Origin of the sequence: Azospirillum sp. Sh1 (assembly GCF_008365135.1) — a bacterium.
In the GTDB taxonomy this organism is placed as follows: Bacteria; Pseudomonadota; Alphaproteobacteria; order Azospirillales; family Azospirillaceae; genus Azospirillum; species Azospirillum oryzae.
In genome coordinates this window covers 518,366-562,792 of the sequence record NZ_VTTK01000001.1, presented here as the reverse complement: position 1 = coordinate 562,792, position 44,427 = coordinate 518,366, and the positions used below count along the sequence as shown (strand labels likewise).

General features: G+C 66.6%; 49 protein-coding genes. 32 read left to right on the top strand and 17 right to left on the bottom strand.

Features of this window, described 5'->3' with window-relative positions; all coding sequences use genetic code 11:
• The 3 genes from FZ029_RS02700 to FZ029_RS02690 form a co-directional block, all read right to left on the bottom strand.
• The coding region (locus FZ029_RS02700; protein ID WP_188051802.1) for a DUF4372 domain-containing protein at window positions 1–323 on the bottom strand (323 nt) is incomplete at its 3' end.
• 155 nt (window positions 324–478) lie between these two features.
• Window positions 479–2,413, bottom strand: coding sequence for a nucleoside-diphosphate sugar epimerase/dehydratase (locus FZ029_RS02695; RefSeq protein ID WP_149267895.1), 1,935 nt, complete (start codon window positions 2,411–2,413; stop codon window positions 479–481).
• Between the two features lie 63 nt (window positions 2,414–2,476).
• Window positions 2,477–3,421 carry an SDR family oxidoreductase gene (locus FZ029_RS02690; RefSeq protein WP_149267894.1) on the bottom strand — a complete coding sequence of 315 codons (945 nt, stop codon included), beginning with the start codon at window positions 3,419–3,421 and terminating at the stop codon, window positions 2,477–2,479.
• Between the two features lie 172 nt (window positions 3,422–3,593).
• On the opposite strand from FZ029_RS02690, the gene FZ029_RS02685 reads away from it, so the two are divergent.
• The gene (locus FZ029_RS02685; protein WP_149267893.1) at window positions 3,594–4,643 is read left to right on the top strand and encodes a glycosyltransferase family 2 protein; all 1,050 of its coding nucleotides are present in this window, start codon (window positions 3,594–3,596) and stop codon (window positions 4,641–4,643) included.
• On the opposite strand, the gene FZ029_RS02680 is transcribed toward FZ029_RS02685, so the two are convergent.
• The 3 genes from FZ029_RS02680 to FZ029_RS02670 are packed head-to-tail and all read right to left on the bottom strand — an operon-like array spanning window position 4,605 to window position 7,471.
• Window positions 4,605–5,444: a glycosyltransferase gene (locus tag FZ029_RS02680; RefSeq protein ID WP_149267892.1), complete on the bottom strand. Its 840-nt coding sequence runs from the start codon at window positions 5,442–5,444 to the stop codon at window positions 4,605–4,607. The two genes, FZ029_RS02685 and FZ029_RS02680, sit on opposite strands and share 39 nt — an antisense overlap.
• A gap of 5 nt (window positions 5,445–5,449) precedes the next feature.
• Window positions 5,450–6,454: a glycosyltransferase family 4 protein gene (locus tag FZ029_RS02675; protein WP_149267891.1), complete on the bottom strand. Its 1,005-nt coding sequence runs from the start codon at window positions 6,452–6,454 to the stop codon at window positions 5,450–5,452.
• A 33-nt stretch (window positions 6,455–6,487) separates the two neighbouring features.
• Window positions 6,488–7,471 carry an SDR family NAD(P)-dependent oxidoreductase gene (locus FZ029_RS02670; RefSeq protein ID WP_149267890.1) on the bottom strand — a complete coding sequence of 328 codons (984 nt, stop codon included), beginning with the start codon at window positions 7,469–7,471 and terminating at the stop codon, window positions 6,488–6,490.
• Between the two features lie 169 nt (window positions 7,472–7,640).
• Here FZ029_RS02670 and FZ029_RS02665 point away from each other — a divergent pair, with 169 nt between their 5' ends.
• Together FZ029_RS02665 and FZ029_RS32865 are read left to right on the top strand one after the other, a co-directional pair.
• Window positions 7,641–7,979: a hypothetical protein gene (locus tag FZ029_RS02665; RefSeq protein WP_149198138.1), complete on the top strand. Its 339-nt coding sequence runs from the start codon at window positions 7,641–7,643 to the stop codon at window positions 7,977–7,979.
• A 35-nt stretch (window positions 7,980–8,014) separates the two neighbouring features.
• Window positions 8,015–8,161 carry a hypothetical protein gene (locus tag FZ029_RS32865; RefSeq protein ID WP_188051801.1) on the top strand — a complete coding sequence of 49 codons (147 nt, stop codon included), beginning with the start codon at window positions 8,015–8,017 and terminating at the stop codon, window positions 8,159–8,161.
• Between the two features lie 33 nt (window positions 8,162–8,194).
• Here FZ029_RS32865 and FZ029_RS02660 read toward each other — a convergent pair whose 3' ends face one another.
• Window positions 8,195–8,626, bottom strand: a complete 432-nt coding sequence (locus FZ029_RS02660; protein ID WP_149267889.1) for a GNAT family N-acetyltransferase — start codon at window positions 8,624–8,626, stop codon at window positions 8,195–8,197.
• Between the two features lie 163 nt (window positions 8,627–8,789).
• Here FZ029_RS02660 and dcd point away from each other — a divergent pair, with 163 nt between their 5' ends.
• The 3 genes from dcd to FZ029_RS02645 all read left to right on the top strand — a co-directional run bounded on the left by dcd (window position 8,790) and on the right by FZ029_RS02645 (window position 11,223).
• Complete coding sequence (gene dcd, locus FZ029_RS02655; protein ID WP_014248468.1) at window positions 8,790–9,344, top strand: dCTP deaminase; 555 nt, start codon at window positions 8,790–8,792, stop codon at window positions 9,342–9,344.
• A 52-nt stretch (window positions 9,345–9,396) separates the two neighbouring features.
• On the top strand, window positions 9,397–10,689 hold the full coding sequence (gene murA, locus FZ029_RS02650; RefSeq protein WP_149198140.1) for a UDP-N-acetylglucosamine 1-carboxyvinyltransferase: 1,293 nt from the start codon (window positions 9,397–9,399) through the stop codon (window positions 10,687–10,689).
• Window positions 10,690–10,752: 63 nt separating this feature from the next.
• Window positions 10,753–11,223 (top strand): DUF2948 family protein, encoded by a 471-nt coding sequence (locus FZ029_RS02645; protein WP_149267888.1) that lies wholly within the window; start codon window positions 10,753–10,755, stop codon window positions 11,221–11,223.
• A 28-nt stretch (window positions 11,224–11,251) separates the two neighbouring features.
• Here FZ029_RS02645 and FZ029_RS02640 read toward each other — a convergent pair whose 3' ends face one another.
• On the bottom strand, window positions 11,252–11,608 hold the full coding sequence (locus FZ029_RS02640; protein ID WP_149267887.1) for a hypothetical protein: 357 nt from the start codon (window positions 11,606–11,608) through the stop codon (window positions 11,252–11,254).
• 132 nt (window positions 11,609–11,740) lie between these two features.
• On the opposite strand from FZ029_RS02640, the gene FZ029_RS02635 reads away from it, so the two are divergent.
• Entirely contained in the window at window positions 11,741–12,313 is a 573-nt protein-coding gene (locus FZ029_RS02635) for a type 1 glutamine amidotransferase domain-containing protein (RefSeq protein WP_149267886.1), read from the top strand.
• A gap of 161 nt (window positions 12,314–12,474) precedes the next feature.
• On the opposite strand, the gene FZ029_RS02630 is transcribed toward FZ029_RS02635, so the two are convergent.
• Window positions 12,475–13,143: a response regulator transcription factor gene (locus FZ029_RS02630; protein WP_149267885.1), complete on the bottom strand. Its 669-nt coding sequence runs from the start codon at window positions 13,141–13,143 to the stop codon at window positions 12,475–12,477.
• Window positions 13,144–13,600: 457 nt separating this feature from the next.
• On the opposite strand from FZ029_RS02630, the gene FZ029_RS33280 reads away from it, so the two are divergent.
• The 15 genes from FZ029_RS33280 (at window position 13,601) to FZ029_RS02550 (ending at window position 24,708) form a co-directional block, all read left to right on the top strand.
• Window positions 13,601–14,254 (top strand): response regulator transcription factor, encoded by a 654-nt coding sequence (locus FZ029_RS33280; RefSeq protein ID WP_246457758.1) that lies wholly within the window; start codon window positions 13,601–13,603, stop codon window positions 14,252–14,254.
• A gap of 94 nt (window positions 14,255–14,348) precedes the next feature.
• A complete protein-coding gene (locus tag FZ029_RS02620) occupies window positions 14,349–15,227 on the top strand; it encodes an urease accessory protein UreD (protein WP_247892116.1) in 879 nt (292 codons plus the stop codon).
• A 93-nt stretch (window positions 15,228–15,320) separates the two neighbouring features.
• Complete coding sequence (locus FZ029_RS02615; protein ID WP_149267883.1) at window positions 15,321–15,512, top strand: hypothetical protein; 192 nt, start codon at window positions 15,321–15,323, stop codon at window positions 15,510–15,512.
• Window positions 15,509–16,009 carry a hypothetical protein gene (locus FZ029_RS02610; protein ID WP_149267882.1) on the top strand — a complete coding sequence of 167 codons (501 nt, stop codon included), beginning with the start codon at window positions 15,509–15,511 and terminating at the stop codon, window positions 16,007–16,009. Before FZ029_RS02615 ends, FZ029_RS02610 begins: the two co-directional genes overlap by 4 nt.
• A 105-nt stretch (window positions 16,010–16,114) precedes the next feature.
• Window positions 16,115–16,417: an urease subunit gamma gene (locus tag FZ029_RS02605; RefSeq protein ID WP_085089984.1), complete on the top strand. Its 303-nt coding sequence runs from the start codon at window positions 16,115–16,117 to the stop codon at window positions 16,415–16,417.
• A gap of 13 nt (window positions 16,418–16,430) precedes the next feature.
• Entirely contained in the window at window positions 16,431–16,736 is a 306-nt protein-coding gene (locus FZ029_RS02600; RefSeq protein WP_149267881.1) for an urease subunit beta, read from the top strand.
• Between the two features lie 27 nt (window positions 16,737–16,763).
• Window positions 16,764–18,473, top strand: coding sequence for an urease subunit alpha (gene ureC, locus FZ029_RS02595; protein WP_149267880.1), 1,710 nt, complete (start codon window positions 16,764–16,766; stop codon window positions 18,471–18,473).
• Between the two features lie 158 nt (window positions 18,474–18,631).
• Window positions 18,632–19,492 (top strand): glutamate racemase, encoded by an 861-nt coding sequence (gene murI / locus FZ029_RS02590; RefSeq protein WP_348771124.1) that lies wholly within the window; start codon window positions 18,632–18,634, stop codon window positions 19,490–19,492.
• Window positions 19,492–19,974, top strand: a complete 483-nt coding sequence (locus FZ029_RS02585) for an urease accessory protein UreE (RefSeq protein ID WP_149267878.1) — start codon at window positions 19,492–19,494, stop codon at window positions 19,972–19,974. The genes murI and FZ029_RS02585 overlap by 1 nt, the downstream gene beginning before the upstream one ends.
• A gap of 94 nt (window positions 19,975–20,068) precedes the next feature.
• A complete protein-coding gene (locus tag FZ029_RS02575) occupies window positions 20,069–20,848 on the top strand; it encodes an urease accessory UreF family protein (protein WP_247892109.1) in 780 nt (259 codons plus the stop codon).
• Window positions 20,845–21,489: an urease accessory protein UreG gene (gene ureG / locus FZ029_RS02570; RefSeq protein ID WP_085089978.1), complete on the top strand. Its 645-nt coding sequence runs from the start codon at window positions 20,845–20,847 to the stop codon at window positions 21,487–21,489. The genes FZ029_RS02575 and ureG overlap by 4 nt, the downstream gene beginning before the upstream one ends.
• Window positions 21,490–21,587: 98 nt before the next feature.
• A complete protein-coding gene (locus tag FZ029_RS02565; RefSeq protein ID WP_247892108.1) occupies window positions 21,588–22,490 on the top strand; it encodes a PRC-barrel domain-containing protein in 903 nt (300 codons plus the stop codon).
• Window positions 22,491–22,550: 60 nt separating this feature from the next.
• Complete coding sequence (locus tag FZ029_RS02560) at window positions 22,551–23,003, top strand: DUF2892 domain-containing protein (protein ID WP_149198151.1); 453 nt, start codon at window positions 22,551–22,553, stop codon at window positions 23,001–23,003.
• 323 nt (window positions 23,004–23,326) lie between these two features.
• Window positions 23,327–24,112 (top strand): enoyl-ACP reductase FabI, encoded by a 786-nt coding sequence (gene fabI, locus FZ029_RS02555; RefSeq protein WP_085089975.1) that lies wholly within the window; start codon window positions 23,327–23,329, stop codon window positions 24,110–24,112.
• Window positions 24,113–24,297: 185 nt separating this feature from the next.
• Window positions 24,298–24,708, top strand: coding sequence for a bacteriohemerythrin (locus tag FZ029_RS02550; RefSeq protein WP_109074025.1), 411 nt, complete (start codon window positions 24,298–24,300; stop codon window positions 24,706–24,708).
• 6 nt (window positions 24,709–24,714) lie between these two features.
• Here the strand turns inward: FZ029_RS02550 and FZ029_RS02545 are convergent, their stop codons facing one another.
• The gene (locus FZ029_RS02545) at window positions 24,715–25,095 is read right to left on the bottom strand and encodes a helix-turn-helix transcriptional regulator (RefSeq protein WP_149267874.1); all 381 of its coding nucleotides are present in this window, start codon (window positions 25,093–25,095) and stop codon (window positions 24,715–24,717) included.
• Window positions 25,096–25,408: 313 nt separating this feature from the next.
• Entirely contained in the window at window positions 25,409–26,302 is an 894-nt protein-coding gene (gene serB / locus FZ029_RS02535; RefSeq protein WP_149267873.1) for a phosphoserine phosphatase SerB, read from the bottom strand.
• 146 nt (window positions 26,303–26,448) lie between these two features.
• Between serB and miaA the strand changes: the two genes are divergently transcribed.
• The 7 genes from miaA (at window position 26,449) to FZ029_RS02500 (ending at window position 35,731) form a co-directional block, all read left to right on the top strand.
• Complete coding sequence (gene miaA / locus FZ029_RS02530) at window positions 26,449–27,441, top strand: tRNA (adenosine(37)-N6)-dimethylallyltransferase MiaA (protein WP_149267872.1); 993 nt, start codon at window positions 26,449–26,451, stop codon at window positions 27,439–27,441.
• A 17-nt stretch (window positions 27,442–27,458) separates the two neighbouring features.
• The gene (locus tag FZ029_RS02525) at window positions 27,459–28,670 is read left to right on the top strand and encodes a PLP-dependent aminotransferase family protein (RefSeq protein ID WP_149267871.1); all 1,212 of its coding nucleotides are present in this window, start codon (window positions 27,459–27,461) and stop codon (window positions 28,668–28,670) included.
• Window positions 28,671–29,007: 337 nt separating this feature from the next.
• The gene (locus tag FZ029_RS02520) at window positions 29,008–30,771 is read left to right on the top strand and encodes an acetolactate synthase 3 large subunit (RefSeq protein ID WP_149267870.1); all 1,764 of its coding nucleotides are present in this window, start codon (window positions 29,008–29,010) and stop codon (window positions 30,769–30,771) included.
• Between the two features lie 35 nt (window positions 30,772–30,806).
• Window positions 30,807–31,313, top strand: a complete 507-nt coding sequence (gene ilvN / locus FZ029_RS02515) for an acetolactate synthase small subunit (protein ID WP_109074020.1) — start codon at window positions 30,807–30,809, stop codon at window positions 31,311–31,313.
• A 184-nt stretch (window positions 31,314–31,497) separates the two neighbouring features.
• A complete protein-coding gene (gene ilvC / locus FZ029_RS02510) occupies window positions 31,498–32,517 on the top strand; it encodes a ketol-acid reductoisomerase (RefSeq protein WP_014248441.1) in 1,020 nt (339 codons plus the stop codon).
• A gap of 271 nt (window positions 32,518–32,788) precedes the next feature.
• A complete protein-coding gene (locus FZ029_RS02505; RefSeq protein WP_188051799.1) occupies window positions 32,789–33,451 on the top strand; it encodes an acetyltransferase in 663 nt (220 codons plus the stop codon).
• A gap of 72 nt (window positions 33,452–33,523) precedes the next feature.
• Window positions 33,524–35,731, top strand: coding sequence for a glycosyltransferase (locus tag FZ029_RS02500; RefSeq protein ID WP_149267868.1), 2,208 nt, complete (start codon window positions 33,524–33,526; stop codon window positions 35,729–35,731).
• Between the two features lie 154 nt (window positions 35,732–35,885).
• On the opposite strand, the gene mrdA is transcribed toward FZ029_RS02500, so the two are convergent.
• The 5 genes from mrdA to FZ029_RS02475 all read right to left on the bottom strand — a co-directional run bounded on the left by mrdA (window position 35,886) and on the right by FZ029_RS02475 (window position 41,276).
• Window positions 35,886–37,775: a penicillin-binding protein 2 gene (mrdA, locus tag FZ029_RS02495; protein WP_149267867.1), complete on the bottom strand. Its 1,890-nt coding sequence runs from the start codon at window positions 37,773–37,775 to the stop codon at window positions 35,886–35,888.
• A gap of 18 nt (window positions 37,776–37,793) precedes the next feature.
• Window positions 37,794–38,306, bottom strand: a complete 513-nt coding sequence (gene mreD / locus FZ029_RS02490) for a rod shape-determining protein MreD (RefSeq protein ID WP_085089967.1) — start codon at window positions 38,304–38,306, stop codon at window positions 37,794–37,796.
• A gap of 71 nt (window positions 38,307–38,377) precedes the next feature.
• The gene (gene mreC / locus FZ029_RS02485; RefSeq protein ID WP_149198162.1) at window positions 38,378–39,247 is read right to left on the bottom strand and encodes a rod shape-determining protein MreC; all 870 of its coding nucleotides are present in this window, start codon (window positions 39,245–39,247) and stop codon (window positions 38,378–38,380) included.
• Between the two features lie 95 nt (window positions 39,248–39,342).
• Window positions 39,343–40,383 carry a rod shape-determining protein gene (locus FZ029_RS02480; RefSeq protein WP_012974729.1) on the bottom strand — a complete coding sequence of 347 codons (1,041 nt, stop codon included), beginning with the start codon at window positions 40,381–40,383 and terminating at the stop codon, window positions 39,343–39,345.
• A 353-nt stretch (window positions 40,384–40,736) separates the two neighbouring features.
• On the bottom strand, window positions 40,737–41,276 hold the full coding sequence (locus FZ029_RS02475; RefSeq protein ID WP_149267866.1) for a TIGR00645 family protein: 540 nt from the start codon (window positions 41,274–41,276) through the stop codon (window positions 40,737–40,739).
• Window positions 41,277–41,485: 209 nt separating this feature from the next.
• On the opposite strand from FZ029_RS02475, the gene phoU reads away from it, so the two are divergent.
• Both phoU and hisE read left to right on the top strand, forming a co-directional pair.
• Window positions 41,486–42,193 (top strand): phosphate signaling complex protein PhoU, encoded by a 708-nt coding sequence (phoU, locus tag FZ029_RS02470; RefSeq protein ID WP_085089964.1) that lies wholly within the window; start codon window positions 41,486–41,488, stop codon window positions 42,191–42,193.
• A 137-nt stretch (window positions 42,194–42,330) separates the two neighbouring features.
• A complete protein-coding gene (gene hisE, locus FZ029_RS02465; protein ID WP_149198164.1) occupies window positions 42,331–42,657 on the top strand; it encodes a phosphoribosyl-ATP diphosphatase in 327 nt (108 codons plus the stop codon).
• Between the two features lie 9 nt (window positions 42,658–42,666).
• Here the strand turns inward: hisE and FZ029_RS02460 are convergent, their stop codons facing one another.
• The gene (locus FZ029_RS02460; RefSeq protein ID WP_149267865.1) at window positions 42,667–44,196 is read right to left on the bottom strand and encodes a class I SAM-dependent methyltransferase; all 1,530 of its coding nucleotides are present in this window, start codon (window positions 44,194–44,196) and stop codon (window positions 42,667–42,669) included.
• A gap of 18 nt (window positions 44,197–44,214) precedes the next feature.
• On the opposite strand from FZ029_RS02460, the gene FZ029_RS33275 reads away from it, so the two are divergent.
• Window positions 44,215–44,427 (top strand): hypothetical protein (locus FZ029_RS33275; protein ID WP_211104088.1); only part of this gene is annotated, 213 nt, incomplete at its 3' end.

Genomic DNA, 44,427 nt, shown 5'->3' with positions numbered 1-44,427 from the left:
CCCATGACCAGTTCGGCAATCTCGCGGAACACCGCCGCAGGCCGTGCCGCCGAGGCATCGCTGAGCGTGCTCTTGCTCACTGGCCGCAGCCCGGTGTGGTACAGCCCAGCCGGTTGGGCCGCCAAGCCCTCCGCAATCTCGCGAAGGCTCTTCAGCCCGGCAAACTGGGCGAAAAGCATCGCCTTGAGGTGCCGTTGGCACGTCCAGCCCTTGTCACCACTCCCAACACCATGATTGCCCCGGTGCCGCGCGACAATCCCGTTCACACAACGACGGTCCAGAGGTTCCACAAGGCGCAAAAATCCGCTAGCTTGGAACAGCACGGCAGACCTCAAAATCTATGTTTGGCGACTGCGATTTTGGGCCAAAACACTGGCTGTGTCTGCCGTGCAGCTGCAATCCATTCAAAAATCCCGGACAGCAGTGCGCCTTCGCGGGAATGACGGCCGATGGGGGATGACGCGAGTCCTGACTGCCGTCAAGCCTGCGTCGCAGCGGTCGGAAGCACCGCCTCGGCGCGGAAATCGGGCACCACGGTGCCGAGGATCGACAGAACCCGCTCGCCGTCTCCTGCGCGCGCCGCCGCCTCCAACTCACCCACCGCGCGGTTGATCAGGGCATAGTCGATCAGCCGGGGGGAGGCGAGGAAGACGCCGTCGGCCTCGGTGCGGCTCGGCGCCTCCGCCGCGGTCAGGATTTCCTCGAACAGCTTCTCGCCGGGGCGCAGGCCGGTATAGGCGATCTCGATGTCGACGCCCGGCCGATAGCCGGCCAGCCGGATCATCTGGCGGGCGAGGTCGGCGATCTTCACCGGCTCGCCCATGTCCAGAACCAGGATCTTGCCGCGGTCCTCGGTGCGGGTGGCGCCGTGGGCGGAGGCCTGCAGAACCAGCTCCACCGCCTCGCGCACCGTCATGAAATAGCGGCGCATGTCGGGGTGGGTAACGGTCAGCGGACCGCCCTTCGCCAGCTGGCGGGTGAACAGCGGCACGACAGAGCCGGAGGAGCCCAGCACATTGCCGAAGCGCACGGTCATGTAGCGGGTGGCCTGTTCCGTCGCGTCGCGCGGCGGCAGCACGTCCAGCGCCTGGCAATAGGTCTCGGCGAAGCGCTTGGCCGCCCCCATGACGCTGGTCGGACGGATCGCCTTGTCGGTGGAGATCAGCACCATGGCGAGGCAGCCGGCGGCGCGCGCGGCGTCCGCCACGTTGCGGGTGCCGATGACGTTGGTCAGCGCGCCTTCGCACGGGTTGGCCTCCACCAGCGGCACATGCTTCAGCGCCGCGGCGTGGAAGACCAGGGCCGGGTGCTCGTCCTGGAACAGGCGCATGATGCGGTCGCGGTCGCGCACGTCGGCGATCACCGCGCGGGTGTCGAGGCCGGGGAACTTCTCCCGCACTTCCATTTCGATGCTGTAGAGGTTGAACTCCCCGGCATCGAGCAGGATCAGCCGCTCCGGCCCCAGCGTGGCGATCTGGCGGACCAGTTCGCTGCCGATGGTGCCGCCGGCGCCGGTGACGATCACCCGCCGCCCGCCGATCAGCCCAGAGATGGCGCCGCGGTCCAGCACTGCCTGCGGTCGGCCCAGCAAATCCTCCAGCGCGATCGGCCGCACCTCGACGCCCTTGCCTTCGCCGAGCGCCGACTTGAACTCGGTCAGGCTCGGCAGGCGCGACAGGACCAGTCCCAGCGCCTCTGCCCGGTCGAGCAGGCTGCGCAGGGTCGATCCCTTCAACTCGGCATCGCCCTTGGTGACGATCAGCCGCTGCGGCCGCTCTCCCTTGCGGTCCAGCGCCTGGACCACCTGCTCGAGATCGTCCGGGCCGCCCAGGACCGGCACGCCGCGCACGGCATGACCGATGCGCCTGCCCTTGTCGTCCAGGATGCCGACGACGCGATAGGCCGACTGGCCCGGCTGGTCGAGCGAGCGGATGAACAGCTCCGCCGCGTCGCCGACGCCCAGCAACAGGACAGGGATGCGCGGCACGCCTTCCACCGCCTCGGCCCAGCTGAAGCGGCGGTCCTTCATGAAGCGGTAGGCGAAGCGCGGCCCGCCGAGCAGAAGCATCTGCACCAGCCACAGAATCGGCGGCAGGGAGCGCGGCAGCAGCTCCGCGCGCGTCAGCAGGAACATCGCCAGGACGAAGCACAGCACCGCCACCGTGACGGCGCGCACCACCTGCATCAGGTCGGGGATGGAGGCATAGCGCCAGATGCCGCGGTACAGCCCGAACAGCACGAAGACGGCTGCCGAAATACCGACCAACGTCGGCAGCGCGATGACCAGCGCATCGAAATACAAACCGAAGGCGGAGCCGCCCACCCGCAGGTACAGGGCAACGACCAGGGCAACCCCGGTCATCACCAGATCGTGCAGGAAAACCAGGGATGCCCGTGCGGACGGGATACGCATGCCGCTAAACCTTGTTCTTTCGTTCGGCAGCTGGAGCCAGCGATGGCGGATCCAGCCCGGTAATCAGCCGCGGGAAGCTTTGAACCATTCCGCAGTGGCGCGCAACCCGGACGCAAGGTCATGGGGCGGGCGCCAGCCGAGCCTTTTACGGATTGGTCCGTCATCGACCGTCAGCGTGCCGGCCAGCCGGTCGAACACCGCGCGCGTGCCGGTCAGCGCCGCCCCCAGCGCCATCAGGCCGCGCGGCACCGGAACCAGCCGCGCCGGCCGGCCCAGCGCCGCGGCGATGGCGCGCACCAGATCGGCGGTCGAAACCGGCTCCCCGTCCTGAACCAGGAAAGTCCCGCCGGCGGCGTCCGGATGTTCCAGCACCGTCACCACCGCGTCGGCGAGGTTGCCGACATAGATCAGGCTCCGCCGGTTGTGGATGCCGCCGAGCGGCAGCGGCAGGCCGGTCGCCACCAGCTTCACCAGCGCCCGCATGTTGCCGGCGGCGCCGGGTCCGTAGACCAGCGGCGGGCGGATCACCGCCACCTCCATGCCGGTGCGGGCGGAGATTTCGGCGAGCGCCTGCTCGGCCTCCAGCTTGGAGATGCCGTAGGGGCTGTGCGGGTCGGGCGGCGCCGCGGCGTCCAGCGGGGTGGGGCGGCTTTCGTCCACCATCGCCTTGATGCTGCTGAGGAAGACGAAGCGCTTGACCCCGGCGGCGGCCGCCTGCTCCGCCAGCCTGACGGTGCCGGCGGTGTTGACGCGGCGGAACTCCGCCAGCGGGTCGGCGGCCTTGTCGCGCATCACATGGACGCGGGCCGCCATGTGGATCACCGCATCGACGCCCTCCAGCGCCGCGGTCCAATCGGTGTCGGGACCGATGTCGCCGACCGCCGCCGGTTCCCACGGCCCTTCCCTGGTGGTGCGCAGGGCGGCGCGCACCCGGTGTCCGCGGGCGGCCAGCAGCGGGACGGTGTGGCGGCCGACGAAGCCGGTGGCGCCGGTCAGGAGAACGCGCATGGGCAGGAATGTCCGTGCTGGTATCGTATCATGGACTGAACCATGCCTTAGTATCCGGTTTGGCCGGGTGACGCCACGGCGCAAAGTCCCAGAACCCTTTTCCAGCTTTCGGTTGGTGGTGGGAATGGCTATAAGCTGAATAGGGACGCGTGAATAAGGACGCTACCAAGACATGTCACACATTGTGGACGGTGCAAATGATCGGCACAGCCGGATCATCATCGTCAGCTTTAACTGCGCCGAGTTCGTCAATCGCGTCATTGGCTGTCTGCTCGACCAGACCGACCCTGCCTTCGAGGTGGTGATCGTCGACAATGCGTCGAAGGACGTCGACGGGATCGCCTTGCCCGCCGATCCGCGGTTCCGCATGGTCCGGCTGGACAGCAATGTCGGTTTCGCCAAGGCCAACAACATCGGCGCCGCCGGTGCCACCGTCCCCTGGATCGTCACGCTGAACCCCGACGCCTTCCCGCGCCGCGACTGGATGGAGCGGCTGCAGGCCGCCGCCCAGGCGCAGCCCGACGTGGCGATGTTCGGCTCGACCCAGCTGTTCTCGCACGACCCCCGCATGATCGACGGCGAGGGCGACCAGTATTCCATTTTCGGCTTCGCCTGGCGGGTCAATTACCGACGGATGCTGAAGCCGCCCTATTACAGCGGCGAAGTCTTCTCGCCCTGCGCCGCCGCCGCCATGTACCGCCGCGATTATTTCGAGGCGGTCGGTGGTTTCGACGAGGATTTCTTCTGCTATTGCGAGGATGTCGACCTCGGCTTCCGCATCCGTCTCAACGGCGGTCCGGCCGTGCAGGTCGGCGACGCGGTGGTGGAGCATGTCAGCAGCGGCGTGTCCAAGCAGTACGGCACCTTCGCCCAGTATCACGGTGTCCGCAATCTGGTGTGGACGATGGTGAAGAACATGCCGCTGCCGCTGCTGCCGCTGGCCTTCGCCGGCCATGCGCTGCTGGTGGTCTATCTGGTGTTCCGCAGCCTGGGCAGCGACCGCACCGGCGCCATCGGCCGCGGCATCCGCGATGCGCTGTGCGGCCTGCCGCGCATGATGGCCAAGCGCCGCGTCATCCAGCGTGACCGCAAGGCGACGCTGGGGCAGGTCGCCCGCATGATCGCCTGGAACCCGCTGCTGCTGAAGACCCGCGGCCGGCCGGGGCTGCGGAAGTCGCACAGTTCAGACCAGCCGCCATCCGTGGGTATTGAAAAAGCGTAGGGCGGACCGGGCGAACATGCGGATATGCGCGCTGCCCTTGCGCGCCGCCTTGCCGCCGAAATGCACCATGCGCACGTCCGGCACATAGGCGATCTCGCCCAGCGCCATTGCCCGGCGCGACAGGTCGAAATCTTCGAAATACAGGAAGTACCCGTCGTCGAAGCCGCCCAGCCGGGTCAGCGCGTCGCGCCGGAACAGCATGAAGGCGCCGCTGACCTGCTCCAGCCCGGTCACCACGTCGTCGCCGGTGACGTCGCGCATCTCGTAGCGGTTCAGCCGTTTTGCGAACAGCCGCTTGACCGCGGCAGGGGCGAAAGCGCGCAGACCCAAATCCAGCACGGTCGGCCGCCGCTTGCACAGGAACTCCTGTTCCCCCGACGGGCCGAACACCTTGGGCGTCAGCAGCACGGTGCGCGGGTGCGCCTCCATATAGCGCCAGCCGGCCAGCAGCGCGTCCGGTTCCAGCAGGATGTCGTAGTTCAGGATCAGGTGGTATGGCGCGTCGCCCCGGCGGATCGCCAGATTGTGCCCGGAGCCGTAGCCGACATTGCCATGTCCGGCAATCAGCGTCACCGGCGACCGGCCGGCCTCGGCATAGCGGTCCAACAGCAGCCGGAACGGGTTCGACGCAAGATCGCTGCCCTTCGGTGCGCCATTGTCGATGATCCACAGCCGGGTCTGCACGCCGGCTGCTTCCGCCAGCCGGTCGGCGGCGGCGGCGATGGTGTCGAGCGAGCGGGCCAGCAGCTCCGGATCGGGGTGGTAGAGGACGACGGAGAGGTCGAGGAAGGCTGTGGTCATCGGAATCAGGCTTTCGACATGCGCGTCAACGTCGCCAGCAGCAGCGCGACGGTGATGGCACCGGGCAGGAGCGTCCAGGCGCCGAAGCTTCCGGCGGCCAGCGCCGCGACGACGAGGACGAGGCTGTAACCGATGATGGTCAGCACCACGCGGTCGTGCCGGCCCGCACCCTTGGCGGCCTTCTGATAGAAATGCTCGCGGTGGGCCTGCCAGATCTTCTCGCCGCGCAGCAGCCGGCGCAGCAGCGTGATGGTGGCGTCGGTCAGGTAATAGGCGGGCAGGATCAGCGCCGCCACCCAGTCGCCGCGCGCCGCCAGCGAGGCGAGCAGGAAGGCCAGGATATGGCCGAGCGGGATGCTGCCGACATCGCCCATGAACATGCGGGCCGGCCGCCAATTGTGGGTCAGGAACCCCGCCGCCGCCCCGGCCAGCGCCGCCCCGGCGACTCCGGTCAGCCCGAAATCGCCCATCACCAGCGAAACCAGCGCTACGCCGCCGCCGATCAGGATCGTCTCGCTGCCGGCCAGCCCGTCGATCCCGTCCATGAAATTATAGAGGTTGACGAACCACAGCCAAAGGAAGGCGGTCGCCGCCCGGTCCAGGCCCCAGGGCAGCCAGCCCTGCCACACCATCTGGTCGGACGGCAGCGCCAGCAGCCCGAAGGCCACCGCCAGCGCCTGCACCGCCAACCGCAGCAGCGGCGACAGGGTGCGCCGGTCGTCCATCCACGACACCCCCATCAACGCCAGCGTGCCCAGCAGCACCGCCGCCGTCTCCAGCATCCGGTCGAAGGCGATCCCGGCGATGGCGAAGACCGGCACCACCGTCAGCATCACCGCCCAGCCGCCGCCGCGCGGGGTGGGGGCCTGATGGCTCGACCGCTCGTTCGGGATGTCCATGATGCTGCTGGCGAGCAGATAGCGCAGCACCCGCGTCGACAGGTACCAGCCGACGGCCAGACACAGCAGGAAGACGCCGATCAGCGCGGTCGAATAGGCGGTGGAGGTCATGGTGGCTCGGGTGGTGGAGGGGTAGGGGAAGGCTCAGAGCTTGTGATAGCCCTTGTACCATTCCACGAAGCGGGGCAGGCCGATCTCGATCGGGGTCTTCGGTTCGAAGCCCAGCACCTGGCGGCTCAGTTCGATGTCGGCGGCGGTCTCCTGCACATCGCCGGCCTGCATCGGTTCCATCACCTTGACGGCCTCGCGGCCGAAAGCCTGCTCCAGCACGGTGATGAACCGCATCAGTTCCTCGCACCGGTTGTTGCCGAGGTTGAAGACGCGGTGCGGGGCACCGGTCTCCGCATCGACCGGGGCAGGGCGGTCGAGGGCGGCCAGCACGCCGGCGACGATGTCGTCGATATAGGTGAAGTCGCGCTTCATCTTGCCGCCGTTGAAGACGCGGATCGGCCGGCCGGCGGTGATGGCGTCGGCGAACAGCCAGGTCGCCATGTCCGGGCGGCTCCACGGGCCATAGACCGTGAAGAAGCGCAGCCCCGTCATCGGCATCCGGTAGAGATGGCTGTAGGTGAAGGCCAGCATCTCCGCCGCCTTCTTGGTGGCGGCATAGACCGACACCGGGCTGTCCACCCGGTCCTCCACCGAGAACGGCATCTTGCGGTTCGCGCCATAGACCGAGGAGGTCGAGGCATAGACGAAATGCTTCAGACCCGGCATGCGCCGCGCCGCCTCAAGCAGCGTCACCTGACCGGTGACGTTGGCATCGACATAGGCGTAGGGGTTCTCGATGGAGTAGCGAACGCCCGGCTGCGCCGCCAGATGGACCACGCCCGTCACGTCGCCGAATTGCGGCCATAGCCCCTCCACCGTCGCGCGGTCGGAGATGTCGGCCCTGATGAAGCGGAAGCCGGGCCGGCCGGTCAGCCGGGCGAGCCGCGCCTCCTTCAGCGCCACCGCGTAATAGTCGTTCAGGTTGTCGAGGCCGAGCACGCTCTCCCCGCGGTCCAGCAGAGCCGCCGCGACATGCGATCCGATGAAGCCGGCGGCCCCTGTGACGAGGATGGTCATGGTCCGACACCTTGATATGACGATGGTCCGACGGTCTTATGCCCCAGCGGCGACCGGGGCGCCAGCCTGCATCCGCGACCATCCCGTGACCGGTTCGCATGCTTGACAGCCGATCCGCCCTGCCGGTCTACTGCGCAACCGCGACACACCAGGACCGATGAGACCATCGATGCCCCCGAAGAAGAATCCGCTGAACCTGAACCCGCTGCAGCTGCGCACCCTGACCCTTCTGCAGGAGATCGCCCGTCTGGAGAACGCCCCGGCCGAGGATGAGGAGGGGGGCTTCCAGATCACCTCCCTGCCGCATGCCCACGGCAACCACTTCCACCTCGGCCATGCCGTGGTCGCCGCCAAGGACGCCACCGGGCTGCAGAACGACGCCGTCTGGACCATCCTGGAGCGCAAGGGCATCGTGAAGCGCACCCCCGGCGCGGCGATCCTGACCGCCACCGGCGTCGCTTACGAGACCGGCCTGCGCGACCAGATCCTGCATCATTCCGACCACTGACACCCGCCTGTGAGGCTGGTTGCGGAGCCGCGCCGATGGACGACACCGCCGAGACGATGGACACCCCGCCGGCACCGGTGAAGCCGAAGCCGGCGGCAAAAGACCGTGATGAGCGCCTTGCCGCCCGCCTGCGCGAGAACCTGCGCAAGCGCAAGGAACAGGCGCGGCAGCGGGGGGAATAGCCCCTCTCCCGACCTGGGAGAGGGCACTCTCGTTCAGGCCAAATCCTTCCTGAACCAGATCTGCTTGTGCCCAGGCGGATAGCCCTCCATTTCCGCCCACACCTCGTAGCCCTGCTTCGGGTAGAAGCCCGGCGCCTGGAAGTCGTAGGTGTAGAGCCGCGACCAGCGGCAGCCGCGGGTCTTGGCCTCTGCCTCCGCCGCGGCCAGCAGTCGGCCGCCGAGACCGCTGCCGCGGGTGGAATCGTCCACCCACAGCAGGTCGACATACAGCCAGTCCCAGTTGGTGTAGCCGACCAGCCCGCCCTTCAGCGTGCCGTCCGCGTCGCGGGCGACCGCCACAAGGTCGCGGCGGTCGTAGGGGCGGCCGAGCGACGCCTCGTTGTAGGCGCGCAGGCCTTCGAAGACTCCGGCCAAGTCGGCCGGGGCGGGGGTGTCCGTCACGGACAGGATGAAGTTCTGTGTCATGCGGCGAAGCTTAGCCGCGACCGCGCGGAAGACCAGCGCCGTGATAAAGAACCGTCCATGCGCCACAAGCGGCCCGGCTTTTCTTGAGCCTCGCCGCGCGCTCGGCTACAAACCAGCCTCAACCTCCCTCCACCCAATCGATACGCCAAGGAGTACCCCCGCGATGGGCATCATGCCGGACAGCTGGATCCGCGAGATGGCCGAGACCAAGGGCATGATCGAGCCCTTCGTCGAGACCCAGAAGCGCGAAGGCGTGATTTCCTACGGCGTGTCGTCCTACGGCTACGACGCCCGGGTCGCCGACGAGTTCAAGATCTTCACCAACGTCGACAACGCCATCGTCGACCCGAAGCGTTTCGACGATTCGAGCTTCGTCGATCGCAAGACCGACGTCTGCATCATCCCGCCGAACAGCTTCGCGCTGGCCCGCACGGTGGAATATTTCCGCATCCCGCGCGACGTTCTGGTCATCTGCCTGGGCAAGAGCACCTATGCCCGCTGCGGCCTGATCGTGAACGTCACCCCGCTGGAGCCGGAGTGGGAAGGCCACGTCACGCTGGAGATCTCCAACACCACCCCGCTGCCCGCCAAGGTCTATGCGAACGAGGGGCTGTGCCAGTTCCTGTTCCTGAAGGGCGACAGCGTGTGCGAGGTGTCCTACGCCGACAAGTCCGGCAAATACATGGGGCAGAAGGGCGTCACGCTGCCCCGGCTCTGAGCACTCCTATCCTGAACGCCCCCAGGGGCGTATCCGCGAAAGAAACAGGTCCATGGACAAGATCCGCATCCGCGGCGGCCGCCCGCTGAACGGCTCCATCACCGTTGGTGGCGCCAAGAACGCCGCCCTGCCGCTGATGACGGCGTCGCTGCTCACCGACGAGACGCTGACGCTGACCAACCTGCCGATCCTGGCCGACATCAACACGCTGTGCAATCTGCTGTTGCAACATGGCGTGGCGATCCACATGGCCGGGGCGGGTGGTGATTGCGCCGGGCGCGCCGTGGACTTCACCGCGCGCGACGTCACCAACACCACCGCCCCCTACGATCTGGTCCGCAAGATGCGCGCCAGCGTGCTGGTGCTGGGGCCGCTGCTGGCCCGCTGCGGCGAGGCCAAGGTGTCGCTGCCCGGCGGCTGCGCCATCGGCGCGCGTCCGGTGGACCTGCACATCAAGGGCCTGGAGGCGATGGGCGCCGACATCCGGATCGATGCCGGCTATATCGTCGCCAAGGCCCCGGCCGGCGGTCTGCGCGGTGCGGAATATGTCTTCCCCAAGGTGTCGGTCGGTGCGACCGAGAACCTGCTGATGGCCGCCACGCTGGCCAAGGGCACCACCATCCTCGTGAATGCCGCGCGTGAGCCGGAGGTGACCGACCTCGCCGAATGCCTGGTCAAGATGGGGGCGAAGATCACCGGCATCGGCAGCGACCGGCTGGTGATCGAGGGTGTCGACCGCCTGCACGGCGCCCGCCACATGGTGGTGGCCGACCGCATCGAGACCGGCACCTACGCGATGGCCGCCGCCATCACCGGTGGCCGTCTTGACATCATGAACACCCGTCTCGATTTGATCAAAGCGGCGGTCAAGGCGCTGGCTCCGGCCGGCGTCGCCTTCGAGGAGATCGAGAACGGGATCCGCGTGTCGCGCGCGAATGGCGAACTGCACGGCGTCGATGTGATGACCGAGCCGTTCCCGGGCTTCCCCACCGACCTTCAGGCCCAGATGATGGCCCTGATGTGCACGGCGAAGGGCGCGGCGATGATCACGGAAACGATCTTCGAGAACCGCTTCATGCACGCGCCGGAGCTGACGCGCATGGGCGCGCGGATCACGGTCCACGGCTCGTCGGCCCTGGTGCGCGGTGTGGAGCGGCTGACCGGTGCGCCCGTGATGGCGACGGACCTGCGCGCTTCGGTGTCGCTGGTGCTCGCCGGGCTGGCGGCGGAGGGGGAGACGATGGTCAACCGCGTCTACCACCTCGACCGCGGCTATGAGCGGGTGGAGGAGAAGCTGGCCGCCTGCGGTGCGGAGATCGAACGCATCCACGGCGGCGACGAGTAAGCGGCGGGGGCACCCCTCCGCCATCCCCATAAGGTTGGCCATTCCCGAGAGGTGCCCACGACCATGACGGCCTCAGCCATGACCCCGATCCGCCTGCGTGCCGAAGACGAGGAGGACCTGAAGGTCGTCTCCGCCTGCCTGCAGGACGCCATCCTTCCGGTCGGCGACATGTGCTTCCAGCCCGACGACAAGCGGTTCGTCATGGTCGTCAACCGCTTCCGCTGGGAGGCCGCCGACCGCCCGCGCCCCGGCCCCGCCGCCGACGACGACGATCTGGCTCCCTACGAGCGGGTCCATTGCGGCGTGCGGGTGGATGGGGTGACCGGCGCCAAGCTGCGCGGCTTCGATCTGAAGGACCGCGGCCGGATCCTGGAATTGCTGTCGATGGAGACGATGAAGGGCGGGATCGCCCTGCATTTCGCCGGCGGCGGCTGCATCCGCCTGGACGGGGAGTCCTGGCGGATGGTGGTGGAGGATCTGGGCGAGCCCTGGCCCACCGGCTGCAAACCCTGCCACCCCGACGAGCCGGCCTGATCAGTCGTATGGCGCGCGGGGCGCCGGTTCAGCGCTCCGCGACCTGGGTGTCGTTGTGAATGCGGCGGATCACGTCCTCCGCGGTCTTCTTATAGGTGACGGTGTCCACGTCCTCGCCCGGCGACAGTTGCGAGCGGCGGACGGTGAAGAAGCGGTGACCGACATCCAGCATGCCGCTGGCCTCGACCAGGATGCTGGTGTCCTTGCCGTCGGCGCTGGGCGAAACGGAAACGATCTGGCCCAGTTCCTCGCCGAGCAGACCGGTCACTTCGATCCCGACAAGATCGTCGCCGGCGCGCGGATCGGCGGCCTGTACCGACTCGATGTGGGCGAATGGCAGGGTCGTCGCCAGCGCAAGGCCGGCCAACAGGGTCTGGAACCTCATGATTCGGGCTCCCTTCGCTGATGTGTGTCTCGTATGTCACAATCAACATGGGAATTGCGGGACAGTTCCCAGGGAACCATGCAGGGGTAATCCGGTTGCTGCGGCATGACCAACAGCGAAGGAGATCCGTCCATGGCCCGCAACCTCAATGGAAAGACCGTGGCTGTTCTCGCCACCGACGGCTACGAACAGGTGGAACTGACCGAGCCGGTGAAGGCCCTGCGCGATGCCGGTGCCACCGTGCATGTGGTCTCGCCGAAAAGCGGGCAGATCCAGGGCTGGAATCACCATGACCGCGGCGACAAGGTCGATGTCGACGTGACGCTCGACCAGGCCGATGCCGGCCGGTACGACGCGCTGATGCTGCCGGGTGGCGTGATGAATCCGGACAGCCTGCGGCTGGAGCCGAAGGCGATCGAGTTCGTGAAGAGCTTCGTGAATTCGGATCGTCCCATTGCCGCCATTTGTCACGGCCCCTGGACGCTGATCGACGCCGGCGGCGTGCGCGGCAAGCGCATGACCTCCTGGCCGTCGCTGCAGACCGACCTGCGCAACGCGGGCGCGACCTGGGTCGACGAGCAGGTGGTGACCGACCATGGTCTGGTCACCTCGCGCAAGCCCGACGACATACCGGCCTTCTGCCGCAAGATGATCGAGGAATTCTGCGAAGGCCGCCACGCCGGCCATCGCCACGCGGCGGAGTAGGGGGCACTTTTGCCCCCTCCCTAACCCTCCCCCGCTTTGCGGGAGAGGGGACTGCCGCTGCTTCGCAAATCACTCCCTCTCCCGCCAAAGGCGGGGGAGGGAAGGGGCCCATGCGAAAGCATGGGAAGGGAGGGGGCAACCCTGCCGTGACTTGGAGCCCCCTACGCCGACACCAGCGGCGAAAGCCCGTTCTGGATCGCCCACACCGCCGCCTGCGTGCGGTTCTGCGCGTTGATCTTCCGCATCACGTTCTTGAAGTGCATCTTCACGGTCGATTCCGTGATGTGCAGGTTGCGCGCGATGGCCTTGTTCGATTGGCCGGCCAGCAGGCAGCGCAGGATCTGAACCTCGCGCTTCGACAGGTCGCCGCTGGGCGGCATGGCGATCGGCGTCGGGCTGTGCTGCGGGCGCTCGTTGGCGGCGGCCATCAGCAGGCCGGCGACATGGGTCGGATAGACCACCTCGCCCAGCATCACCAGACGCAGCGAGCGCAGCAGGCTCTCGCTCGACATGCTCTTGTTCAGATAGGCGTCGGCGCCGGCCTTCAGCGACTGGGACAGGCTGCGGTCGGCGATGGTGTCGGCCAGCACCGCGATCCGGGCCGATGTGCCGTCGCGCAGGCGCCGGATGCCGGCGATTTCCTCCGGCATGCCGTCCTGGAGCGCCAGCACGATCAGGTCGGGCTCCTCGCCTTCGGCAATGAGGTCGAGCGCGTCGTCGGCGCTGGCCGCGTGGGCGCTGACCCGGAAGGGGCCGCCGCCGATCAACGTTGCCAAAGCCGCCGAAAACAGCCGGTCATGGTCGACCAGCATCACATTCCATGTCGTCATCGATCATCCTCCGCTGGGCCACCCATATCACCGGGCGGCGGCGATCCCCCCTTTTTGTCCGCGCCTGAAGGATCAGGCCAAGGACCGGACCGCTCGATCCGGCCCACGCAGACTCCGAACATAGAAAATTAGAACAATATTGTTCGGAACAGCGGGCTTTACGCTTCATGCCGGGATGATTTATACGGTTCATTAACCAACGGCGCAAGGTGAGAACAGGAAAGTCACAGGCAATAGATCAGATTTGGCAGGAAATTGAACGCAGAGCCGTTCATTCGATATTTAGGGGTAGCTGCGCCAAAGAGCGGCGCGAATGAACCGCTTTTCCGTTGGGGCTTTTTGGTGTTCTTGGCCCTACTGAGAAGCGGTCCGCTGAGAATAAGGGGACACGATGGAGTTCGAGCTTCAAGCGCGCGATGGTTCGCGTAGCGCGGGCAATCCCACGCGGATTTTTCTGGTGGTCGACGAGCAGCCGATGGTGCGCCATGGCTTCGCTCTGTCCATCGGCGAAATCTGCCCTGGGACGCGCGTGCTGGAGGCCGGGTCGTTGGATGAAGCGCTGAACATCGGCCGCCAGACCCCCGAGTTGGCCCTGGTTCTGTACGACCCCGGTCCGCAGCGCGCGGACGACGAGGACGCCGGCGGCGGCGCCATCGCCGGGCTGCGCCGGCTGAAGGAGACGCTGGGCGAGGTGCCGGTCCTGATCCTCACCAACTCCGACGAGGTTGCCGACATCGTCGACAGCGTCCGCATGGGAGCCCGCGGCTATGTGCTGAAGACCAGCCCGCCGGAGGTGCTGGAGCATGCCATCTCGCTGGCGCTCAGCGGCGACATCTTCCTGCCGCTGCCGCGGGCGGTGCTGAACGGCGCGTTGGCCGAGGGGCCGCGTGGCAACGACGACATCCTCGACCGCCTGACCGACCGCCAGCGCGACGTCTTCGAACTTCTGCTGGCCGGCCATTCCAACAAGGAGATCGCCCGCGGCCTGGGCGTGCTGGAAGGCACGGTGAAGGTGCATGTGCGCGCCATCATGCAGAAGCTGGGCGTGCGCAACCGCACCCAGGTCGCGGTGGTCGCCGCTCGCAACGGCTGTTTCAACGGCGAGGGCTGAGCGGGGCGGGGTGTTTGTCCGCATTGCCTGAACGGCCCCGCTTCCGGCAGACTGGCGCCCCTGTGATCCAGTGAGGAGCGGGCGCTTGGTTCAGGTGGCGGTGGCCGACAGGCCGGAAAATTCGGCGCGCGATTCAGGGTGCGGGGAAAAGAAGGTCGCGGTCCATGGCGCCGCGACCGTCCGGTTCGAACATCGCCACGGCGAGACCCGTCTGGCGACCCTCTACCACCACGACCCGCTGCGGGTGCTGATGCCGACGCCGCGCCGCGATGACCTGCCCATCGCGGTGCTCGCCACCACGTCCGGCGGGATGGTCGGCGGCGACCGCATGGACATCGCGCTGTCGGTCGGGCCGGGCGCCAGGGCGCTGGTCACCACCCAGGCGGCCGAGAAGGTCTATCGCTCCACCGGCGCGGACTGCCGCATCGACACCGCCTTGTCGGTGGAGGACGGCGCATGGCTGGAATGGATGCCGCAGGAGGCGATCGTCTTCGAAGGCTCCCGCCTGCGCCGCCGGACCCGGATCGACCTGTCGGGCGACGCCCGCGTCATCGCCGGCGAAATGCTGGTCTTCGGCCGCGCGGCCTTCGGCGAGACGGTCACCCGCGGCCTGATCCGCGACGCCTGGGAGGTCGCCCGCGACGGCCGGCTGATCTGGGCCGACGCCCTGCATCTGGACGACGACATCGCCGAGGCTCTGGCCCACCCCGCCGGCTTCGGTGGAGCCGCCGCCTGCGCCACCCTGCTGCACGCCGCCCCCGATGCCGCCCGGCATCTCGATGCCATCCGTGCCCTGGCGGAACCTTTGGAGGGCGCCCGCATCGGCGCGACGGCGCTGGATGGGCTGCTGATCGTCCGCATTCTCGGCGGCGACGCCCGCGCGGTGCGCCGCGCCTATGCTGCGCTGTGGTCCGGCTTGCGTGCCGAGGCCGCCGGTCTGCCAACCCGCTTGCCGCGACTGTGGGAGGTTTGACGGCGTTGTGTGTACTCGCATCGCGTTTTTTCGCGAATGTGATACTCTTTTGAGTGTGCGCATGCCGCGTACAGGGCGCTGAGGACATGGGCGATGGACTCCTACCGCAAGAACTACGAACCGCTGCCGGACGTCGACGGGCTGGACGGTGTTCGCATGGACAACGGCAGTGAGGTGCTCGATTACGATGCTGCGGTTCGGCATCTGGCGGCATCCAGCGCATTTCTGGCCGAACGGTCGAAGCGGATGGCTGCGCGCATTGCGCAAGGTTCCGCTAAGGAATGAGTGACCGATTATCGACACTGTTTCTCAAGCGGCGGCAATTTCTTGTTGAATGCGGTCGCGCCGCCGTCACGGCCTTGCCAGACGGTCTCCGTCCCGTTTTCCTGACTGAAAGCCTGCACCTCAATCAACTGGTTGAAGATTACGGTGCCTTGCGCGATCAGTTCGTGACCCGTCATGGCATGGGCGAGAACCTGTTGGCCAACCACAAGGTTGCAGCCCTTTATATCTGGCTGCTGTCCAAGGTGCCGGCGAAGTCACTGTTCCGCTTTCCAGAAGATGCACCTCTCGAGTCCCGCCGGCTTGTCATGGCAACCATGATGAATGCCGTGATCGTGGGCCTCCTCGGCATAGATCCGTCGCGTGTGGACGGACTGCTGCAGGACGACATTGAATACTGCCTGCTGAAGGAAGCGCCGACAAACCTTGAGTGGTTGTGCTGCACGCTCCATGCCCATTGCCTGCTGAACGGCGCACGGACGAACATCCCCCGTTATTGACGTCCAGCACTTTCAACCCTCTACGTCATACGACGCACTTGGCGCGCCGCGTCGGCGTGGCATAATCGCCGGCAACGAACAGGGCGGCGAAAGGGCATTCCCCCGATGAACCTGACAGGGCGCGAGAAGGACAAGCTGCTCGTCGCGATGGCGGCGATGGTGGCGCGGCGGCGGCTGGAACGCGGGGTCAAGCTGAACCATCCGGAGGCGGTCGCCCTCATCACCGACTATGTGGTGGAAGGCGCGCGCGACGGCCGCACGGTGGCCGAGCTGATGCGCGACGGCGCCACCGTGCTGACCCGCGATCAGGTGATGGACGGCGTGGCCGACATGATCCACGACATCCAGGTCGAGGCGACCTTCCCCGACGGCACCAAGCTCGTCACCGTCCACCAGCCGATCCGTTGAGGGGGACTGCCCGATGAAACCCGGTGAAATCTTCCCGGCGGCCGGCGAGATCGTGCTGAACGATGGCCGCGCCACCGTCGAACTGGACGTCGCCAATGCCGGCGACCGGCCGATCCAGGTCGGCTCGCACTTCCATTTCTACGAGACCAACAGCGCGCTGACCTTCGACCGCGAGAAGGCGCGCGGCTTCCGGCTCGACATTCCGGCCGGGACGGCGGTGCGTTTCGAGCCCGGCCAGACCCGGCGCGTGACGCTGGTCGCCTATGGCGGCGACCGGGTGGTGATCGGCTTCAACCGCATGGTCAACGGCGCCCTCTGACGGGCCGACAGGGAAGGGCGAACGACAATGGCGCACCGCATCGACCGGGCCGAGTACGCGGCCCTCTACGGCCCGACCACCGGCGACCGCATCCGGCTGGCCGACACCGACCTGATCGTGGAGGTCGAACGCGACCACACCGTCTATGGCGAGGAGGTGAAGTTCGGCGGCGGCAAGGTGATCCGCGACGGCATGGGGCAGTCCCAGCGCTCGCGTCACCAGGGGGCGGTCGATACCGTCATCACCAATGCGCTGATCATCGACCATTGGGGCATCGTCAAGGCCGACATCGGCATGACCGGCGGGCGGATCGCCGCCATCGGCAAGGCCGGCAACCCCGACATCCAGCCCGGCGTCGACATCATCATCGGTCCGGGCACCGAGGTGATCGCCGGCGAGGGCAAGATCGTCACCGCCGGCGGCATCGACGCCCACATCCACTTCATTTGCCCGCAGCAGGTGGACGAGGCGCTGAACAGCGGCGTCACCACCATGCTGGGCGGCGGCACCGGGCCGGCCGCCGGCACGTCCGCCACCACCTGCACGCCCGGTCCCTGGCATATGGAGCGGATGCTCCAGGCCGCCGAAGGTCTGCCGATCAATCTGGGCTTCTTCGGCAAGGGCAACACCAGCCGCCCCGACGCGCTGCTGGAGCAGATCGCCGCCGGCGCCTGCGGCCTGAAGCTGCACGAGGATTGGGGCACCACGCCGGACGCCATCGACACCTGCCTGACGGTCGCCGACCAACTGGACGTCCAGGTGGCGATCCACACCGACACGCTGAACGAATCGGGCTTCGTCGAGGACACCATCGCGGCGTTCAAGGGCCGCACCATCCACACCTTCCACACCGAAGGGGCGGGCGGCGGCCATGCGCCGGACATCATCCGGGTGGCCAGCCTCGCCAACGTGCTGCCCAGCTCGACCAACCCGACGCGGCCCTTCACCATCAACACGGTGGACGAGCATCTCGACATGCTGATGGTGTGCCACCACCTCAGCCCGCGTATCCCGGAAGACGTCGCCTTCGCCGAAAGCCGCATCCGGCGCGAGACCATCGCGGCGGAAGACATCCTGCACGACCTGGGCGTCTTCTCCATGATCTCGTCGGACAGCCAGGCGATGGGCCGGCTGGGCGAGGTGGTGATCCGCACCTGGCAGACCGCCCACAAGATGAAGCTGCAACGCGGCCGGCTGCCGCAGGAGACCGGCGACAACGACAATTTCCGGGTCAAGCGCTACATCGCCAAATACACCATCAACCCGGCGCTGTCGCACGGCATCGGCCATGTCGTCGGCTCGGTCGAGGTCGGCAAGCTGGCCGATCTGGTGGTGTGGTCGCCGGCCTTCTTCGGGGTGAAGCCGGACATGGTTATCAAGTGCGGCACCATCGCCGCCGCGCTGATGGGCGATCCCAACGCCTCCATCCCGACGCCGCAGCCGGTGCATTACCGTCCGATGTTCGGCGCCTTCGGCCGGGCGATGCAGGCCAGCAGCGTGACCTTCGTCAGCGCCAAGGCGCTGGAACTGGAGGTCGGCCGCCAGCTTGGCCTGCACCGCGAGCTGATCGCCGTCCAGGGCACCCGCACCGTCGGCAAGAAGGACATGATCCACAACGACGCCACCCCGCATATCGAGGTGGACCCGGAAACCTACGAGGTGCGGGCGGATGGGCAGCTGCTGACCTGCGAACCGGCGGCCGTCCTGCCGATGGCGCAGCGGTATTTCCTGTTCTGATGGTACGCTCCCTCTCCCGTCCCGGGAGAGGGAAGGGACCCAAGCGAAGCTTGGGAAGGGTGAGGGGTTGGACAAGGATCAAGTCCATGTCCGGATCACCCCTCACCCTCCCGCCTTCGGCGGGTCCCTTCCTCTCCCGGGGCGGGAGAGGGTAATGGTTGCGAAGGCTCAAACAGTTGATCGGTGTATTCGATTCAGGACATGGCGGATTGACGGTGTTGCGCGCCCTGGTGGACGCGGCACCCGACCGGCCGTTCGTCTATCTCGGCGACCATGCCGCCGCTCCCTACGGTCCGCGCAGCGAGGACGACATCTACCGGCTGACCATCGCCGGGATGGATCGGCTGTTCGCCCAGGGTTGCCGGCTGATCGTCATCGCCTGCAACACCGCCGCCGCGGTGGCGCTGCGCCGTCTGCAGCAGGAATGGCTGCCGTCGGCCCATCCCGGCCGCAACGTGCTGGGGGTGCTGGTGCCGATGGTGGAGGCGATCACCCGCGTTCCGTGGATGATCGACACCGTTCCGCCCGACCATCTGGCCGAGCCACGCAGCGTCGGCATCTTCGCCACCGCGGCGACGGTCAATTCCGGCTCCTTCCCGCGGGAGATCGGCAAGCGCGCGCCGTCGGTCCGCGTCGTCCAGCAGGCCTGTCCCGACCTCGTGCCGCTGATCGAGCGCGGTGCGTCGGATGCCGAGATCGAACCGGCGGTCGCCGGCTATGTCCGCGTTCTGCTCGACAAGATGGGCAGCCAGCCGCTGGACACGGTGGTGCTGGGCTGCACCCATTATCCGCTGGTCCGTCACCTGTTCGCCCGCGCGCTGCCGCAAGGGGTGGAGGTGCTGTGCCAGCCGACGCTGACCGCCCGCTCGCTGGAGCAGTATCTCGACCGCCACCCCGAATACCGGCCGGATCCCGCCGAACGGGGCCTGCGCTTCTTCACCACCGGGGACGCGGCGCTGGTCAGCGAACTGGCCGGCCGCTTCTTCGGCCACCCGACCCCCTTCGAACGGCTTCGCTGATGACCGATCCCACCCGCCGCGCCACCCGGGTCCATGCCCGCGGCCACTGGTCCGCCGAGCAGGCGGCCGGCACCGTGACGCTCGCCTTCGACGACCGGTTCCGCCGCCGGATGGCGATGACCGACGATGCCGGCGGCGCCTTCCTGCTCGACCTGCCGCGGGCGGTGGCGTTGGACGACGGCGACGGGCTGGAGTTGATCGACGGCAGTTTCCTGCGCGTGGTCGCCGCGCCTGAGGAACTGATGGAGGTCCGGGTGCCCGGACCGGTGGAGGCCTTCGCGCGGGTCGCCTGGCATCTCGGCAACCGTCACCTGCCGGTGCAGATCGTTGGCGACACCATCCGCCTGCGCCGCGACCATGTGATCGAGGACATGCTGCGCGGGCTGGGGGCCGAGGTGCGCGACGTGACCGCGCCCTTCATGCCGGAAGGCGGCGCCTATGGCGGGCATTCGCATGGCGGCGGGCATGGGCATTCGCACTGATAAGCCCCCTCTCCCCCCTGCTCACGCGCAAACTTCGTTTGCGCTGACGCGGCAGGCGGACCTTTGGTCCGCCGAAAGCGGGGAGAAGGTTGGGATGAGGGGGTTCGGCGCAGCCGAAGAGATCCTCGAAGTGCATCCCCCTCACCCTAACCCTCTCCCCGGGGGGGAGAGGGGACAGGATAGCGTCTCCACCCACGCCCTGACGCGCCTGCTGGCGTGGCTGTCGCCCAGCTTTCCGGTCGGCGGCTTCTCCTACAGCCATGGGATCGAGGCGGCGGTGGAGCAGGGGCTGGTGCGGGACCGGGCGACGATGATCGTCTGGCTCGACGGCATCCTGCGCCATGGCGCCGGGCGGACCGACGGCATGCTGTTCGCCGCGGCCCATCGCGCGGTGCGGGCGGGTGACGAGGCCGGCTTCTCCTGGGCGGTGGAACGGGCCGACATCCTGCGCGCCTCCGCCGAAACCGCGCTCGAATCGCGGGCGCAGGGGCAGGCCTTCCTGCTGGCGATCCGCGCCGCATGGCCGCTCGACGAGTTGCCGCGCTGGGATGCGGTGATCGCATCCACCGGCCGGCCGGTCGCCTACGCGGTTGCGGTGGCGCTGGTGTCGGCGTTGATCGGCGTGGCGGAGGGGCCGGCGCTGACCGCCTATCTGCACGCCTTCGCCGCCAATCTGGTATCTGCCGGCGTCCGGCTGGTGCCGCTGGGCCAGACCGACGGCCAACGGGCGCTGGCGGCGCTCGACCCCATCACCCACAGCGCGGCGGAGGCGGCGCTGGCCGCCCCGTTGGACGATCTCGGCGGCCGGGCGATGGCCGTCGATTGGACCTCGATGATCCACGAAACCCAATATACGAGGCTGTTCCGCTCATGAGCGCTCTCCCCGCTATCGAAAAGAGCCACGCCGGTCCGCTTCGCGTCGGCATCGGCGGCCCCGTCGGCTCCGGCAAGACCGCGCTGACCGACGCGCTGTGCAAGCGCATGCGCGACGACTGGGAGGTTGCGGCGATCACCAACGACATCTACACCAAGGAGGACGCGGAATTCCTCACCCGCTCCGGCGCGCTGAAGCCGGAACGGATCATGGGGGTGGAGACCGGGGGCTGCCCGCACACCGCGATCCGCGAGGATGCCTCGATCAACCTCGCCGCCGTCGACCAGATGAACGCCAAGTTCCCCGATCTCGACCTGATCTTCATCGAATCGGGTGGCGACAACCTCGCGGCGACCTTTTCGCCGGAACTGGCCGACATCACCATCTACGTCATCGACGTGTCGGCCGGCGACAAGATCCCGCGCAAGGGCGGGCCGGGCATCACCCGCTCGGACCTGCTGGTCATCAACAAGACCGATCTCGCCCCGATGGTCGGCGCCAGCCTGGAGGTGATGGACCGCGACGCCCGCAAGATGCGCGGCGACCGCCCCTTCGTCTTCACCAACGTCAAGGCGGGCGAGGGGCTGGACGCCATCCAGTCCTTCATCGTCCAGCGCGGCGGCCTGCCGCTGCCGGGCTGATCCCCCTCCACAACTGGAAGAAGATTCGCGTTCGGGAACCTCCGGCTTGACCATGCTGTTCATATGGCATGAGACGATTCAAGCCGGAGGATGCCCCGATGATGCGCCCGACCCCCAGTAGGACCTTGGGCACGGCCCTGCTGCTGGCCGCACTGGGACCCTTGACCATCGCCGCGCCCGCGCTGGCGGCCGACGATTGCGCGGCGGGGCTCGACCGGCTGGGACAGCAGGCGGCGGCACTCGAAGCCGCCGCACCCGGCAACCCCGCTCCGGTGACCCAGCAGGAAACCGCACAGCTCCGCGCCCTGCAGCAGGCGGCGCAGGCCGCCGCGCAGAAGGGCAACGCGCCCGCCTGTCAGGCCATCCTGGGTGAGGCGGCGGCCCTGCAGGACTCCATCGCCCATCCGCGCGCGATCGCCGCCGACGAGCTTGAGGACGCCAAGCTGCGCAGCCCGGACGGCAAGGATCTCGGCAGCGTGTCCGAACTGATCATCGATCCCGCCAGCGGCCGGGTCGCCTATGCGGTGGTCGAGCTGGGCGGCTTCCTCGGCATCGGCGACAGCCATTTCCCGGTGCCGTGGGCGCTGTTCTCCCCATCGGGCAATGGTTATGTCCTGAACGTACCGAAGGACAAGCTGACCAACGCCCCCCGCTTCGACGAGAAGAACCGTCCGAACATGAACGACCGCCAATGGGCGATGGCGGTGCACACCTACTACGGCGTGGCGCCCTACTGGATGCGCGATTCGGCGACGCTGGCCGCCATCGCCGGCTCGGCGGGCGGCGGCGACGCCTCGGCCGGCCCGTTGCGCCAGGAGGTGCAGCGCCTGTCGCAGGAGGTGGCACGTCTGAACCGTGAACTGCAGCAGGCCCGCGGTGCCGCCGGTTCCAGCGGCCAGGAGGGAAGCAGCCAGGGCGGTGCGTCCCAATCGGCGCCGGGGTCCTCTTCCGGGACGCCGTCCGGGAACGGCACCCCCCAGCCGCCGGTTTCCCAACAGTGACGCGATAACGATCCGATGGCGGACGATCCCCGACCGGGACCCGCATTCAGGAGGACCGACATGGAACTCTCTTCCATCACCGAAACGGCCCAGCGCAACCTGCGCGGCCTCAACGACCGCATCCAGGGGTCCAATTGGGCGCCCGGCGGCGGCTACAGCATCAATGTCGGGCATACCGAGCGGCTGGCGTCGCTGGCCGGCGGCGTGCTGTTGGCGGCCCTGGGTCTGCGCCGCCCCAACTGGACCGGGGCCGCCATGGCGCTTGCCGGCGGCGCGCTGGTGGCGCGCGGTCTGACCGGCTATTGCCCCGGCAAGGCGATGCTGTCCGACTGGACGCACAACGACCGGGCGGCCATTCCGTCGCAGGACGTGAACGAGGGCGTCAATCCCTACTCCCGCCATCCCGGCGACATCTATGGGGAGGCGTGCGATGAAGAGATCGTCGACGAGGCCTCGCAGGAATCCTTCCCGGCCAGCGATCCACCATCCTTCTCGCCGGGTGTTGCGCGGTAAGGAGGCGGATCGCACAAGCGGTGTGACGCCATAACAGAAATGTCATCAAGAAACGGCCTGCCGGTCCTGTGCCGGCAGGCCATTTTGATATGGATCAATGAAAGACTGAAACAGCAGTAATTCAGTTTTTACTGAACGCTCCACGAACAATGCTGCGCAATGATTGAAGCGCATGTGCGGAACGCGCCCATTGCACGTTGCGGACCCCCGGCGATTGGGTTATGGTGCACTGCACAAGGAACGCCGCGTGATCTCACCCGGCGAAAGGCGGCCGGGGTTTTGCGGCCGCTCCCTCCCGTCCCATCGACCGCAGGACCGTCCGCATGACCACGATCATTCCCGCCGCCGCCACGCTCGAAGGCAAGAAGGGGCTCGTCCTTGGCATTGCCAACGACCAGTCGATCGCCTGGGGCTGCGCCCGCGCCTTCCGCGCCATGGGTGCCGACCTTGCGGTCAGCTATCTGAACGACAAGGCCAAGAAGTTCGTCGAGCCGCTGGCCCAGCAGCTGGAGGCCGAGATCTTCGAACCGGTGGACGTCACCGGCGAAGGCCAGTTGAAGGCCATGTTCGACAAGATCGGCGAGAAGTGGGGCAAGCTCGACTTCGCGCTGCACAGCATCGCCTTCGCGCCGAAGGAAGATTTGCACGGCCGCGTCGTCGATTGCTCGCGCGAGGGCTTCCAGCAGGCGATGGACGTCTCCTGCCATTCCTTCATCCGCATGGCCAAGTATGCCGAGCCGCTGATGAAGGACGGCGGGTCGCTGTTCACCATGTCCTATTTCGGTGCCAACCGCGTCATCGACAACTACGGCGTCATGGGCCCCGTCAAGGCGGCGCTGGAAGCCAGCGTGCGCTATCTGGCGGCCGAGCTGGGCCCGAAGGGCATCCGCGTCCATGCCATCTCGCCCGGCCCGATCAAGACCCGCGCCGCCTCCGGCATCGCCCATTTCGACGAGCTGATGAACAAGGCCGCCGAGCGCGCACCCGAAGGCCGTCTGGTGACCATCGAGGAGGTCGGCTACACCACCGCCTTCCTCGCCACCGACGGTGCCAAGGGCATCACCGGCGACACCACTTACGTTGATTGCGGGTACTCGATCGTCGGCTGAGATCGATCGGCTGTTGGTTGCTGAACGGGGCGGGTGCGGCGACGCATCCGCCCCGTTCCGTTCCGGCTCGCTTCATACGGGTGCGTCAAATTGCCGTGTGACGCCGGCGGCTGTTTGGGTGGGCTGGTAACACCATTCATAATCCTCCCCAACAGGGTGCCGGTTAGGGGGGAGGCCGCAAGGTCATGGGCGCCATCACATGGCGACGGCAGTTGAGCGTCGGGCAGCCGGCCATCGACGACGATCACAAACACCTGATCGAGTATCTGAACGAACTCGACGCCGCGCTGGCCGCTCCGCGGTTCCAGCCGGTTCGCGTCGCCAAGATCCTGATCAAACTTCTGGAATACACCAAGGAGCATTTCGCCCGCGAAGAGCGGATCATGCAGATCGTGCATTACCCGAAATTCGACGAGCATGTCGCCATGCACCGCGCCGCGGTCCAGAAGGTCAGCGAGCTGTCGAACCAGTTCTCCAACGAACCCACCCACGAGAACGCCGAAAAACTCTATAAGTTCACCGCCGACTGGCTGGTCCGCCACATCATCCTGACGGACACGCAGCTGACGCCGTATGTTCGCGGCGTGTGGGCGTGAGGCGCGTTATCGGCGCGCCAGCAGGTCCAGCGGCACATTCAGCGCCGTTGCAATGCGCCCCATTGCGTCGAAACTGCCGGGCTTGCGTTCGTTTTCGATTTCCGAAAGGTAGGACGGAGCAAGCCCTGCCGCCTCGGCCAGCCCGCGCAGGGTGAAGCGGCGGTATTCGCGAAGGACCGTCACCGGATGTTCGCCGTCCAAGATGCGTTCGGCGACCTCGAAGGGAAATACCTCCGTTTCGCCCGCCGCGAGCCGCGCCTTTACCGCTTCCACATCGGCAAGATCTTGGGCGTCAGCCACCAGTTCTGCCAATGCCTCGAAGTCGGCGCGACTGAGCGTGACGCTGTCAGCGGTTTCAGCAATCGGTCGGATGGGCAGCGCGTTCATCGGTAAACCTCCTTGCGATCCCCGATCTTCAACACCGTGACAACCATCATGTCGCCGTCGATGGTATAGACGGCTCGCCAATCGCCGTGGCGGATGCGGCCCCGTCCACCGCCGAACGCCTTGGCCCATGGATGCGGGTTATAAGGAGCTGCGGCAAATTTCTTTAGTTTCGTCCGGAGACCGTTCGCATCGGAGGCCGGATCCGCAACAGAACTTTCAGTGCGGCGGCCTCAATGACGAGCTTCATAAGGCTATGATCCAGTTACCGATCATCCGGGTCAATAGAAAGTCGCGATCAGCGAACACGGGCATTTTACCCTACGAACTCCGCCGCCCGGTAGCCCTGGGCGTAGAGCAGGGCGGTCAGGTCGCCATGGTCGACGCGGGCGCGGGCTTCGGCGGCGACCACCGCCTTGGCGTGGTAGGCGACACCCAGACCGGCGGCCAGCAGCATCGGCAAATCGTTGGCGCCGTCGCCGACCGCCATGGTCTCCGCCATCGGCACGCGGTGCTCGCCGGCATAGGCCATCAGCGCCTGCAGCTTGCTGTCCTTGTCCAGGATCGGCTCGATCACCTTGCCGGTCATCACGCCGTCGATCACTTCCAGCTCGTTGCCGCGGTCGTCGTCGAAGCCGATCCAGCTGCGCACCCGGCCGGTGAAGCAGCGGAAGCCGCCCGACACCAGGACGCAGGCGGCGCCGTTGGCGCGCATGGTGCCGACCAGCTGGGATGCCCCCGGCATCAGGGTGGCGCGCTGCCACACCTCGTCGATCACTGACTCCTTCAGGCCCTTCAGCAGGGCGACCCGCTCGCGCACCGCGTCCTTGAAATCGATCTCGCCGTTCATGGCGCGGGCGGTGATGTCGGCGATGTGGTCCTTCAGCCCGACATAGTCGCCCAGTTCGTCCAGCATCTCCTGCTCGATGATCGTCGATTCCATGTCGGCGACCAGCAGCCGCTTGCGCCGGGTGGCCGCCGGCTGGGCGACGATATCCACCGTGGCACCGTTCAGGGCATGGCGAATCGCCGCCTCCGCCTGCTCCGGCGCCAGATTGCCGAATGGCAGGTCGCAGGCGGTGCCGGGAGCCAGCCAGTCCGGTGCGCCGGCATCGGCGCCCAGGCCCACCAGCGCCGCCTTGGCGGTCTGGACGGCAGCCTCGTCGAGCGTGGCGGTGCGGGGGGCGATCAGCGTGGCGACGGCGTTCATCGGCGGGTGTCCCGAGCAAAAGAGGGCCTTCGCGCGCTGCCTACCACAGGCGAGGGGTCCGGTCCAACGAAGCTTCGGCGTCGGCATGCGGTTGGGGCATGCGGATGGGTGTTGCAAAGGAAACGCCGTGGCCCCATGGAAGGGCGATGAACACGCTCACCGATGTCATCGTCATCGGCGGCCCGACCGCATCGGGCAAGTCGGGGTTGGCGCTGGCGATTGCCGAGGCGTTCGGCGGCACCGTCATCAACGCCGACAGCATGCAGCTCTACGCCGATCTGGACGTGCTGACCGCCCGGCCGCCGGCCGAGGACCTGGCGCGGGCGCCCCATCGCCTTTATGGCGTGCTGCCGGCGGCGGAACGCGGCTCGGCGGCGCGCTGGCGCGACATGGCTCTGGTGGAGATCGCCGCCGCCAGTGCCGACGGCCGGCTGCCGGTGGTGGTCGGCGGCACCGGTCTTTACCTGCGCGCCCTGATGCAGGGCTTGAGCGAGGTCCCGCCCATCCCCGACGAGGTGCGCGCCACCGCCCATGCCCGTTTGGCGACCATCGGCGGCGAGGCCTTCCGTGCCGAGTTGATTGCCCGCGATCCGGCGTCGGCCAAGCTGAACCCCGGCGACACCACCCGCCTGACCCGCGCCTGGGAGGTGCTGGAGGCAACCGGCCACCCGCTGTCCCACTGGCAGAGCCGGACGGCCCAGGGCGCGCCGGAGGATTTGCGCTTCACCATCCTCGTGCTCGACCCGCCGCGGGCCGACCTCTACGCCCAGTGCGACAAGCGTTTCCATCTGATGATGGAGCAGGGCGCACTGGAGGAGGTGCGGCGGTTGGACGCACTGGCTGATGAGCAGGCGCTCGCCCCCGACCTGCCAGTGCTGAAGGCCTTGGGCGTGCCGGAGCTGCGCCGCGTCCTGCATGGCGAGATCCCGCTCGACGAAGCGGTCGCACTGGCCCAGCAATCGACCCGCCGCTATGCCAAACGGCAGGTCACTTGGTTTCGGCATCAGATTGTTGGCAAATTCTCTGATATGCTGGTAAGTGATACAGGACAGCATAGCTGCCATACCATCGATCTGCCTTGTTCGCTCGCGGTACGAAATGCAATGCTCGACCGCCTGAGAACGATACTAAATTACTGATCCGAAGGAGAAGCACCGTGTCGGTTGATTGGGGTCATGTGTTCGCGGGCCGCGTGAGCGGCATGACGGCGTCCGAAATCCGGGAACTGCTGAAGCTGATCGACCGCCCGGAGATCATCTCCTTCGCCGGCGGCATTCCCGATCCGGACCTGTTCCCCAGCGCCGCCATCGCGCGGTCCTACGAGAAAATCTTCCAGTCCAACGCCGGTGCCGGCGCTGCCCTGCAATACTCCATCACCGAAGGCTACACGCCGCTGCGGGAATGGATCTGTGATTACATGGGCCGCAAGGGCGTCAACATCGGCCTGGACGGCGTTCTCATCACCAACGGGTCGCAGCAGGTGCTGGAATTCGTCGGCAAGCTGCTGATCGGCCCCGGCGACAAGATTGTGGTGACGCGGCCGACCTATCTCGGCGCGCTCCAGGCCTTCTCGCCCTACGAGCCGACCTACCTCTCCATCCCGATGGACGAGGAAGGGCCGGAGATGACGGCGCTGACCGAGGCGCTGGCACAGAAGCCGAAGTTCTTCTATCTCGTCCCCGATTTCCAGAATCCCAACGGCACCACGGTGACGCTGGCCCGCCGCCACGCCATCCTGGACGCCTGCGAGGCGGCCGGCGTGCCGGTGATCGAGGACACCGCCTATTGCGAGCTGCGCTATGACGGCGAGCATCTGCCGCTGCTGGCGGCGCTGGATTGCGAGCGCAATGGCGGCAAGCTGACCAACGTGATCTTCGGCGGCACCTTCTCCAAGACGATGGTGCCGGCGATGCGCGTCGGCTGGGTCAATGCGGCGCCGGAGGTGGTCAACCGGCTGGTGCTGATGAAGCAGGCGGCCGACCTGCATGCCAGCACGATCAACCAGATCGTCATGCACGACGTCGTCTCGCAGATCTTCGACAGCCACATCAAGCTGCTGCGCACCCAGTACAAGGAGCGTCGCGACGCCATGCTGGCGGCGCTGGACGAATTCGCCCCGCCGGGCGTCACCTGGACCAAGCCGGAAGGCGGTCTGTTCGTCTGGATCGAAGCGCCGGAAGGCGTCGACGGCACCGAACTGCTGGCCCGCGCCATCAAGGAGGCCAACGTCGCCTTCGTTCCCGGCTCGGCCTTCCATGCCGACCGGTCGGGCAAGAACACGCTGCGTCTGGCCTTCTCCGTCACCAAGCCGGCCCAGATCCGCGAGGGCATCCGCCGGCTGTGCGGACTGCTGAAGACCGCCGCCTGACCGGCTGCGCCATCACTCAGTCGCCCCTTGGGAACGGCGGCCGCGCTTCGGTGCGGCCGCCGTTTCCGTTTGCGGCAAGCGCTGGCGGGGCAGGGGGCGGAGCGTGGTGGCCACCTCCAATGGGCGCGCAACAATTGGAAAAACTGCGGCAAAAAAACTTTGCAAACATTCGCGAATTGGGTTGACCTATGACGGATGATTTGACTAATTTGCCCGTCCCAGCACAGGCCATCGGGGCTAAGCCGTTGTTATGAACGGTATCCCCCCTCGGCAGGTTTGGTGTTCCCAAGGAACCGGGTGCCCTAGAGGAGGCGCCCACATGAGAAGGTCGTGAGCGATGTCCGAACAGAAGCTGACCGGCGCCCAGATCGTCATCAAAGCCCTGAAGGATCAGGGCGTTGACATCATCTTCGGCTATCCCGGCGGCGCCGTACTTCCCATCTACGACGCGCTGTTCCAGCAGAACGACCTGAAACATGTCCTTGTACGCCACGAGCAGGCCGCGGTTCACGCGGCGGAGGGCTACGCGCGCTCGACCGGCAAGGTCGGCTGCGTGCTGGTGACCTCCGGCCCCGGCGCCACCAACGCGGTGACCGGCCTGCTGGACGCCCTGTGCGACAGCATTCCGCTCGTCTGCCTGTCGGGCCAGGTGCCGACCCACCTGATCGGCAATGACGCCTTCCAGGAAGCCGACACCACCGGCATCACCCGTCCCTGCACCAAGCACAATTACCTGGTGAAGGACGTCGACAATCTGGCCCGCACCCTGCACGAGGCCTTCTATGTCGCGCGCAGCGGGCGTCCCGGCCCGGTGCTGGTCGACATTCCGAAGGACGTGCAGTTCGCCGACGGCACCTACGTCCCGCCGGCGGAGGTCAAGCACAAGACCTACCGTCCGCAGGTGAAGGCGGAGATCGCCCGCATCGAAGAGGCGGTGGAACTGATCGCCAACGCCAAGCGGCCGGTCTTCTACACCGGCGGCGGCGTCATCAATGCCGGCCCCTTCGCGGCCAAGCTGCTGACCCAGTTCGTCAAGACCACCGGTTTCCCGATCACCTCCACCCTGATGGGCCTGGGCGCCTTCCCGGCGTCCGACAGCCAGTGGCTGGGCATGGTCGGCATGCACGGCACGTACGAGGCGAACCTCGCCATGTACGAATGCGACGTCATGATCAACATCGGTGCCCGCTTCGACGACCGCGTGACCGGCAAGCTGTCCGCCTTCTCGCCGGGTTCCAAGAAGATCCACGTCGACATCGACCCCAGCTCGATCAACAAGAACGTGGCGGTCGACATCCCGATCGTCGGCGACTGCGGCGCCGTTCTGGAAGACATGCTGCGCATCTGGAAGGCGCGCGCCAAGTCGCCGGACAAGGCCGCGCTGAAGGAGTGGTGGGGCAAGGTCGAGGGCTGGCGCGCCCGCAACTGCCTGAACTACAACCGCACCGAATCGGTCATCAAGCCACAGTATGCGCTGGAGCGCCTGCGCGAGGCCCTGCGCGGCAAAGACCACTACATCACGACGGAAGTCGGCCAGCACCAGATGTGGGCCGCCCAGTTCCTGCCCTTCGACCAGCCGAACCGCTGGATGACCTCGGGCGGTCTGGGCACCATGGGCTACGGCCTGCCGGCCGCCATCGGCGCCCAGCTGGCCCACCCCGACGCCATCGTGGTGGACGTGTCGGGCGAGGCGTCCTTCCTGATGAACATGCAGGAGATCGGCACCGCCGTGCAGTACCGCGCGCCGGTCAAGATCTTCATCCTGAACAACCAGTATATGGGCATGGTGCGCCAGTGGCAGGAACTGCTGCATGGCTCGCGCTATTCCCAGAGCTACTCGGAAGCCCTGCCGGACTTCGTGAAGCTGGCGGAGGCCTGGGGCTGCGTCGGCCTGCGCGCCACCACGGTGGCCGAGGTCGATCAGGTGATCGAGAAGATGCTGGCCGTCACCGACCGCCCCTGCATCGTCGACATCGCCGTCGACCAGAAGGAAAACTGCTTCCCGATGATTCCGGGCGGCAAGGCCCACAATGAAATCCTGTTCGGTCCGGACGACAGCCCGTCCGACGCCACGCCGGAAGACGGCATGGTGCTGGTCTGATCGGCTGACGACGAACGAACGGGGGAATGGGTCTCATGGAAAACGCGATCGAAAAGCACACCATCGCCGTGCTGGTGGACAACGAGCCGGGCGTCCTGGCCCGCGTCATCGGGCTGTTCTCCGGCCGCGGCTACAACATCGAAAGCCTGACGGTGGCGGAGGTGAACAACGCCGAGCACCTGTCGCGCATCACGCTGGTCACCTCCGGCACCCGGATGATCATCGAGCAGATCAAGGCGCAGCTCGGCCGGCTGGTTCCGGTCCACCGCGTCCACGACCTGACCGACGAGGGGCCGTCGGTGGAGCGCGAACTGGCGCTGGTCAAGGTGGCCGGCACCGGCGACCGCCGGATCGAGGCGCTTCGCCTCGCCGACATCTTCCAGGCCAAGGTGGTCGACGCCACCCTGACCAGCTTCATCTTCGAACTGACCGGCACCACCGAGCAGGTCGACGACTTCGTCGGCCTGATGAGCCAGCTCGGCCTCGTGGAAGCCAGCCGCACCGGCGTGGTCGCCATGTCGAAGGGACCGGCGGCGTTCTGAGGCGCCGTTACCCGCGGAATAGCATTCTGCGAAAGATTGGGGCGGCAAAAACGCAAGGAAGCTTTGCGCTTCGCCGCTCCATCGAGCGATTGTTTCCCTTGACGGACGGCTTTGCTCAATGGAGTAATCCGCCGCAGGAAACGCACTCTGTCTTCGTTCGTTGCGAATTCAAGGAACCATCTCAATGCGCGTCTATTACGATCGTGATGCCGACGTCAACCTGATCAAGGGCAAGAAGGTCGTCATCGTCGGCTACGGCAGCCAGGGCCATGCCCACGCCCACAACCTGCGTGACAGCGGCGTGAAGGACGTGCGGATCGCGCTCCGCCCGGGTTCGGCCACCATCAAGAAGGCCGAGACCGCCGGCTTCACCGTGATGACCCCGGCCGAAGCCGCCGCCTGGGCCGACGTCGTGATGGTTCTGACCCCGGACGAGCTGCAGGCCGACCTGTACCGTGACGATCTGGCCCCGAACATGAAGCAGGGCGCCGCCCTGGCCTTCGCGCACGGCCTGAACGTCCACTTCAACCTGATCGAGCCGCGCGCCGACCTCGACGTGTTCATGATCGCGCCGAAGGGCCCCGGCCACACCGTGCGCAGCGAATACCAGCGTGGCGGCGGCGTGCCGTCGCTGGTTGCCGTGCACCAGAACGCCTCGGGCAACGCGCTGGACATCGCCCTGTCCTACGCCTCGGCCAATGGCGGCGGCCGCGCCGGCATCATCGAGACGACCTTCAAGGAAGAGTGCGAGACCGACCTGTTCGGTGAGCAGGCCGTGCTCTGCGGCGGCCTGACGGAGCTGATCCGCGCCGGTTACGAGACGCTGGTCGAGGCGGGCTACGCCCCCGAGATGGCCTACTTCGAGTGCCTGCACGAAGTGAAGCTGATCGTCGACCTGATGTACGAGGGCGGCATGGCCAACATGCGCTACTCGATCTCCAACACGGCCGAATACGGCGACTACCGCACCGGCCCGCGCATCATCACGCCCGAGACCAAGGCCGAGATGAAGCGCGTGCTGACCGACATCCAGGAAGGCCGCTTCGTCCGCGACTGGATGCTGGAATGCAAGGCCGGCCAGCCGTCCTTCAAGGCGATCCGCCGCCGCAACGCCGAGCACGAGATCGAGAAGGTCGGCGAGAAGCTGCGCGCCATGATGCCGTGGATCGCCGAGCGCCGTCTGGTCGACAAGTCGAAGAACTGATCCGGCGAAAGCCGCATCGGTCTGTTGAGAAGCGCGCCCCTTCGGGGGCGCGCTTTTCTTTTTGCGATGCATATTTTCGCAAAAATCATCGTCTCATCCCTGACCAGCGCTGGTGAGGATGAACAACGTGCCCAATTGATACAGGCGTCCTGGATTGCAAATAGGGCCCGTGTACCGCTTTGACCCCAAAGTATTGTTCGGATGAATACGAGCTGATACAGTATGGTTGGGCGATTATCAATGCATCTGGGCGACAAGAACTGCGATGGAAATGAGCAATTCCTTTCTTTCCGCACCTGAGGGACTGCTGCTGGTTGGTGGCGGTCGGAATGCTCGCAATCTAATCTGTATTCTGGAGACGGCGGGGATTACCGTTGGTGGGGTTGTGGATGACCGACCTCCCGGGTCGATTCTCGGGCACAAGGTTGGTTTAATCGACGATGTGAATGGTGCGACGGTTGACGCACTCCTTACGGTTGCCGATCCCGATCACGCTCAGTCGATACGCGAACGCCCGGCCTTGCGTGGATGCCGCTGGCCGAAAATCATTCATCCCTCTTCGGTGGTGTCGTCCCACGCCCAGATGGGCGAAGGGTGCTACGTCGGCCCCTTCGCATTGCTCACCGACGTTGATTTGGGCAGGCACGTTCATCTCTTTGCGCATAATGTTCTGGGAGCGCGGGCCGCAGTCGGCGATTTCAGCGTCGTTCTGCCCCATGCAACTGTTGCGAGCGATGTGCGGATCGGTAAGCGTTGCATGATCGGAATGGGCGCACGCATCCATGCCGGCGTCACCATCGGCGACGATTGCCGGATCGGCGTGAATGCCGTCGTCCGGAACGACATGCCGGATGGGTCAATAGCCATTTGCAATCGTCCGACATCCATCCGGAGCCGTCTTGTTTTCGGACGATCGGGACGTGGCGGTGTATGACACATAGGGGACGCGACCCGCTCCAAGCGACCGTCCAACCTCCCCATCTGCCGGCGCCACACGAGCGAGACCATGATCCTTGTACTTACCTATGCCAAGGTCTGCACAACCTCCATAACCGAGCTGTTGACCGCGCACTTTCCGGGTGAGGTGTTCAGCAGTCACGGTCTCGAAGCCTGGCTGCACGAACCTTTGGCACAGGCTCTGGCCCTGCGGGGAACGACCCAGCAGGACATGCCGCTTTTCCATACCGAGGCGCCCGGTATCGCCCGCCGTCTGGCGGATGCCCTGGCCGCCGGCGAATCCGTAACCATCGTCAGTGGTGTCCGCGACCCCATCGCCCGGTCGCTCTCGGTTGCCATGCAGAATCTCGAAGCTGATTTCGCCGATTGCCTTGCCGCTACGGCGGAAGCTACGGCGGAGGCTCTTGCCACGCGCATCCGAGATCTGTGGCTCCGCAATACGCCCGACGGCGATCCCAACCGGCTTTATCTTGAGCGCATGATACGTGCGCCCCTGATCTGGTTCGGGGAAGAGATCGGGAAGTCCTTCGGCTTCGATTTGGGGGCGCATGACTTTGACCGGGAACGAGGCTATTCGATCCTGATCAAGGGGAACATCCGCCTCCTGTTGTTCCGCCATGAGAGCGCACCGACGGCGATCCAGAGCGGATTGGCCGAACTCTTTCCGGGCATGGAGTTCTGCCTGCCTCATTCCAACGATGGCACGGCCAAGCCGACGAGCGAGATCTATGGGGCTTTGAAGGGCTGCTTTCGCTTGCCTCGTCCGGCATTGCAGGAGATCTACGCCCATCCGGACGTCAGCCGCTATTATGGTGCGGACGAGATCGCCGGCGCCATCGAGCGCTGGGCCGAAGATGGCCCCGTCCATCTGCCCGCCATGCCGCATCAGAGCTTCGCGGCGACGGTATTCATCCCGTTGCGCAATCATGCGGTCTGGATCGGACAGCAGTTGGACAGCCTGTTTTCGCAATGGCGATCAGACATCGAACTCGTTCTGATCGATGACGGGTCTGATGACGGCAGTTTTTCCGTGGCCCTGGAGCGGCTGGCGAGCCGGCCGGACGTGGCTGCGACGGTGATGCGAAACAGCCAGGCAATGGGTCATGGCATGCTGCCCAGCCTCGCTGCCTTCTCGCGGGCACCGTTGTTCATCCAGGCGGACAGTGACGACATCGCCCTGCCAGGGCGTCTTGACACCATCATCGATCATTTTGCGGCAAATCCGGATTGCCGGCTGTTCACGTCCAATGCCGTCCTGTTGAGCGAAGCGGGTGTTCCGATCTCGCTGAGCGGTGCGGAAATGCCGGACACGGATTTTGACGACCCAAGCATTTTGGTCGACCGGCAGACCGAACCCTGCTGGCTAGGCGCATCATCGGCCTATCATCGTTCGGTGATCGAGGCGTTTCCCCCACTCGACCCGGAGCTCTGCCCTTACGGCCTCGATCTCCTTACCGGCTTCAGGGCGACGCTGCTTGGCATCCACCATTATCGATCACGTCCTTTGGTTGGATGGCGGCAGCATGCCGGCAACAGCCACCGGGTCAGCGGGTGGCTTGGGGCGGACATTGCCGGCCAGGAACACTCCGCGGCCTTGAAGCTCATGGTCTGTGCCCAGCGCCTGCGCGACCTCGCCTGGCTGCAGACTCAGGGACGGCTCGATCCGGTGCGGGCGGCTGCGACGGAGACACGCTGGAACGCCGATTTCCTGGCACAGGCTGACCTTTGGATGCGAACCCGCAACCGTCTTACCGGAACGCATGCCGCTTCCGCGCCGCGGACGGAGAGGGGCACTCAAGGGAGCGGGCGCTACATCCCGGCAATCCCGCCGGTCATCACCCTGCTGCTTGGACGGGACTATCCGGTGGCGGGTGCGATTGGCTCGGTTCTGTCCGGCTGGGGCGGCTTCCATACTCACGAAGGAAATTGGAACTGGACCAGCAGACAGGCAATCGTCGTCCTGCGCATACCGGAAGCCGCGTCCCAGTCGCTGCTTGTCACTCTGCAAGGCGTTCCCTATCGCGAGCGGCAGTCGATCTTCCTGTCCATGAACTTCGCTGAGGCGATCGAGGTCAAGCTGGCTTGCGGTCAAACCGCGTCGGTGGCTGTGCCGCTTCCTCGGCGCGAGGACAGGCAGGGCGATCTTTTCACCCTATGGATCCATGCGCCCGACGCAGTGCGCCCTACGACGGTCGATCCCAGCAACAGCGATTCCCGCCTCATCGGCACAGCAGTTTTTGGGCTGAAAGTGGTTTGACGAGCAGGGAGCCCAAGCAGACGCTCGTTCGGAAGCATCGTTCCGATTACACTCTACAGCGTTGCGCGTTTAATAAGAAACGCACGACGCTGTAGGTTTATGCTTGGCGATCGGATTCACGCTCCAAATCGATTCCGATTTTACGCGATCTGATCTACCCCCGCGGCTCCGGCATTCCGCTCGGCGGCGGGGTTTCGGCGACGGCGGCGCGGCCGGGGTCGCGCTTCTGGGTTTCCAGCAGGATGTCGCGGGCGATGGGGGCCGCCGCGGTCGACCCGCCGCCGCCATGTTCGACGAAGACGGCGCAGGCGTAGCGCGGCGCCTGGATCGGTGCGAAGGCGACGAACAGGGCGTGGTCGCGCTCGCGCCAGGGAAGGTCCTCGTTCTTCTTCACGCCGGTGTTGCGCTCGGCCATGGTAATGCGGCGCACCTGGGCTGAACCGGTCTTGCCGGCCATCTCGTACCCGACCTCGGTGATGCGCGACTTGAAGGCGGTGCCGTTGGGGGCGTTGACCACCTCGGTCATGCCGCGCAGCACGATGTCGAGATTCTCCTTCTTCACGCCGATGCCGGGCCAGGCGGTCTGTTCGCCGCTGACGGTCTTGATCTGCTTGGTCAGGTGGGGCTTGACCGCATAGCCGCCATTGGCCAGCCGGCAAACCATCACCGCCAGCTGCAGCGGCGTCGTCAGCACATAGCCCTGGCCGATGGAGGCGACCAGCGTCTCGCCCATGTCCCAGCCCTTGCCCAGCGTCGCCTTCTTCCAGGCGATGGAGGGGATCAGGCCGGCGCGCTCGTGCGGCAGGTCGATGCCGGTGCGGTGGCCCAGGCCGAAGCGGTTGGACATCTCGGCGATGCGGTCGATGCCGATCCGGCGCGACACGTCGTAGAAGAACACGTCGCAGGAATGGCGCAGCGCGCCGACGAAGTCGACGGTGCCGTGCCCGCCGCGCTTCCAGCAATGGAAGCGGTGGTCGCCCAACTCCAGATGGCCGGGGCAGAAAACGGTGTGCCGGTTGCTGACCACCCCCGATTCCAGCGCCGCCAGTGCCGCCATCATCTTGAAGGTGGAGCCCGGCGGGTATTGGCCGACCACCGCCTTGTTGTTCAGCGGCGTCGCCGGATTGGAAAGCAACTCCTCCCACAGCTCGGCGCTGATGCCCATGGTGAACTGGTTGGGGTCGTAGCTGGGGTGGGAGCACAGGGCGTAGATGCCGCCGGTGTGCACATCCATCACCACCGCCGAGGCGCTGACCTCCTGCGACAGCCTTTCCTGCACGAAGCGCTGCAGCGCCATGTCGATGGTCAGCTGGATTTCCCGGCCCGACTGCCCCTCGTCGCGGGAGAGTTCGCGGATGACGCGGCCGACCGCATTGACTTCCAGCTGGCTGGTGCCGGCGGTGCCGCGCAGCACCTTCTCGTGAAACTTCTCGATGCCGGCCTTGCCGATGCGGAAGCCGGGCAGGGACAGCACGGGATCGCTGTTGCCGCTCAGCTCCGCTTCCGATACGGCGCCGACATAGCCCAGGATGTGGGCGGTCGCGTCCGCCTGCGGATAATGCCGCAGTTCGCCCACCTCGATCGCCACGCCGGGCAGGTCGGGGGTGTTGGTCTCCAGCGTCGCCACCTGCTCCCAGGTCAGGTTCTCGCGCACGGTGACGGGCACGAAGCGGCGCTTGCGATGCAACTCGCGCAGCACGCGGCGGCGGTCGCCGTCGGTCAGCGGCACGATGCGGGAGATCTTGTCGAGCGTTTCCTGGATGTTGTGGGTGCGCTCCGACACCACGACGACCCGGTAGTTCTGCTCGTTGACCGCCAGCGGCACGCCGAAGCGGTCGACGATGTTGCCGCGCGAGGGCGCGATCAGCCGCAGGCTGATGCGGTTCTCCTCCGCCAGCATGGTGTAACGGGCCGACTCGACGACCTGCAGGTAATACAGGCGACCGACCAGCGCGGACAGGCCGGCCAGCTTGATGCCGCCCAGCACCAGGGCGCGGCGCGCCAGCAGGCGGGAGCGGTCGGTGTCGCGATCGATTGAACTCATGAGGTCCGTCGGGGCCCTTTACCCGTTCAGGAACGCGCGGTGGACGCGGATCAGCAGCCAACCCACCGCAGGAAACACCGCCACCGTCAGCAGGCCCTGGAACAGCGCCGGCAGGATCGACAGCGCGGCGGCGTCCAGCACCGAGAAGGCCAGCCATTGCAGCAGCACGGCACCGGCCATCACCAGCGTGAAGCCGAACCACAGCAGGGCGAAGGTGCTGGCCAGGAACACCCGGCGCTGGTTCAGCACCGCCCATTGGGCGACGACCAGCAGCAGCGCGTTCACGCCCAGCGGTCCGCCGACCAGGAAATCCTGCAGCAACCCGATCAGAAACGCCACCCCCGGACGCATCAGGTCAGGCCTGTGGATCGTCCAGTAATAGACCGAAACCAGCGTCAGGTTCGGCGCCACCGGGGCGTAGCCGGGCACCGGCACCGGGATCATGCCGACCAGCACCATCATCACCGTGACGGCGAAGGGCGCCAGATTGCGCCCGGTCTTGTCCACCTTCTGCCAGAAGGTCGCCGTCATATCGGCAATCCTCCGGCTGGCAGACCGTCCGTCCGGTTCACATCCACGTCCAGCTCACTTCCACATCCGGTTCACTTGGAATCCGGCGACGGGTCCAGATCGGTGCTCGGCAGGCCGAAATCCACCAGACGCAGATATTCGACGCGCGACAGATCGGCGCTGGGCAGGACGCGGATGCCACGTTCGCTGACCGCGGTCACCACGCCGACCGGCAAGCCCGGCGGGAACAGACCGCCGTCACCCGAGGTCACCACCCGCTCTCCCACCTGGATCGGCGAGTCGGGCGGCAGGTAGAGAAGCTTGGCCTGGTCGGAATTGTCGCCGGCCAGGATCGAGCGCTGGCGCGTGTTCGACAGGATCACCGGAATGCGGGCGTTGATGTCGGTCAGCAGCAGGACACGGGACGACCATTCGCCGACTTCGATCACCCGGCCGACCAGACCGGCGCCGGCCAGCGCCGCCTGTCCCTTGCGCACCCCGTCGCGCCGCCCGGCGGTGACCACCAGCGTGCGGACGAAGGAACTGCCGGGCGTGGCGATGACGCGGGCGGCGATGTAGTTGACGGACGGCTCCGGGCGGACGCGCAGCAGGCTGCGCAGGCTGTTGTTCTCAGCCTCCAGCCGCAACGCCGCCTGCCGCCATTGCAGCAGCCGGGCGTTCTCGGCCTTCAGCCGCTGGTTCTCGTCGAAGGCGTTCTCAAGCTCCACCGCGGACTCGACCACGCGCGCCGCCGTCGCGGCGGGGCGGGAAATGGCGTCCAGGATGGGGGCGAAGGCATCGGTCACGCGTGCGCGGGCGCTGTCCACCGAAACGGACTCGATCTTTCCCACCATCATCAGCGCGACGGAGGCCAGAACAAGCAGAAGGAAGGAGAAACGCTGCGCGAGAGCCCGCAGAGGGGCGGCAAGGCGGATGACGGAGCCGGATGAGCGTGGCTTCACAGGAAATTCCCGTCCAGATACGCGGTCCGTCTCCGGTCCTCAGCAACCCGAAGAGGGGTGCGGGACCGGAGGCCTTCCAACCAGGGATACACCAATCAGTAGGCGCTGACCAAGACGTTTCGCAGCGTCTTCATCTCCTCCAGCGCACGGCCGGTGCCGAGCGCCACGCAGGAGAGGGGATCGTCGGCGATCGACACCGGCAGGCCGGTGGCGTGGCGCAGGACGAAGTCCAGGTTGCCCAGAAGCGCGCCGCCGCCGGTCAGGACGATGCCCTTGTCGACGATGTCGGCGGCCAGTTCCGGAGCGGTGTGCTCCAGCGCCACCTTCACCGCCTCGACGATGGCCGAAACGGGCTCCGCGAGCGACTCGGCGATCTGGCGTTCGGAGATGATCAGTTCCTTGGGCACGCCGTTCATCAGGTCGCGGCCCTTGATCTCCAGGATGCGGCCCTCACCGTCCTCGGGCGGACAGGCGGAGCCGATTTCCTTCTTGATCCGCTCGGCGGAGCCTTCGCCGACCAGCAGGTTGTGGCTGCGGCGGATGTAGCCGATGATGGCCTCGTCCATCTTGTCGCCGCCGACGCGGACTGACCGGGAATAGACGATGCCGCCCAGCGACAGCACGGCCACCTCGGTGGTGCCGCCGCCGATGTCGACGACCATCGAACCCGTCGGCTCCGTCACCGGAAGCCCGGCGCCGATCGCGGCGGCCATCGGCTCCTCGATCAGGAAGACGCGGCGGGCGCCGGCGGCCTCCGCCGATTCCTGAATCGCCCGGCGTTCCACCGCGGTCGAACCCGACGGCACGCAGATGATGACCTGCGGGCTGGCGAAGCTGCGGCGGTTGTGAACCTTGCGGATGAAATGCTTGATCATTTCCTCCGCGACTTCGAAATCGGCGATGACGCCGTCGCGAAGCGGCCGGATGGCCTGGATGTTTCCGGGCGTGCGGCCAAGCATCATCTTCGCCTCGTCACCGACGGCGAGGACCTGCTTCTTGCCGCGCACGTTGGCGATGGCGACGACGGACGGTTCGTTCAGGACGATGCCGCGGCCCTTGACATAGACCAGGGTGTTGGCCGTCCCCAGATCGATCGCCATGTCGGCGGACAGAACGCCGAGCAGTTTGGAGAGCATGGAGCTGACGAACTCTATCAAAGCGGTTGAGACGGCCGAGCCGGCGGACTGGCATAGCATGCCCGCCAACGGTTCCATAGTCGAATGCGCCCGCACGCTCAAGCGGAGAGTGCGCCCGGCAGCCCTGATACCTGCCGCGAAAACAGCCTCCGGAGGACCGGTGACCGCCGCGGCGCGGTGTCTGGTGATCGGGACATTGGCGGGTTAGGGTTAATATTCCGTCAACGGGCCGAAGCCCCGCGGTCAAGCCCATTCCGATCCGCCGACAGCCCGGCAAGCCGGTGTGACCGTTGAAGTGTCTATCCCTGTCGATGAGGCGCTGCAATGGCCTTTTGCCGGCCCTTCCGCCCGGTTCAGTGTTGATCCGTGGCGGATTTGGGTCCGGACTTCGCGGCAGGGGCGTGGTGCCCCTCCAGCCTGTCCATGCAGGCGAGCAGAACGCCGGAGATCACGAAGGTCATGTGGATGATGACCAGCCACATCAGCTCGTCGCGGGAGGTCTGCGCCAGGTTCATGAAGGCCTTCAGCAGGTGAATGCCCGAAATGGCGACGATCGAGGCGATCAGTTTCAGCTTCAATCCGCCGAAATCGACCTTGCCCATCCAGTCCGGCCGGTCCTCGTGATTGGCGACGTCGATCTTGGAGACGAAGTTCTCGTAGCCGGCGAAGATCACCATCAGCAGAAGATTGCCGGCGAAGGACATGTCGATCAGCGTCAGCACGGCCAGCAGCACGTCCTTCTCGCTCATCTCCAGCACATGCGGGATGATATGCAGGATCTCCTGCGTGAACTTCACCAGCAAGGCGCCCAGCGAGACGACCAGCCCGAGATAGAAGGGGGCGAGCAGCCAGCGGCTGGCAAAAATGATCTGTTCAAAGCGGCGTTCGATCATGGCGGGTTCGGCACGTCGTTGAGTGAGGGAGAAAGCACGGACTCCACACATGTGTCGCAATGCTGCGCCGCAAAATCAATCCGGCAGTTTCCGGGGTGCGCAAGGGTGGGCGGGAACCGCCTTTGGTCATAGGGGTTGTCATCGTACCGTAACGTCCGGGCGCTATGGTGAGGGCTTTGCACAAGACCGCCGGGAAGGGTTTGGCGACCATGAAGACCTCCGCTCCGCACATCGTGTCCGCGTTCGAGGACGCGCTGAAGCGGCTGAAATCCGCCATCGTGCAGATGGCCGGCGCTGCGGAGACGCAGATCGACCAGGCGCTGACCTGCCTGGCCCAGCGCAATCCCGAGCTTGCGCGGGAAATCGTGGAGTCGGATGCGCGACTCGACTCCTTCGAACATGACATCGAAGCCCACTGCATGCGCCTGCTGGCCCTGCGCCAGCCGGTTGCCGACGATCTGCGCGAGGTGATCGCGGCGCTGAAGATCGCCGGCAATCTGGAGCGGATCGGCGACCATGCCGCCAACACCGCCAAGCGGGCCGTCGCCATCTTCAGCCTGCCCGACGCTGGTTCGATGGCGGGGCTGCCGCAGCTCGGCCGGCTGGTGCGCGAGCGCCTCAGCGCGGTGATCGACGCCTATGTCGACAATGACGGCGAGGCGGCCCTGCGCATCTGGCGCACCGACGACGAGGTGGATGCCCTCTACACCAGCCTTGTTGCGGAGGTGGAACGGTCAGCATTGGCGGCGCCGGACCAGTTCACGGCGCACATGCACCTGATGATGATCGCCAAGAACCTGGAGCGCATCGGCGACCACGCCACCAACATCGCCGAGGTCGTCTATTTCGTCAGCACAGGCGAAGCCCTGCTGGACGAGCGTCCGAAGGCCGACCATTCCTATGATCCGGTGAGCTGAAACGGCGCCGCGCCGCAAGGCATAAGGCCATCGTGCGGCGCGTCACCGCGCCTATGGGGGATGGTAATTTCGTCGCGGAGCGATCACGTTATCGAAACGATGCTTCCGTCGCCCGCACACGAGACAAATCCGACCTGATGACCGACGACCTGATCCGCCTCTATGCCGCCATCCTCGACCGCAAGCAGATGGATCCGGCGCACTCCAAGACCGCGCGTCTGATCGCCGCCGGCCCGAAGAAGATCGCCAAGAAGGTGGGCGAGGAGGCGGTCGAGGTCGCGCTGGACGCCATGAACGAGGATCGCCAGGGCGTCATCAACGAAAGCGCCGACCTGCTGTACAACCTGTCGGTCCTGTGGGCGACGCTGAACATCCATCCGGATGACGTCTTCGCCGAAATCCGCCGCCGCGAGGCGCTCTACGGCATCGCCGAAAAGCTGCCGAAGACGGCGGCGGAGCGCTGACGCCGGCACTCAAGCCACCCCAAGTCCCTGCAGCAACGGCAATCGCCGCTGCACGAAGGCCGCGTGCCGGCGCGCCAGTTCCGCGCGGTTGGCGTCGTCTCCCTCGCAACGCTCACCGTCCCGGCCCAGCACGATGCCGTCGGCCGACAGGTGTTGCCAGGCGAAGGCAGCCGGCTCCTCGCCTTGCCGTGCGGCCAGGAGGAACAGAGCCTCGATCCGCGACACCGGCGCGCCGGCACCCAGCAGGGGCGAGGCGAGCTGCCCCGGCGTGTCGCCGAAGCGGTGGCGCTCCAGCACGGCGGCATTGAAGCGGTCGCTTGAGGTCTTCCGTTGGGCAAACCCGTCATCCGGCATCACCGGTGCGGCCAGTGACAGGCTGGTCAGCAGCACCAGCGCGCGCAGCACCGCCTCTTCCCCCTGCGCCGCCAGGGCCGGCAATGCCAGCAGCGCGTCGAGGCTCTGCGGTCCTTCGGTCAGGACTTCCGCCAGCGGCTGGTAGAGCGCCCGCGGGAAGGGCAGGCGGCCGACGGGCGTGGACGCGACCTCCGGCAGGTCGTCGGCGGCCACCAGAAGCATGAATCGGGTCTCGCCCAGAAGGGCGCGCCGCTCGGCCGGACCCAGCCGTTCGCCGCCCTTCACGAACAGGTCGCGGCGGAAACTGCGGTTGGTCATCACGTCGCGCAGGGTTTCCGCCTGGGCGGGGTCGCGCGCCTCGGCTGCCAGCGCCTGCTGGGCGGGGGAGAGAGTGAGATCGTCCAACTGCTCCATCGGCACGGCGGCGCCGGCGAATTCCAGCTTCGCGCCGGCCAGCTCGCGCGCCACGTCTGCATGGTAGAAGGCGGTCCAATCGCCGTTCAGATATTCGTGGGCGATGTAGTTCGGTGATTTGTGGCGAAGCTGCTCGATCCGCTCCACCACGCCCTCGGTGTTGGCGAACCAGCCGCCACCCTGCGCCGCCATCCGTGCGGCGAACTCCACCGCGCGGGCGATGCGGTCGGGCAGGGGGCCGTCCCCTTCGGCGCAGCGCTCCACCAGCAGACGGCGCAGCGGCATGTGGGCCAGCGTGCCGGGCAGGGTGTTGTAGCTGACGAAGACGACACCGCCGGGCGCCAGCCGGCGGCGCAGCGTGTCGAGCAGGATCGCGCGGTTCTCCGCACTTACCCAGGACCAGACGCCGTGCAGGGCGACGGCGTCCAGCTTCGGCCCGTCGCGACGTGCGTACTCGGTGAAGCTCTCCTCCAGGAAATCGGCGTTGGTCAGACCGGCATCGGCGGCCAGCCGGCGGACGCCGGCGATATGGGAGGGGTTGAAGTCCATCGCCTCGAACCGCGCAGCCGGGTGGGCGCCGGCCAGCAGCGCGCTGGTCAGCCCATGGCCGCAGCCGGGCTCCGCCATGGTGAAACTGCCACGGCGCAACGCCTCGGGCGGGCGCCAGCCGCGCAGCGTCAGCGCGAAGCAGAGCAGGGCGGGCGACCAGTCGCGATAGACGGCGCGGATATAGTCGATGCCGCCGACATAGCCTTCGGTCCAGCCGCCCATCCCCGATCTCCCGTTCCGATGTCCCGTTTCGACAGCGCCGGTGTAGCCGCCGGGGCAGGAGTCCGGCCACCGAAAAGCACGCGCCAAAAAATTCACATGGGGTGCGATTTTGCTATCGACAGGCCAAAAGCCCTTCGCTATAAACCGCGCCACACCGGCCGGGACAACGGCTTGGCCGGCGCGATGAACAGTCGGCTCGTTTCGGCGAAGTTCACCGCATCAAGAGATGGG

Coding starts and splice junctions, on each gene's coding strand:
- FZ029_RS02695 (WP_149267895.1), bottom strand. CDS start 2,413: ATGCGTATCCCGTCCGCACGGGCATCCCTGGTTTTCCTGCACGATCTG.
- FZ029_RS02690 (WP_149267894.1), bottom strand. CDS start 3,421: ATGCGCGTTCTCCTGACCGGCGCCACCGGCTTCGTCGGCCGCCACACC.
- FZ029_RS02685 (WP_149267893.1), top strand. CDS start 3,594: ATGTCACACATTGTGGACGGTGCAAATGATCGGCACAGCCGGATCATC.
- FZ029_RS02680 (WP_149267892.1), bottom strand. CDS start 5,444: ATGACCACAGCCTTCCTCGACCTCTCCGTCGTCCTCTACCACCCCGAT.
- FZ029_RS02675 (WP_149267891.1), bottom strand. CDS start 6,454: ATGACCTCCACCGCCTATTCGACCGCGCTGATCGGCGTCTTCCTGCTG.
- FZ029_RS02670 (WP_149267890.1), bottom strand. CDS start 7,471: ATGACCATCCTCGTCACAGGGGCCGCCGGCTTCATCGGATCGCATGTC.
- FZ029_RS02665 (WP_149198138.1), top strand. CDS start 7,641: ATGCCCCCGAAGAAGAATCCGCTGAACCTGAACCCGCTGCAGCTGCGC.
- FZ029_RS32865 (WP_188051801.1), top strand. CDS start 8,015: ATGGACGACACCGCCGAGACGATGGACACCCCGCCGGCACCGGTGAAG.
- FZ029_RS02660 (WP_149267889.1), bottom strand. CDS start 8,626: ATGACACAGAACTTCATCCTGTCCGTGACGGACACCCCCGCCCCGGCC.
- dcd (WP_014248468.1), top strand. CDS start 8,790: ATGGGCATCATGCCGGACAGCTGGATCCGCGAGATGGCCGAGACCAAG.
- murA (WP_149198140.1), top strand. CDS start 9,397: ATGGACAAGATCCGCATCCGCGGCGGCCGCCCGCTGAACGGCTCCATC.
- FZ029_RS02645 (WP_149267888.1), top strand. CDS start 10,753: ATGACGGCCTCAGCCATGACCCCGATCCGCCTGCGTGCCGAAGACGAG.
- FZ029_RS02640 (WP_149267887.1), bottom strand. CDS start 11,608: ATGAGGTTCCAGACCCTGTTGGCCGGCCTTGCGCTGGCGACGACCCTG.
- FZ029_RS02635 (WP_149267886.1), top strand. CDS start 11,741: ATGGCCCGCAACCTCAATGGAAAGACCGTGGCTGTTCTCGCCACCGAC.
- FZ029_RS02630 (WP_149267885.1), bottom strand. CDS start 13,143: ATGACGACATGGAATGTGATGCTGGTCGACCATGACCGGCTGTTTTCG.
- FZ029_RS02615 (WP_149267883.1), top strand. CDS start 15,321: ATGGACTCCTACCGCAAGAACTACGAACCGCTGCCGGACGTCGACGGG.
- FZ029_RS02610 (WP_149267882.1), top strand. CDS start 15,509: ATGAGTGACCGATTATCGACACTGTTTCTCAAGCGGCGGCAATTTCTT.
- FZ029_RS02605 (WP_085089984.1), top strand. CDS start 16,115: ATGAACCTGACAGGGCGCGAGAAGGACAAGCTGCTCGTCGCGATGGCG.
- FZ029_RS02600 (WP_149267881.1), top strand. CDS start 16,431: ATGAAACCCGGTGAAATCTTCCCGGCGGCCGGCGAGATCGTGCTGAAC.
- ureC (WP_149267880.1), top strand. CDS start 16,764: ATGGCGCACCGCATCGACCGGGCCGAGTACGCGGCCCTCTACGGCCCG.
- FZ029_RS02585 (WP_149267878.1), top strand. CDS start 19,492: ATGACCGATCCCACCCGCCGCGCCACCCGGGTCCATGCCCGCGGCCAC.
- FZ029_RS02575 (WP_247892109.1), top strand. CDS start 20,069: ATGAGGGGGTTCGGCGCAGCCGAAGAGATCCTCGAAGTGCATCCCCCT.
- ureG (WP_085089978.1), top strand. CDS start 20,845: ATGAGCGCTCTCCCCGCTATCGAAAAGAGCCACGCCGGTCCGCTTCGC.
- FZ029_RS02565 (WP_247892108.1), top strand. CDS start 21,588: ATGATGCGCCCGACCCCCAGTAGGACCTTGGGCACGGCCCTGCTGCTG.
- FZ029_RS02560 (WP_149198151.1), top strand. CDS start 22,551: ATGGAACTCTCTTCCATCACCGAAACGGCCCAGCGCAACCTGCGCGGC.
- fabI (WP_085089975.1), top strand. CDS start 23,327: ATGACCACGATCATTCCCGCCGCCGCCACGCTCGAAGGCAAGAAGGGG.
- FZ029_RS02550 (WP_109074025.1), top strand. CDS start 24,298: ATGGGCGCCATCACATGGCGACGGCAGTTGAGCGTCGGGCAGCCGGCC.
- FZ029_RS02545 (WP_149267874.1), bottom strand. CDS start 25,095: ATGAACGCGCTGCCCATCCGACCGATTGCTGAAACCGCTGACAGCGTC.
- serB (WP_149267873.1), bottom strand. CDS start 26,302: ATGAACGCCGTCGCCACGCTGATCGCCCCCCGCACCGCCACGCTCGAC.
- miaA (WP_149267872.1), top strand. CDS start 26,449: ATGAACACGCTCACCGATGTCATCGTCATCGGCGGCCCGACCGCATCG.
- FZ029_RS02520 (WP_149267870.1), top strand. CDS start 29,008: ATGTCCGAACAGAAGCTGACCGGCGCCCAGATCGTCATCAAAGCCCTG.
- ilvN (WP_109074020.1), top strand. CDS start 30,807: ATGGAAAACGCGATCGAAAAGCACACCATCGCCGTGCTGGTGGACAAC.
- ilvC (WP_014248441.1), top strand. CDS start 31,498: ATGCGCGTCTATTACGATCGTGATGCCGACGTCAACCTGATCAAGGGC.
- FZ029_RS02505 (WP_188051799.1), top strand. CDS start 32,789: ATGAGCAATTCCTTTCTTTCCGCACCTGAGGGACTGCTGCTGGTTGGT.
- FZ029_RS02500 (WP_149267868.1), top strand. CDS start 33,524: ATGATCCTTGTACTTACCTATGCCAAGGTCTGCACAACCTCCATAACC.
- mrdA (WP_149267867.1), bottom strand. CDS start 37,775: ATGAGTTCAATCGATCGCGACACCGACCGCTCCCGCCTGCTGGCGCGC.
- mreD (WP_085089967.1), bottom strand. CDS start 38,306: ATGACGGCGACCTTCTGGCAGAAGGTGGACAAGACCGGGCGCAATCTG.
- FZ029_RS02480 (WP_012974729.1), bottom strand. CDS start 40,383: ATGCTCTCCAAACTGCTCGGCGTTCTGTCCGCCGACATGGCGATCGAT.
- FZ029_RS02475 (WP_149267866.1), bottom strand. CDS start 41,276: ATGATCGAACGCCGCTTTGAACAGATCATTTTTGCCAGCCGCTGGCTG.
- phoU (WP_085089964.1), top strand. CDS start 41,486: ATGAAGACCTCCGCTCCGCACATCGTGTCCGCGTTCGAGGACGCGCTG.
- hisE (WP_149198164.1), top strand. CDS start 42,331: ATGACCGACGACCTGATCCGCCTCTATGCCGCCATCCTCGACCGCAAG.
- FZ029_RS02460 (WP_149267865.1), bottom strand. CDS start 44,196: ATGGGCGGCTGGACCGAAGGCTATGTCGGCGGCATCGACTATATCCGC.